At 59.7% G+C, this 57,470-nt stretch carries 49 protein-coding genes and 3 pseudogenes (1 of these 52 running past the window's edge); 22 read left to right on the plus strand and 30 right to left on the minus strand.

Translation table 11 applies throughout. From position 1 onward, the window contains the following. Window positions 1-1,661: 1,661 nt before the first annotated feature. From ABQJ48_RS22720 to ABQJ48_RS22730, 3 genes are all read left to right on the plus strand, one after another. Window positions 1,662-2,093 carry a hypothetical protein gene (locus tag ABQJ48_RS22720; protein WP_367840254.1) on the plus strand — a complete coding sequence of 144 codons (432 nt, stop codon included), beginning with the start codon at window positions 1,662-1,664 and terminating at the stop codon, window positions 2,091-2,093. A 748-nt stretch (window positions 2,094-2,841) separates the two neighbouring features. Continuing rightward, window positions 2,842-4,308, plus strand: a complete 1,467-nt coding sequence (locus ABQJ48_RS22725) for a hypothetical protein (RefSeq protein WP_367840255.1) — start codon at window positions 2,842-2,844, stop codon at window positions 4,306-4,308. A gap of 209 nt (window positions 4,309-4,517) precedes the next feature. After that, on the plus strand, window positions 4,518-4,718 hold the full coding sequence (locus ABQJ48_RS22730; protein WP_367840256.1) for a hypothetical protein: 201 nt from the start codon (window positions 4,518-4,520) through the stop codon (window positions 4,716-4,718). A 277-nt stretch (window positions 4,719-4,995) separates the two neighbouring features. On the opposite strand, the gene ABQJ48_RS22735 is transcribed toward ABQJ48_RS22730, so the two are convergent. Further along, complete coding sequence (locus ABQJ48_RS22735) at window positions 4,996-5,775, minus strand: SDR family NAD(P)-dependent oxidoreductase (RefSeq protein WP_367840257.1); 780 nt, start codon at window positions 5,773-5,775, stop codon at window positions 4,996-4,998. A gap of 207 nt (window positions 5,776-5,982) precedes the next feature. Further along, entirely contained in the window at window positions 5,983-6,861 is an 879-nt protein-coding gene (locus ABQJ48_RS22740; RefSeq protein WP_367840258.1) for a LysR substrate-binding domain-containing protein, read from the minus strand. Window positions 6,862-7,062: 201 nt separating this feature from the next. Between ABQJ48_RS22740 and ABQJ48_RS22745 the strand changes: the two genes are divergently transcribed. From ABQJ48_RS22745 to ABQJ48_RS22760, 4 genes are all read left to right on the plus strand, one after another. Further along, window positions 7,063-8,340 (plus strand): ribulose-bisphosphate carboxylase large subunit family protein, encoded by a 1,278-nt coding sequence (locus ABQJ48_RS22745; protein WP_367840259.1) that lies wholly within the window; start codon window positions 7,063-7,065, stop codon window positions 8,338-8,340. A gap of 6 nt (window positions 8,341-8,346) precedes the next feature. Continuing rightward, on the plus strand, window positions 8,347-9,756 hold the full coding sequence (locus ABQJ48_RS22750; RefSeq protein WP_367840260.1) for a four-carbon acid sugar kinase family protein: 1,410 nt from the start codon (window positions 8,347-8,349) through the stop codon (window positions 9,754-9,756). A 328-nt stretch (window positions 9,757-10,084) separates the two neighbouring features. Beyond that, window positions 10,085-11,497 carry a pyruvate kinase gene (gene pyk, locus ABQJ48_RS22755; protein ID WP_367840261.1) on the plus strand — a complete coding sequence of 471 codons (1,413 nt, stop codon included), beginning with the start codon at window positions 10,085-10,087 and terminating at the stop codon, window positions 11,495-11,497. A 46-nt stretch (window positions 11,498-11,543) separates the two neighbouring features. After that, on the plus strand, window positions 11,544-12,074 hold the full coding sequence (locus ABQJ48_RS22760; protein ID WP_367840262.1) for a hypothetical protein: 531 nt from the start codon (window positions 11,544-11,546) through the stop codon (window positions 12,072-12,074). 260 nt (window positions 12,075-12,334) lie between these two features. Here ABQJ48_RS22760 and ABQJ48_RS22765 read toward each other — a convergent pair whose 3' ends face one another. Continuing rightward, the gene (locus ABQJ48_RS22765; RefSeq protein ID WP_367840387.1) at window positions 12,335-14,164 is read right to left on the minus strand and encodes a TRAP transporter large permease; all 1,830 of its coding nucleotides are present in this window, start codon (window positions 14,162-14,164) and stop codon (window positions 12,335-12,337) included. A gap of 77 nt (window positions 14,165-14,241) precedes the next feature. Beyond that, entirely contained in the window at window positions 14,242-15,273 is a 1,032-nt protein-coding gene (locus ABQJ48_RS22770; RefSeq protein WP_367840263.1) for a TRAP transporter substrate-binding protein, read from the minus strand. A gap of 272 nt (window positions 15,274-15,545) precedes the next feature. On the opposite strand from ABQJ48_RS22770, the pseudogene ABQJ48_RS22775 reads away from it, so the two are divergent. Further along, window positions 15,546-16,449: pseudogene (locus ABQJ48_RS22775) on the plus strand (glutaminase). A gap of 111 nt (window positions 16,450-16,560) precedes the next feature. Here ABQJ48_RS22775 and ABQJ48_RS22780 read toward each other — a convergent pair. From ABQJ48_RS22780 to ABQJ48_RS22795, 4 genes are all read right to left on the minus strand, one after another. Then, complete coding sequence (locus ABQJ48_RS22780; RefSeq protein ID WP_367840264.1) at window positions 16,561-16,854, minus strand: DUF1330 domain-containing protein; 294 nt, start codon at window positions 16,852-16,854, stop codon at window positions 16,561-16,563. 69 nt (window positions 16,855-16,923) lie between these two features. Then, the gene (locus ABQJ48_RS22785) at window positions 16,924-17,328 is read right to left on the minus strand and encodes a VOC family protein (protein ID WP_367840265.1); all 405 of its coding nucleotides are present in this window, start codon (window positions 17,326-17,328) and stop codon (window positions 16,924-16,926) included. A 391-nt stretch (window positions 17,329-17,719) separates the two neighbouring features. Next, a complete protein-coding gene (locus ABQJ48_RS22790; protein ID WP_367840266.1) occupies window positions 17,720-19,978 on the minus strand; it encodes a two-partner secretion domain-containing protein in 2,259 nt (752 codons plus the stop codon). Between the two features lie 504 nt (window positions 19,979-20,482). Then, window positions 20,483-21,022: a DUF4142 domain-containing protein gene (locus ABQJ48_RS22795; protein ID WP_367840267.1), complete on the minus strand. Its 540-nt coding sequence runs from the start codon at window positions 21,020-21,022 to the stop codon at window positions 20,483-20,485. A gap of 213 nt (window positions 21,023-21,235) precedes the next feature. On the opposite strand from ABQJ48_RS22795, the gene ABQJ48_RS22800 reads away from it, so the two are divergent. Further along, window positions 21,236-22,690, plus strand: a complete 1,455-nt coding sequence (locus ABQJ48_RS22800) for an ATP-binding protein (RefSeq protein WP_367840268.1) — start codon at window positions 21,236-21,238, stop codon at window positions 22,688-22,690. A gap of 128 nt (window positions 22,691-22,818) precedes the next feature. On the opposite strand, the pseudogene ABQJ48_RS22805 reads toward ABQJ48_RS22800, so the two are convergent. The 5 genes and pseudogenes from ABQJ48_RS22805 to ABQJ48_RS22825 all read right to left on the minus strand — a co-directional run. Continuing rightward, window positions 22,819-23,423, minus strand: a pseudogene (locus ABQJ48_RS22805) (SOS response-associated peptidase family protein); the annotation flags it as partial. A gap of 513 nt (window positions 23,424-23,936) precedes the next feature. After that, window positions 23,937-24,428 (minus strand): lytic transglycosylase domain-containing protein, encoded by a 492-nt coding sequence (locus tag ABQJ48_RS22810; protein ID WP_367840269.1) that lies wholly within the window; start codon window positions 24,426-24,428, stop codon window positions 23,937-23,939. Between the two features lie 23 nt (window positions 24,429-24,451). Further along, the gene (locus ABQJ48_RS22815) at window positions 24,452-24,799 is read right to left on the minus strand and encodes a hypothetical protein (RefSeq protein ID WP_367840270.1); all 348 of its coding nucleotides are present in this window, start codon (window positions 24,797-24,799) and stop codon (window positions 24,452-24,454) included. A gap of 4 nt (window positions 24,800-24,803) precedes the next feature. Then, window positions 24,804-25,178, minus strand: coding sequence for a hypothetical protein (locus tag ABQJ48_RS22820; protein ID WP_367840271.1), 375 nt, complete (start codon window positions 25,176-25,178; stop codon window positions 24,804-24,806). 522 nt (window positions 25,179-25,700) lie between these two features. Then, window positions 25,701-26,372 carry a dimethylsulfonioproprionate lyase family protein gene (locus tag ABQJ48_RS22825; RefSeq protein ID WP_367840272.1) on the minus strand — a complete coding sequence of 224 codons (672 nt, stop codon included), beginning with the start codon at window positions 26,370-26,372 and terminating at the stop codon, window positions 25,701-25,703. A gap of 355 nt (window positions 26,373-26,727) precedes the next feature. Between ABQJ48_RS22825 and ABQJ48_RS22830 the strand changes: the two genes are divergently transcribed. Continuing rightward, on the plus strand, window positions 26,728-27,135 hold the full coding sequence (locus tag ABQJ48_RS22830; RefSeq protein WP_367840273.1) for a PPC domain-containing DNA-binding protein: 408 nt from the start codon (window positions 26,728-26,730) through the stop codon (window positions 27,133-27,135). Between the two features lie 127 nt (window positions 27,136-27,262). Here the strand turns inward: ABQJ48_RS22830 and ABQJ48_RS22835 are convergent, their stop codons facing one another. After that, window positions 27,263-28,213: a LysR family transcriptional regulator gene (locus tag ABQJ48_RS22835; RefSeq protein ID WP_367840274.1), complete on the minus strand. Its 951-nt coding sequence runs from the start codon at window positions 28,211-28,213 to the stop codon at window positions 27,263-27,265. A 100-nt stretch (window positions 28,214-28,313) separates the two neighbouring features. Here ABQJ48_RS22835 and ABQJ48_RS22840 point away from each other — a divergent pair, with 100 nt between their 5' ends. The 3 genes from ABQJ48_RS22840 to ABQJ48_RS22850 all read left to right on the plus strand — a co-directional run bounded on the left by ABQJ48_RS22840 (window position 28,314) and on the right by ABQJ48_RS22850 (window position 32,954). Beyond that, window positions 28,314-29,735, plus strand: a complete 1,422-nt coding sequence (locus ABQJ48_RS22840; protein WP_367840275.1) for an aldehyde dehydrogenase family protein — start codon at window positions 28,314-28,316, stop codon at window positions 29,733-29,735. A gap of 750 nt (window positions 29,736-30,485) precedes the next feature. After that, on the plus strand, window positions 30,486-31,583 hold the full coding sequence (locus ABQJ48_RS22845; protein ID WP_367840276.1) for an acyltransferase family protein: 1,098 nt from the start codon (window positions 30,486-30,488) through the stop codon (window positions 31,581-31,583). A 354-nt stretch (window positions 31,584-31,937) separates the two neighbouring features. Continuing rightward, window positions 31,938-32,954 (plus strand): diguanylate cyclase domain-containing protein, encoded by a 1,017-nt coding sequence (locus ABQJ48_RS22850; RefSeq protein WP_367840277.1) that lies wholly within the window; start codon window positions 31,938-31,940, stop codon window positions 32,952-32,954. A 140-nt stretch (window positions 32,955-33,094) separates the two neighbouring features. Here ABQJ48_RS22850 and dhaK read toward each other — a convergent pair whose 3' ends face one another. The 13 genes from dhaK to ABQJ48_RS22915 form a co-directional block, all read right to left on the minus strand. Further along, the gene (dhaK, locus tag ABQJ48_RS22855) at window positions 33,095-34,084 is read right to left on the minus strand and encodes a dihydroxyacetone kinase subunit DhaK (protein ID WP_367840278.1); all 990 of its coding nucleotides are present in this window, start codon (window positions 34,082-34,084) and stop codon (window positions 33,095-33,097) included. Between the two features lie 14 nt (window positions 34,085-34,098). Then, window positions 34,099-34,731, minus strand: coding sequence for a dihydroxyacetone kinase subunit DhaL (gene dhaL / locus ABQJ48_RS22860; RefSeq protein WP_367840279.1), 633 nt, complete (start codon window positions 34,729-34,731; stop codon window positions 34,099-34,101). Then, window positions 34,728-35,765 (minus strand): ABC transporter ATP-binding protein, encoded by a 1,038-nt coding sequence (locus tag ABQJ48_RS22865; RefSeq protein ID WP_367840280.1) that lies wholly within the window; start codon window positions 35,763-35,765, stop codon window positions 34,728-34,730. Before ABQJ48_RS22865 ends, dhaL begins: the two co-directional genes overlap by 4 nt. After that, entirely contained in the window at window positions 35,758-36,861 is a 1,104-nt protein-coding gene (locus tag ABQJ48_RS22870) for an ABC transporter ATP-binding protein (RefSeq protein WP_367840281.1), read from the minus strand. Before ABQJ48_RS22870 ends, ABQJ48_RS22865 begins: the two co-directional genes overlap by 8 nt. A gap of 4 nt (window positions 36,862-36,865) precedes the next feature. Continuing rightward, window positions 36,866-37,060: a hypothetical protein gene (locus ABQJ48_RS22875; RefSeq protein ID WP_367840282.1), complete on the minus strand. Its 195-nt coding sequence runs from the start codon at window positions 37,058-37,060 to the stop codon at window positions 36,866-36,868. Continuing rightward, window positions 37,057-38,010 (minus strand): carbohydrate ABC transporter permease, encoded by a 954-nt coding sequence (locus tag ABQJ48_RS22880; protein WP_367840283.1) that lies wholly within the window; start codon window positions 38,008-38,010, stop codon window positions 37,057-37,059. Before ABQJ48_RS22880 ends, ABQJ48_RS22875 begins: the two co-directional genes overlap by 4 nt. After that, window positions 38,007-38,963, minus strand: coding sequence for a carbohydrate ABC transporter permease (locus ABQJ48_RS22885; RefSeq protein WP_367840284.1), 957 nt, complete (start codon window positions 38,961-38,963; stop codon window positions 38,007-38,009). Before ABQJ48_RS22885 ends, ABQJ48_RS22880 begins: the two co-directional genes overlap by 4 nt. A gap of 66 nt (window positions 38,964-39,029) precedes the next feature. Continuing rightward, the gene (locus ABQJ48_RS22890) at window positions 39,030-40,361 is read right to left on the minus strand and encodes an ABC transporter substrate-binding protein (RefSeq protein WP_367840285.1); all 1,332 of its coding nucleotides are present in this window, start codon (window positions 40,359-40,361) and stop codon (window positions 39,030-39,032) included. A gap of 113 nt (window positions 40,362-40,474) precedes the next feature. Continuing rightward, the gene (locus tag ABQJ48_RS22895) at window positions 40,475-41,494 is read right to left on the minus strand and encodes a LacI family DNA-binding transcriptional regulator (RefSeq protein ID WP_367840286.1); all 1,020 of its coding nucleotides are present in this window, start codon (window positions 41,492-41,494) and stop codon (window positions 40,475-40,477) included. A 671-nt stretch (window positions 41,495-42,165) separates the two neighbouring features. After that, window positions 42,166-43,632 (minus strand): DUF4331 domain-containing protein, encoded by a 1,467-nt coding sequence (locus ABQJ48_RS22900; protein ID WP_367840287.1) that lies wholly within the window; start codon window positions 43,630-43,632, stop codon window positions 42,166-42,168. A gap of 16 nt (window positions 43,633-43,648) precedes the next feature. Beyond that, the gene (locus ABQJ48_RS22905) at window positions 43,649-44,788 is read right to left on the minus strand and encodes a HupE/UreJ family protein (RefSeq protein ID WP_367840288.1); all 1,140 of its coding nucleotides are present in this window, start codon (window positions 44,786-44,788) and stop codon (window positions 43,649-43,651) included. Continuing rightward, on the minus strand, window positions 44,785-45,957 hold the full coding sequence (locus ABQJ48_RS22910; RefSeq protein ID WP_367840289.1) for a tetratricopeptide repeat protein: 1,173 nt from the start codon (window positions 45,955-45,957) through the stop codon (window positions 44,785-44,787). Before ABQJ48_RS22910 ends, ABQJ48_RS22905 begins: the two co-directional genes overlap by 4 nt. Before the next feature lie 1,088 nt (window positions 45,958-47,045). Then, window positions 47,046-47,951, minus strand: a complete 906-nt coding sequence (locus tag ABQJ48_RS22915) for a LysR family transcriptional regulator (protein WP_367840290.1) — start codon at window positions 47,949-47,951, stop codon at window positions 47,046-47,048. Window positions 47,952-48,046: 95 nt separating this feature from the next. Between ABQJ48_RS22915 and ABQJ48_RS22920 the strand changes: the two genes are divergently transcribed. Genes ABQJ48_RS22920 through aroE form a run of 5 tightly spaced genes read left to right on the plus strand, consistent with a single transcriptional unit; the run spans window position 48,047 to window position 51,899 of the window. Further along, complete coding sequence (locus ABQJ48_RS22920; RefSeq protein ID WP_367840388.1) at window positions 48,047-48,997, plus strand: ketopantoate reductase family protein; 951 nt, start codon at window positions 48,047-48,049, stop codon at window positions 48,995-48,997. Further along, window positions 48,994-49,386, plus strand: a complete 393-nt coding sequence (locus tag ABQJ48_RS22925; protein WP_367840291.1) for a VOC family protein — start codon at window positions 48,994-48,996, stop codon at window positions 49,384-49,386. Before ABQJ48_RS22920 ends, ABQJ48_RS22925 begins: the two co-directional genes overlap by 4 nt. Before the next feature lies 1 nt (window position 49,387). Continuing rightward, a complete protein-coding gene (locus ABQJ48_RS22930; protein ID WP_367840292.1) occupies window positions 49,388-49,846 on the plus strand; it encodes a MaoC family dehydratase in 459 nt (152 codons plus the stop codon). Beyond that, the gene (locus ABQJ48_RS22935) at window positions 49,846-51,069 is read left to right on the plus strand and encodes a CaiB/BaiF CoA transferase family protein (RefSeq protein ID WP_367840293.1); all 1,224 of its coding nucleotides are present in this window, start codon (window positions 49,846-49,848) and stop codon (window positions 51,067-51,069) included. Before ABQJ48_RS22930 ends, ABQJ48_RS22935 begins: the two co-directional genes overlap by 1 nt. Next, entirely contained in the window at window positions 51,066-51,899 is an 834-nt protein-coding gene (gene aroE / locus ABQJ48_RS22940) for a shikimate dehydrogenase (protein WP_367840294.1), read from the plus strand. The genes ABQJ48_RS22935 and aroE overlap by 4 nt, the downstream gene beginning before the upstream one ends. Window positions 51,900-51,990: 91 nt before the next feature. On the opposite strand, the gene ABQJ48_RS22945 is transcribed toward aroE, so the two are convergent. Then, window positions 51,991-52,797, minus strand: coding sequence for a gamma-glutamylcyclotransferase family protein (locus ABQJ48_RS22945; RefSeq protein WP_367840389.1), 807 nt, complete (start codon window positions 52,795-52,797; stop codon window positions 51,991-51,993). Window positions 52,798-53,175: 378 nt separating this feature from the next. Continuing rightward, on the minus strand, window positions 53,176-54,186 hold the full coding sequence (locus ABQJ48_RS22950) for a hypothetical protein (protein WP_367840295.1): 1,011 nt from the start codon (window positions 54,184-54,186) through the stop codon (window positions 53,176-53,178). Window positions 54,187-54,360: 174 nt separating this feature from the next. Between ABQJ48_RS22950 and ABQJ48_RS22955 the strand changes: the two genes are divergently transcribed. The 4 genes from ABQJ48_RS22955 (at window position 54,361) to ABQJ48_RS22970 (ending at window position 57,070) form a co-directional block, all read left to right on the plus strand. Beyond that, on the plus strand, window positions 54,361-54,762 hold the full coding sequence (locus tag ABQJ48_RS22955; protein WP_367840296.1) for a hypothetical protein: 402 nt from the start codon (window positions 54,361-54,363) through the stop codon (window positions 54,760-54,762). A 397-nt stretch (window positions 54,763-55,159) separates the two neighbouring features. Next, on the plus strand, window positions 55,160-55,531 hold the full coding sequence (locus ABQJ48_RS22960; RefSeq protein ID WP_367840297.1) for a CidA/LrgA family protein: 372 nt from the start codon (window positions 55,160-55,162) through the stop codon (window positions 55,529-55,531). After that, window positions 55,528-56,268, plus strand: a complete 741-nt coding sequence (locus tag ABQJ48_RS22965) for an LrgB family protein (protein ID WP_367840298.1) — start codon at window positions 55,528-55,530, stop codon at window positions 56,266-56,268. Before ABQJ48_RS22960 ends, ABQJ48_RS22965 begins: the two co-directional genes overlap by 4 nt. 83 nt (window positions 56,269-56,351) lie before the next feature. Then, a protein-coding gene (locus ABQJ48_RS22970) for an IS6 family transposase (protein WP_367840299.1) occupies window positions 56,352-57,070 on the plus strand; the annotation gives its coding sequence in 2 pieces (ribosomal slippage) (window positions 56,352-56,541 and window positions 56,541-57,070; 720 coding nt in all). A 28-nt stretch (window positions 57,071-57,098) separates the two neighbouring features. Here ABQJ48_RS22970 and ABQJ48_RS22975 read toward each other — a convergent pair. Next, window positions 57,099-57,470: pseudogene (locus ABQJ48_RS22975) on the minus strand (IS110 family RNA-guided transposase) (its annotated part continues 207 nt past the right edge of the window); the annotation flags it as partial.

A 57,470-nucleotide genomic window follows, 5' to 3' on the forward strand; every position in this document is an offset into this window, starting at 1 on the left:
CAGCGCGCACACACGAGACCGGCATTACCGGTCTCGTGGTACATCGCCACCCACCGCAATCGAGTCGCAATCTCACGGTCCATCGCTTCATTTTAGTTGAAACGATGTCTGTGAATCACACAGTTTAATGCTCTGAGCACATGGCTTGCGCAACTGGGTTTTCTCTACGTCGTAATGGCCGTTCTGGTCCGCGGCCATCGCGTAGTTGAACGTGGGCAACCTCTGGATGGCCCGTAAGGCTCTGCTGAAAATCTGAAGCCCCAGAACCTTGAGGCTACGAATGTCGGCAAGTGCGGGCCGCCACCGTTCCGAAGCCGTTATCTCACTGCACTACTATTTGCGATGGAAGCTGGCACGCAAAGGAAACTACCCGTTCGACAACCGAATGCGTCTCGCCTCAGCGCCGTAGTCCTGGCGTTCAAACTCACGGCTCTACTTTCTCGGTTTCATACGAGGAGATTGCGGAGCAGGCTTTTTGATAGGAGGCGTCGCGGGGGTACACCTCTCATCGGGAGGACACCGCTGTACAACGCCATTCAATACAACTTTTGCGTTGATAGACTTTTCGGAAGCCCAAGGCATCTTCTCGAAGTCGCCCCAGAGCCTATCGAATCGAGGGCCACTCGCGAATAGCGGGTCAGGCGCATCCGTGTCCCGCATGCCGGGCAGTTCGCAGGCATCACCGGAACGTGACATCACACCGGGGTGTCGATAACCGATCGTAGCAAATCCAACAACCGACCGCCCCGGCCACACACCGGACAAAGCCTTGAGCAAGCGCGTTCCGTTCTCTCCTTGCCCAGCAATGCAACTGGTAGGCAGAATTGTGGACTTGTCGCGCGTATAAAGCCCAATGGTGTGGAGCGAATTATGGAACGAGGCCACGTTGTCGGCAGTAAGGAAAGTTGAGCTATCTTTGCCGTTTACAGCTACTTTGCCTCCGTGATCGCCATGCGCCATGATAGCCAATCGCGATATCTCACCCCGAGCGATGGGTTCACAGTCCTTAAACCGTTGCCCACAGAACTGACGGGGCATGGGGAGACCATCTGAGAGCTTTTTTGCAAGCTCGTCCAGTGTACTGAATCGAACAGCAACATCCCACCCTGCCTGTCCGTGCGTGTCGCCGCTGGGGTAACTTATGCCGGTTGATGTGTCGAGCTTTGCGTTACGGCAGAGTGTTCCGAAGTCCGCGCTGTACGCCCATACGTTAATATCACGCATGTGTCCTCCCGTTTGGCGCTGTCTCAGCGAGCGCATGACGCATGAATGCGTCGTTGACTATTCCCAGATCGTCGGCGCCGAGGCGATACCCACCTCAGAGCGGCTTTCATTTGAAGGCAACCCGACAGCTTCAAGATAGCAGAGGTCTGGGCAAATATTGTTGCGGCGGCGGCCCTACGCATGCCAGCTGGCTCCCGGCGTGGCAGACCAGCCTTTGTGAAATCGTCTCTTAGTTCACTGCCTTTGCGCCGGGCCGGCAGCGTTTGATGTCGTCGAGGATCAGCGCAGATCAAGGCCATGATCCGTGCGTCTATCTGAAGACGTGCTTAACCGATTGTCCACCCATCGCGCGGTGCTATAACCCATTTAAACTTGTCTCCGACGTCAGTTGTCCGCCTAACTTCGGCCATTCGTTAGCGCTTGGTAAATGTCCCTTCATGGCCGACTACTTCCCGATGGGGGTCGGCCGTACTCGACTCATTGCTGCCGCTGCTGAGCGACCGGTTTCGGGCCTCTCGGCGCGGAGCGCCGAAACTCAATGTGGGGCGGGTTCGTACCAGGAAGAGACATTTAGTGCTGCTCGTCGACTGCCGAAGAGCGGCCAGATGAGCGGGAAAATGGCCAGGGCTTATGATCGCACCAGCACCCGCGGACGACGGGCAAGCCAAAGTTATCGCAGACTCGACGTACTACGTCGAGAGGCGCTCGAAAAAGGCATCGCGCTCGGCGCGCGGCAGGACAGCCGACGATTTCAGCGCTTGCTCCGATATGCGCACCAGCGCTGCAAAAAACGCGCCGTCTTCAAAACCAACGTCAGGGTGCGCCGCCCTAACAACCCATATCGAGCGTCCGCTCTTCCGGTGCGCTAAAAAATGGATCGCGCGGCAAGCAGGTCCGGATCTCACGGCGCGCGCAAAGGCGCCATTGGAAGCAATCGGCCTTCCGGCCGAGGGCGACGTGGCGCGATCAAACTATGGCGACGCCGTTACGCCTGCAACTTGACGCAACTTTGCTGCTGCGACGACGAACGGCGACTTCTTCAGCTTTCCTTACGGTCGTGCGCGAATACAGCCGGATGTTGTGGCAAGTACGCGGAGCGCGTCATACGCGCTTGCTTCATAAACTTGCTCTGTCATGAAACCCACCCATGCGAACAATCCGGATGCGATAACGACGCGGTCTTATCGCCAACTTGTGAATCTCCGGTCGCCCGTCGCGACGCAATCCGCGCGACGCATGGTTCCCATACAGGTCGCGGCGACGAACTGCGAGCGGCAGCGGGCACTGTTACTGCTAGTTGCCGACCTCGAAAGGCTTTCCACGAGCGCACAATGGACTCCGACAGCCATGACTGCCGCTGCATTCTCCACCCGCGCCCGGAATATCTCATCCTCCAACTCGTTTACTCGACGTGTCTCACGGCATCCGATTTGCCGATTTCACCCCGCCACATCGCATCGCGGGTTGGCCACCGCGAGGCAGCGTCATGCTCTGTGACAGGCGACCCGCTGCCCGACCATTGACACCCCGCGACTCAACTTTCAATGGAGGTTAAGCCACACATCATTACCTAACTGCAGATCTGTCCGTCGAAGCGGGTCAACCTCAGGAGGAGTCATGAAATCGCTATTCGAGCCCCGCAGCTTCAGACCACTGGTTTCTCGTGCTGCCAGCCTGTCCGCTGCCGCCTTCATCGCCGCGTTGGCCGCAGGCCAGGCATGCGCGGAACAGCCGCCACCACCTTGCCATCCGAATCCGAACGCTGCCGCTGACGGCGCGCTGGTGCGTCAGCGCGGCGACATCGCGCACCTGCCGGATTCGCTGCAGGATCTTCTCGAAAGGATGGCCGAGCGGCCCCATTCCTATTTGCCGATTCAGGCCTTTGCCGAGGCCGACAAACCGAGCCAGCTGTTCCAGTATTACCTGCTGTCCACAACAGGGTTCGAACTCAATCCGTTCACGGCACGGTTCCCGGGCATCAACGACCAGGCGATGCTGACGGCAACTGGCGCCGACTGCGGCTTGCCAACCATCGGGGCGGTGCGCCTGGTGGTCGAACCGAAGCCTGGGCTGCCCAGTGATCCCAACAATGTTCGCGCCTTCATCGATGTATTTACCGACCTGTCAGATCTGTTTGTGATTAACAACGAAAGCGGCTGGTACGAGGGCTGGATGATCCACGATTTACAGGTGCCGGATGTCGCACGACCCCGACCCGACGGGCACGCCCAGTTCGGCACAATGACAGCTGCGGACGCGGCCGCCTTGCAGGCGATGGGCAAACACAACAACCTGCCGGGCCGGCTATTCACAATGGATGGCAGGGCACCGCATTTTCCCGACGCTTCCGACCACTTCCCCGACCGCCAAACCAATATCGTGCCGATCCAGCTAAGCATGGGGGCGCTTAACTGCATGCAGCAGTCTGATTGTCACGGCTACTGGGAATTCAACTACACGACCAACTGGATCCATCCACTCTACGAGTTGCCTTTTACCGGCGGTATCCCCGGTACCTTTGAAGCCGGCAAAGTTGGCGCGCTCTCGTCACTGATTCCCGGCTCTGGACCGGCAGGCGTGAAGAACGGTCCGATCGACTATGGTGACGATCCGAAAAATGCGGCTCCGCTGGGCGGTGCAGGTCCGCGCGACCCCGACCGATTCGACGCGGAGGCCGATAACCAGCGGGAATACCGCCAGCGCTTCATCCCGAGCGGGCTGGCCCACGAAATCTACCTGGACACCTATGTGCGAGTGGCATCGTTCGAGCCGGGCACGCCATTCCCGCAGCGCTTGTACGACGCCTATGTGGCCGAAGTCAAACGGGTCGATACCAATGGCGACGGCGTAATATCGGCACGCGAGGGAGACGTGGATACTGCCAGCGATGGGTTCCCGGACAATTCCCGTCTGTTTTTACCGGCGACTTCGTTCCGTCGCTTTGCCGTGACGCGCGAAATCAATGACGGCTTCCTGGCACCGCGGTTCGCGCCCAGCCAGCGGGCTTGGGTACTTACTGGCGCCGCCATAACCGTAAGCCCGCCTCGGCCGGCGTCTGCGGGTCGCGATGGCGACGACCGTTGAAGGCAACTCGTCGACCTGACGGGATGTCTCGTGAGTTGCGAGGGGCATTCGAACCGTACTGTGCGCTCTCCAGGTAGACGATAAGGCCGCCCAAAAGGCGGCCCTATCGTCGTTGCTGCCTTCCGTTGATGCTCATCATTCAACGGAAAATGGCGAAGACAAGACAGTCATCGTGATTAATGGCGAGAACAGGCACACACGGGTCTGGCGTGTTTGCGTACCATCTTCCGATCGACAGCTTCAAGTACGGCGTCGATGACGCTGTCATCGACGAAGCCGTAACCGTGTTTTCGAGCGGCCGTCTTCGCTTGACCGACCAACTGGCCAATCACATCCGCACTCGCTCCGGTCAGCATCAGAGCGCGATCGCGTTGGCGCCGTTTGCGTCTCATAGTCGCGCGCTCGCGTGACTGGCAATGTCGGTTTTCCGGCCCGGGCCGCCTCCTGGTCCGCGCCAGAGTCACTCTCCAGCGGCCGTCAGATCGTGGGCGCGAGCGCTGACGAAACAGGCGTGCCCGACCCTAACTTGCCGTTCAGCCTCCCGTAACCGGAACGGCCGCTTCCAAGGGTATAACCGGCGCTCGCAGGTAGAGGGAGTGCGGACCGAGCACCTACTATCCCGATGCAGGCTCGTCGAGGACGCTGCCCCGCCTGCTAAATGCGTCAGGAACAGCCCTCAAATGCCGTTCAAACCGCGCCCGCTCCCCATGCGAGAAAGCCACCGTCCACCGGAAGCACGATCCCGTTTGTATATCCTGCTTCCTCCGACGCCAGGTAGCAGACGGCCGCGGCGATTTCCGATGTCGTGCCGTAGCGCTTCATCGGAATCGCATTTGAATATTCAGCGCGGAACTCTTCGCTATGGAGTGCCTTAGTCATCGGCGTATCCACTGGACCCGGCGCGATTGCGTTAGCGGTGATGCCGTAGTCACAGAGTTCCACCGCCATCTGGCGCGTTAAAGCGATGACAGCCCCTTTCGACGTGCCGTAGGCCGTGCGTCCTGTACCGACCGCTCGCACGCCTGCCACCGAAGCTATATTGATTATGCGGCCCCAGCGGTTCCTAACCATCAGACGCGCGGCATGTTGGGAGCATAAAAACGCGCCAGTTACATTGACCTGCATCGTTTTGAGAAAAGTGTCGAGGGGATAGTCTATGAATGGCACCAGCTTGGCAATGCCGGCGCCGTTCACCAACACGTCGCAACGCCCATGCGTCTTGTCGATCGCATCGAACGCAGCGGCAATCGATTCGGCGTTTGAAACGTCCATCTCAGTAGCCGAAACTGACAGGCCCGCCCGCCGGAAACCTGACGCCGCTTCTTCTGCCGCGCTCTTATTGATATCGGCCAGAACGACGTGATAGCCACGTCTTGCAAGCTGTTCTGCCGAATCTGCACCGATACCCATAGCGCCGCCTGTGACCACGGCTACGCGGTTTGCGCCGTTCTGCTCCGTCTGCTCCACGATGTCCCCTTCAGTGTAAGACCGCTGTACGGCTTCGCGTGCGATGCCTTGGAGCGGATCAAATGACAGCGCTGCGCGCCATCTCGTGTGCAAATTATTGGAGCCTTAACCGGCAAGGTCAAAGGATAATAAAGCTGGAGACTGTGAGAAAAAATCACGCACTGGAGAAACGGGTTCTGCATGCCGGCAAGCAAGCCGATGCACGCTTCATGTCTCCATTTCACGCAACTCGTTCCTCAGCCATTCCACCAGGGCGACGGTCTTCGGTTGACTCTCCGCATGAGGAGCAACCCACAGCACGAGGCTCACAGGGCCAGGGACAAAGCCAAACGGCGCGACGAGACCAGCTGAGTCCAGTTCGTCCCGGACGAGCATTCTCGGCACTGCTGCGACTCCCAATCCGCACTTGGCGGCCTGAATCTGAAGGTAGAAATGATCAAACGATTCAGCGATTTCGGGCGGATTTTCCAGCACAGTGGAGGTCGTCTTGTACCAGTCGGCCCACGCGGACGGCCGCGTATTGGTTGCTAGAAGCCGCACACGCTCAAGGTCGCTCGGTTTTTTGATCCGGTGTGTGCGCATGTACTCCGGCGAGCACACTGCGCCGATCCATTCCTCTATCAGCGGAATCGGGGTGACACCTTTGGGTACCGGGATGGAGGAAAGCCGTATCGCCACCGTTATCTTGTCTCGGGTAAAGTCGATTTCACCGTGACCTGTGTTGAAACTCAGCTCGAGCGATGGGACCGCATTTTTCAGCTTTGAGAGGCGCGGCAGCAGCCAGTACATCATGATCGAGGCCGAGCACGAGAGGGTCAACGGCCCCGGCTTCAGCTGATCGACGGTCTTTTGGATAAGGTTAAACGCCACGCTCAGGCCTTCGGCCATCTGCGCCCCTTCTGGCGTCGGCTCAGTCGCGTGCGCATTGCGTGACAGCAGTAGCACGCCCAGCTGGTCTTCGAGTGCGCGGATATGTCTGCTGACCGCACCATGAGTCACGCTGAGCTCGTCGGCGGCGGCACCGAAGCTCCGCAGGCGAGCTGTGGCTTCAAAGGCGCGCAGCGCATTCAATGAAAGACGAGGCACGTGGGCTCCTATGGGCCCGAGGCCCACGGCTTGTGGAAGTGGCCTATTGTGAGTTTTTCGCTCCGCGTCGAGAAATCATATCGTTTGATGTCGCAAGTCGTCAAATCTATATTCTGGTCATCCCCGGCTTAAGCGCATGCTTCCCACGGTAAGTCCATGCGCCCGGTTTCAGCTCGAATATTCTAGGACGAAGAGTAAAACATGGTCGAAATCTCCCATCACAGAGCGGAATTCACTGCCCGCTATTTCGTCGAAAGCTCAGTACCGATTTCAAAAGCCGCTGAAGTCATCGCCGGCGAACAGTCCAGCGGGACGTTTCTCGCGCTCCCGGGAGAGACTGATGCTTTGAAAAATCGTGCCCGGGCTCGTGTAGTCAAGGTGGATTCGCACCCCCCCGTTCTCGAGCCGTCGCTGCGCAGTGCTCACGTCGAACGGAAGGGTTTGCCGAGTGTCTATTACCGAGGCGAGATCGAGATCGCCTTTCCGGTGGACAACATTGGCCCCAATCTGCCCACCCTTTTATCCACTGTTGCAGGCAACCTGTTTGAGTTAGGGGAAGTGACAGGGCTGCGCCTGCTTGACGTCGATCTACCAGCAACGTACGCGGCACAATTCCCCGGCCCTCAATTCGGTATTGGCGGAACCCGTGACTTCGCCAAGGTCTACGACAGACCAATGATCGGGACGATCATCAAGCCGAGCATTGGCTTGCTTCCGGAGCAGACGGCTGAAATCGTCGATAGTCTTTGCGCCGCAGACATCGACTTCATCAAGGATGACGAGCTGCTCGCCGATCCAGCATACGCGAGCTTTAATGAGCGTCTCGCAGCCGTCATGCCGGTCTTGCATCGCCACGCCGACCGCATGGGTCGCATGCCGATGTATGCGATCAACATCTCCGGCACAATCGACGAGATGCTCCACCGACACGATGCGGTTCTGCGGGCAGGCGGTACGTGCGTGATGGTTTCCATTAATTGGGTTGGCTTTGCTGGCGTCGAGCATCTTCGAACGCATGCCCAATTACCTATCCACGGCCACCGCAACGGCTGGGGTGCGTTCACACGCTGTCCGGAACTCGGGTTCTCCTTTCAGGCGTTTCAGAAGTTGTGGCGACTTGCCGGAGTAGATCATCTGCACGTCAACGGCATTCGCAGCAAATTCTGGGAGCCAGATACATCCGTCATCGATTCGGCCCGTGCCTGCCTGGCACCGTTCGCGGGTGTGCAGCCGTTGATGCCAGTTTTTTCATCGGGCCAGTGGGCGTCTCAAGCCCCTGACCTGTATGCCCAGCTGGGCTCCGTGGACCTGATGCATCTGGCCGGCGGCGGAATCATCGGACATCCGCACGGAATCGCCGCGGGTGTTGCCAGTATGCGAGAAGGGTGGGAAGCGGCAGTCGAAGGAGTAGATCTGAAAACCTTCGCGGAGTCCCGGCCTGCACTGCGTGCTGCCCTGTCTCACTTCCAATCGGCGTGATCCGAGATGAGTGCAAAATCCGAACAATCGGACGCGGCATTGCGTCTGGCTTTCTACGGCGACGACTTCACCGGATCGACTGACGCTCTGGAAGTCTTAGCTTTCGCGGGGCTGCGGTGCGCCCTTTTCTTGAAAGCGCCTTCCTCCGAGAGGTTGTCGCAACTAGGCGGATTTGACGCTATCGGTGTGGCGGGTGACAGTCGAGGCATGAGCCCGTCCGAAATGGAAGCATCCCTTCCATCGGTATTCGAGGCTCTGCGCGCCCTGAATGCTCCGATCCTTCACTACAAAGTCTGTTCAACTTTCGATAGTGGCCCGGCGATAGGAAGCATCGGAAAAGCTTTGGAGATAGCCCGCGCTGGAATCACGCGGTATCCAGTTCCGATTGTTGCCGGTACTCCAGCATTGAAGCGCTACTGCGCGTTTGGCAACCTGTTTGCCCGATCCGGTACCGACAACAAGACTTATCGAATCGATCGCCATCCGATCATGAGCGTCCACCCGGTCACACCGATGGTCGAGGGGGACCTTTTGCGTCATCTGGCGCGGCAGACAGACTTGCCTCTCTCCGGCATCTTCCTGCCAAGTCTGGAAGGTGCTCGCGAAGATATAGACCGGGCGTGGTCGGAGGCAACTTCGACGGGCGACGCGGGAATCTTGCTCGATACAGTCACGGCACGTCATCTAACCGAAGTCGGTCGCATCCTTGACGGCTACGCTACAACCGTCGGTCCCATATTTACCATCGGCTCGTCCGGCGTCGAATACGCGCTGACCCAATGGTGGCGTGAGCTCGGGAAGCTTCCCAATACGCAGCGATCTTACGATCGTATCGCGCCCACGAGTCAAATTCTTGCCATCTCGGGGAGTGCGTCCCCGCTGTCTTCCGCACAGATTGACACGGCGATCGCCGCAGGCTTCGCCGAAATTGCCATCGACGCAAAAGCGCTTGTTCGAGAAGACTCCTGGCAGCAAACAGCTCAAGATATCGTCGGCCGTACGATTGCACTGCTCAGCGACGGGCGCAGTGTCATTATGCACACTGCCCGCGGGCCAAGCGATACACGCATCGCCGAAATGCTTGAGTACTTCACCGCCGACGGACTGACCCAGGACGACGCTCGGCATCAAGGCGGTCGATTGCTAGGCCAACGGCTTGGCGCGGTCGCGAATGCTGTTCTTGAGGCCACTCATTTGCGCCGCCTGGTTCTCTCAGGCGGCGATACGTCGAGTCAAGTCACACAGGTTCTTGGGCCCGACGCGCTTGAGATTGATGGCCGCCTCGCCGCAGGCGCGCCATTGTGCCGTGTGCTTTCCGATAAGTCTCATTTGCGAAACCTTCAGCTTGCACTCAAGGGCGGCCAAATGGGCGACGAAAACTTCTTCGTCATCGCCCGGGATGGCACCACAAGATAATCGCCGCGCCCCGCGGCGCAGCCACACTTTCTTCACGCCGCAAAGTAGATGCTAACGGGGACCGCGACCTAAAGCGCGTTCCCGTTGGTCAATCAAGAACGTCGGACAACGGTCCGACGCTTCGGCGATTGCGAACAGGAGGACCTTGGCACGGAGTCACGCGCAGCAAGTCTCGATCGCATAGGTTCCCTGTACAGATCGACCGACTGCAATGTCGTCACATCGGAAGGCGGTAGTTGCTCGCTTACCCGAGCGGCGTCATCTCCGGCCCGCTTCCATTCCTCGTCCCTTCCGCACGAAGTCTTCCGCAACCTGAGAATCTTCATCGATGAATAGAAACCGTTCTACGAAAATCCTTGCGACGCTCGGACCTTCAAGCTCCGCCGAAAGCCTGATTGAGAGCCTGTATGTGTCCGGCGCCGACGTTTTCAGGTTGAACATGAGCCATGGCAGCCATGCGGAACAGGCTCAGCGACTGCAAGCAATTCGCCGTATCGAGGCTCGACATGGTCGTCCGATCGGCGTGCTGCTCGATCTGCAAGGACCAAAGCTACGTGTGGCGCGGTTCAAAGATGGGAAGGTCGATCTGCGGCCAGGACAGACTTTCACCTTTGACCTTGATAGCGCGCCCGGTGACGAGTCGAGGGTCTGTCTCCCTCACCCGGAAATCTTCGCAGTCGCGGCGATCGGCGATACTTTGCTTGCCAACGACGGCCTGCTGAGGTTCAAGATTGTCGATACGTCGCTTACCCGTATGACCACGGAAGTTGTCATCGGCGGCATCCTTTCGGACCGAAAAGGCGTCAACGTCCCGAGCGTGGTCCTCCCCATTCCAGCACTGACCGAAAAGGACAAGCAAGACCTCCAATTCGGCCTGGAACAAGGCGTAGAGTGGATCGCACTGTCTTTTGTGCAGCGGGCAGACGATGTGCGCGAAGCGCGTAATCTGATCAAAGGCCGGGCTAAGATTATCGCCAAGATCGAAAAGCCGTCCGCCGTGGATTCGATCGAGGAGATCATTGAGGCTTCTGACGCAATCATGATTGCGCGTGGCGATATGGGCGTTGAATTGCCACCCGAGGAAGTCCCGGTAATCCAGAAGCGAATCGTGGGTTTATGCCGGGAGGCCGGAAAGCCTGTCGTTGTAGCAACGCAGATGCTGGAGTCGATGGTGAACTCTGCCGTGCCCACGCGAGCTGAGACGTCCGACGTAGCGACGGCCGTTTTTGACGGTGCCGATGCCGTTATGCTGTCCGCGGAGTCCGCGTCAGGTGCCTTTCCAGTCCAAGCCGTTTCGATGATGAATCGGATTATCGAGCACACAGAGAATGCGCCGTCGTATCGCCAACTGCTGAAAGCAGTCAGGCCGCCCGCCTCTGCTGACGCACCGGGGGCGATCAGCGCAGCGATCTTTACCGTCACGTCAATGTTGCCGGTCGCAGCAATCGTCGCCTACACCACTTCCGGCGCGACTGCCACGCGGATTGCTCGCGAACGGCCAGCCTCCCGCATCCTGTCGCTCACTCCTGATGAAGCCGTTGCGCGTCAACTTACGTTGACCTGGGGTGCCTGTCCTTTACATGTCGACGATGCGGAGAACGTTGAAGATATGGTCACGAAGGCCACGGCGGCAGCGCATCGGATCGGTGTCGACCGCCGCAAACCGCTCCTGATCGCAGCAGGTGTTCCGTTTGGCACGCCCGGCATCAGTAATCTGCTGAGAATCGTCTACCCTTCCTGATCTTCATTCATACGTCAGGGCATGGGGGCGCGCTGCGCGGGCCCCCATGAGTTTCGGCAAGGCGCTGGTATCCGCCATGGTAACGAAAGCACGGAATCTCAAAAAACCACGACGCGGACCGGCGCTGTCCAAACAGATGCTTCTTCCGCTTCCCTTGCCGCTTGTCAAAGACCTGTCTTTAGTCTCGCACCTCGCCCTCGCTTCATTTCAATCCGGCCACGGCAGCCAGCATCTGCTATATCAAATCATCCGAACAACATATCTCTCATATTTGATGTGGAACGAGGGGCTGGGCGCCGGCAACTATCAGCTTTACTGTGACGCTGAGCGCGAGATAGAGGCCATTGCTGCCGGTCGCGCAGGCGGCGGGCCATGGACGCTCAGTGAGGACGCTAGCTCTATACTCGAGAAGATCGTATGTATCTACGATGCCCAGCTTAGCGGCATATCCGGGGGGCTTTTCACACGATGCCAGGCTAAGTTGGAACAGCTGCTTGGCATGTTGGTAGTCAGATCCGGGGAAGCCTTGCTGCAGCATGAGCAATCCAGAAGCGCCGATAAAACTACGAGGGACTGATCTTCCATCCGGCGTATCGTATCGGCCGGCACAGGCGAGCTTGTTGAAGGCACCGTTCTGTTCTCTTGTTCCGCAACCTGATACCGGCGGGAACGCACTGACGCCGTGTCCAATCCGCGCTGGCGATAGTTGCTTCCCACCATGTCATGGCCTTATCAACTTATCAACATCGCCACGATCGCCTGATGCCCCGAAGCACGTCCAAACAAAAAAGGCTGGACGTGGGTCCAGCCTCTTCGATTTCTGCGTGTAGGCGCCTTTTAGCTTTTCAGAAAGCCGGTCGAAATCCACGGTACCGCTGCGATGACGACGATGCCAATGAACAGTGCAGCCATATAACCCATGATCGGACGGATGCCCAGGTTCGGCGAGATCTTGCTGACCGCGCACGCGCCGTAATACCCGACCCCGAACGGCGGCGAGAACAGCCCCAAACCCATCGAAAGAATGACAACCATCGCGTATTGAACTTCATGGATACCGACAGCCCGGGCAATGGGGAAAAGTAACGGCCCGAAGAGCACGATGGCTGGTATTCCCTCGAGGACGCTGCCCAGGATGATGAACATGAAGATTGACACAACCATGAAGGTGAACGCGCCCCCTGGCAGATGCTGCATGAAATCCGCCAGTCCGTGAGAGAAGCCGGACTGTGTGAGCGCCCACGCCATCGCTGTAGCCGTACCAATGATGATGAGGATCGCACCGGAAAGAGCGGCCGTCTCCACGAGCATGGGGCCAACGCGCTTCCAGTCAAAGCATCGATACACCATGAGCCCGGCGACAACAGAATACGCGATGCCGACTGTCGAAACTTCCGTTGCCGTGGCTACGCCTTCCACCACAGCCACGCGGATGACAACCGGAAGGGCCAGAGCCGGGATCGATACCACAAAAGCCTTTCCGACCAACGACCACGCGGCCCTCGTGGAGGACGTGGGCTCGAATTTTCGGGCCCGCCACCAGACAAGCATGCACAACATGAACGCCAGTACAAGCCCCGGCAACAGACCGCCGGTAAAAAGCGCAGAGATTGATACGCCAGTAACCGATCCGATCGTGATGAGCACGATGCTTGGCGGAACCGTTTCGGTCTGGGCGCCGGTTGCCGATAGCAATGCGACGAGCTCGCCGGGATTCTCGCCACGCTTCTTCATCTCAGGGAACAGAATCGGAGCAACGGCCGCCATATCGGCCGCCTTTGAACCGGAAATCCCGGAAATCAGATACATCGCGCCAACCAGGACATATGAGAGGCCACCCCGAACGTGACCCAGCAACGATGCCAGGAAGTTGATCATCGCCCGTGCCATCCCTGTCATCTCAATGAGAAGCCCGAGAAAAATAAACATCGGCACAGCCAACAGAAGGATTTGAGACATTCCTTCGTCCATGCGGCTGACGACAATTTCCAACGGCATGGCGGTTGACATCGAAAGATAAGCAAACACGGAAAGACCGAAGGAGAAAGCGATAGGCATTCCGCTCAGGACGGTGAAACCGACCACACCAACGAAGAAAATCACCAGGTTCAGGTTTCCAAGCGATTGCAAAACCGGTCCGGCATGTCCCAGCGCAAACACAGTCACTAGCGACACCACAATCCCAGTGATAGCAGTCTTCCAGCCGATTGCTAAGAGCTTGACCACGCAGATCAGCAGCATCGCCACAATCCCGAAGATGATAGCCGCGACGCGTAGGCCGTCATTGATCTCCATTGTCGGGGTCAGAATGTCCCACTGCTGCTTGATGTAAGCGATCGACGGAACAAGTACGAGTCCGAGAAAGAGCATGCTCGCCACCATTGAAATGGTGTCCCAGAACGGATCCCAGTGCTCGCCCATGCGGTTGACCAGTGCCGTCATGCGCATGTGGCTTCCTCGGTGCAACGCCGTAGCGGCACCTGTCATGGCGAGCCAGAGAAACAGGATGGCAGCGAGCTCGTCGCTCCAGATTAACGGGTGGTGCAGGACATAACGGGCCACAACGCCGCTGAAAAGCAGGATAATTTCTGCTAGCACCAGCAGTGCCGCCGGCACAGAGACGATTACGCCGAGCGCGAAGTCCACACGGGACAGCCAGCGGGGCATCGTCTTCGTCGTGTGGTGGACGGTTGCGCTGGTCTGTTGTTCGAGCGCGTCATCCACGTCTTTCAGCATTTGCGTTCTCATGCCAGCTTCCCCGTGTATTTCTCCATGAGACTCCATTCTTCGTCGCCGAAGAATTGCTTCTGCTCCGTGTAGAAGTTCGCGGATTTCAGGGTTTGGCGGAACGCGTTCGCGTCAGCCGTGTTAAACGCAAGCCCTCTGCCCGCAAGCGTCTTTTGCAGGGAGGCGTTCAACTGGATCACGTCTTGTCGTTGCTTCAGTGCCCCCGCATTGAGGTGCTTTGAGACGATGTCACGGACGGTGGGCGGCATTTTTTCCCACGCTGTCTTGTTGCCCAGCAACCAGTAGCCGTCCCACATGTGGTTCGTCATCGAGCAGTATTTCTGGACTTCATAGAGCTTCGCGGCGTCTACCACAGCGAGCGCGTTCTCCTGTCCGTCGACGACCTTTGTCTGCAACGAAGAATAGACCTCGTTGAAGCTGATCGACGCGGGGGCTGCGGAAAGCGACTTGAACAGCGAGATCCAGAGACGACCACCCGGCACCCGGATTTTCATCCCCTGGAGGTCAGCAGGAGTCTTGATGGGCTTTGTACTGGTCGTGATCTGCCGGAACCCGTTGTTCCAGATCTTGTCCTGCACGATCAGATTTGCCTTTCCAATAAGCCCGCGAATATGGGCGCCAAGGTCGCCATCGAATGCTGCGAATACCTGGTCGTAGTCTTTATATGCAAAGCCGACGCCAGAGATGGAGGCCTTCGGGACCAGAGTCGAAAGGGTATTAGCGCCCGAGACCGTATAAAACTCCAGTGCGCCAGCCCGCAACTGCGAGAACATGTCCGGGTCGCCACCGAGCTGATTATTTGGAAACACCCGAAGGTCGACTCGACCGTCTGTCTCCTTTTTGATCGCATCCGATGCCTCCTGAATGCGAACATTCAGCGGGTGATTTGCCGGCAGGTTCGTGCCGACCTTATAGGAGAATTCTGCCGCGTTGGCGCGCCGAACCCACGGACCATCCAGGAGGCCTGTCGCAGCGACAAAGGCGGCTCCGGTTCCGGTGATGAGAAAGTTTCTACGATTGAATCCCATGTTTGTCTCCAACAATTTGAATAATCGTCCGTCAAGGACTCGCGCTTTATATGCTTAGCCGCATTCCCTGACGCAATGGTCGAAGGAGCGTGTTCGTGCGCTTGTGATTTGACGCGCCCGCTGAGACTGGTGCGTGCATTTAGAGTAGCGGACGTGCCGCCTCACAACAAACGACTTTATCTCGACCTATGGTGAGAAAAGCTCGCTGGCGCGAGTTCGAGACGCGATGGCGTCGACAGACACTTACCGGCGCGGCGCAGCGGATGCGGACTGTGAAGACCATCGCATGGCGTGTTGGTGACTGCGCATTGGAAAATCCCGCTCCAGCCTACATTCCCGAACTCGCGAATGTGCCCGCCAACAGCTTCGGCATGGCCGTCGTCACGACGGCGGGGGACGTGTATCGCGTAGGACAAGCCGATACGCGCTTTTCAATTCAGAGCATCTCCAAGCTGTTCGCGTGCACGATGGCATTCAGGCTGCTGGGCGACGCGTTGTGGCAGCGCGTTGGCCGTGAGCCGTCGGGTACGGCCTTCAGTTCGCTCGTGCAACTCGAAGCCGAGCAGGGCAAGCCGCGCAATCCGTTCATCAACGCAGGCGCACTGGTCGTCACCGATGTACTGTGCCGCCGCTTCGTCAAGGCGGAGACAGCGCTCGTCGAATTTATGCGGCGGCTGACGGGTGAATCGACGATCGACTATGACATGCGCGTGGCTCAGTCCGAATTGCAGCACGCACACTGCAATCGCGCGATGGCCCATTTCATGGCGAGCTTCGGCAACTTGGCGATGCCGCCCGAGGCTGTCGTCGATGCGTATTGCCGTCAATGCGCGATATCGATGAACTGCATCGAACTGGCGAAGGCGGCGCTCTTTCTCGCCAACGGCGGCGTCGCGCCGATCTCTGGCGAACGTATCCTCGACGCTAGTTCGGCCAAACGCCTGTCCGCTCTCATGCTGACATGCGGCACGTACGACGCGGCCGGTGACTTCGTGTATCGCGTTGGCTTGCCAGCGAAAAGCGGCGTGGGCGGCGGCATCGTCGCGGTGCTGCCGGGGGAAATGGCCGTTTGCCGTTTGCGTCTGGTCGCCCGGACTCGACGCGAACGGCAACTCGCTTGCGGGCGTCCAGGCGCTTGAACGGTTGAACACGCTTACCGGGCGGTCGATTTTCTGAGAACACCGGAGTCCAGGTCATTCGGCAAGAATCGACCCACACTGAGCGAGCGCTACGTGAAAGGCTGGCATCAACCCGGAGCGGACCGTCAGATCTTCCGAAAGCGGTCACTCACGAGTGCGTTTCGACGATGAACATCCGCGCTTGCTGGGCTTCCTGACGTTCGGCTTTGATCGGCGCATACCTCTCGGAGTTGTAGAAGGCTAGCGCTTGGGCGAGAGTCGGAAACTCAAACACGCCAGCCATCGGCAGCGGCACCTCATCCCCCTCTAGGATCTGAGCAACAGGACCAAAATGTAGAATCTTGCCGCCCGCCTCTTTTAGCGCTGCCTGAAAACGTGGAGCGAGCGCAGCCTGCTTGGCGGAGTCGATGACACGTAGATTGACGTGTACGTATGCTGACATTGAGCCCCCATTGATAGTGTTTATACGCCTTCTACTGATCGAAGTGTGCCGCCCGCCCTGAAAGACGCTTCATGCGTCATCGAGCGCCGGGACATGACTGGCAACACAGAGTTTGTTTCCGTCAGGGTCGCGAAAGTACGCGCCGTAGTAGTTCTCGTTATATTGCGGACGCAGCCCCCGCGGGCCTTCACAGGTGCCGCCATTGTCCAACGCTATCTGGTAGGACGCACGAACGGCCGCCCTGGAGGTCGCTGCAAAGGCAATCATTTGCCCATTGCCTGGATGGTGTGGCTGTCCGTTAAAGGGCTTGCAGATGACGAAGAAGGGGCGCGTATCGCCCGCACTGTGCCAACCCGCCCATGGTCTCTCTCGGTCACAGAATCGCAACTCAACCCCCAGACTGCCCATCACGGCATCGTAGAAGCGCAAGGCGCGCTCGAAATCGCTAACGCTGATAAAGACATGGTAAAACACGTTTACTCCTCAGGCGATTTGGACAAACGCTTCAGCCGTCCGGTATTGGCCGGTTGCCTCCCGATGCGGTCGGCGGAAGCCGGACCCTCGAGAGACATTCGACATTCAGGCTGGCAGCCGTCCGTCCCCAAGCGGGAAGCGGCCGTTCAAGCAATCGGTTCGGAGTCCGCACTTTCTGAGAAGTTCTTCGGTTCCCTGGAAATGCCAGCAGATCAGATGGCGATCGGCTACCGTGTTGACCTCTGGCGACGTTGTCTGAAGGTTTGCTGCGCATCGTGAGCGCGGTCGCTACCATCCAGGGGCGAATCAGTGCACGGCGTCGACTGGATCTGCCGCCGATTACACCGTTGATGCCGCACCTCCGGCATAATGCGGCGGTGATCGGCCGCCCTCAGGGTCCAAGTTGCCAACGCAATACCGGATGGGTTGCTCCGGCCGGCATTGCCCAGACGCCGTTCGGACCGAAGTCCCAGCCAGCAAAGCTGACCGGGGTGCTCATCTGGGCGGTAGTGAGCCCGTTCGACGCCGGCAGGTTGCCGCCGCTCGACGGTTGTCCCGTTGTCTGTACGTCCCAGTAGACGTCGTTGCCAAGACCACCGCAACCGGAGCAAACACCGCCTACCTCGCGCGATACCGACCTCACGGGACCTGACACAAAGGACTGTGTGATCGTTCCGCTGTTTGACCCGACGAGTCCTCCCGCTGGACCGTGCGAGCTGATCCCGGAGACTGGGCCGATCGAGTATGACTGGGTGATCGTACCTTGGTTAGCGAGAACCAGCCCAGCGACAGAACCGTCGGCCGTGACCGTGGCGCTGCTGCCCGAGCGCGCAATCAGCCCGTAGTTAGTGGCAACAAGCCCGGCGAAGGAGTCCCCAGAATCGCTACCCCCCGAGGAGGCAATAGACCCGGATGTAAACACGTTGGCGACGGTCCCATGATTATGAATGGCCAATATGCCGGCACCGTCGAAAAAGAAGACCGTTGTGCCGACCTTTGAGTTAACGTTCACGTCGCGCACGACGCCCTGCGCCCCAATATCGTTAAAAACCGCGGCGAAGCGCGGAGAGATGTTGGAGATCGTATGCCTCATGCCGTCGAATTGGCCCGTGAACGGCGTGGCGGAAGAGTAACCGAGCGTTGTGAACGCGGAATTGCCCTCATCAATGTCCTTGCCGAGTGCGTAGTTGCCGGCAAGATCTAGCGATATGTTCTGCAAATCGTTCAACGAATTGAGCAGCTTGTAGCTGGTCACTTGCGTCACGAGACCGCTGTAAGGGGCGGCGGTCCACGCGCTATTCGCGAGGATCGTCCCTGGGCTGTAGCTGCCGTTCATATCGTAGAGCGAACTCACGAGCCCAGTGCTACCCGACCAGTCGATCGTGCCGTGGTTCGCTACGCTGCCGCCGTTATCGATACTCGCCGCGTCCGCCCGCAAGCTCAGATTGCCACTGCCGGTATTTTTGAGCGTCGTCGTTGGCGCAATCGACACGTTGCGAAAGGCCACGAGCGCTAACGACGCCGGACCTGTCCACGCAAGATTGGACGCAACGGTCATGTCGCCGTTCGCACCATTCGCGCCGGTCGCCGTTGCATCGATGGATGTCCCAGCGTTCAGGCTGCGCACGAAAGCATCGGCCGTAGTGGTATCGACGGTGAAGTTGGGCGTCGACACGTTCCATAGCCCCGCGTGCACCGCTGCGTCGCTTTTCAACGTGAGTGTGTTGGCGAGTGTATCGACGGTGCCGTCTCTGCCATCGGCATTCGTCGCGGCAAGCGTGCCTTGTTGCGTGACGTGACCATCGCCGGCGACCAGCCAGATGTGGCCGTCGCGCATCGCAGTGCCGGTCGCGCGAATCCGCGGGCCACTACCGGCGAGCGCATAGATGTTGCCGTCGGCCGCTTCGAGATTGATCTGCGCAGCTTGCGTGGTGCCGCGATCGACCACGGTGCCGTTACTGCTTATCTGCACGAAAACCTGCCTGGTGCTCGACGATTCGTACAACACCACTTGCTGTCCCGCGGCGTATTCGGCCGTGCCGTTCGGTGCACTCACGGAGCCTGCGTTCACCACGGCATCGTGTGCGATGAGGAAGACATCGCCGCCACTGGAACTGATCTTGCCGAGGTTTACCACCTTTGCGTTCGATGATCCGGCGAGGGTGAGGGTCCCGCCAGTCATGAATGCGCTATCCGGCAGGTCGAGCGTTGCAGCAACAAAACGTCCGCCTGTGCTGATAACGCCAGCCGGCCCCACGAGGACGCCTTGCGGATTGATCACATAGACACTGCCCGTCGCGTTCAGGTTGCCGAGAATCGCCGAAGGTGAGCCGCCCGTTACGCGATTAAGCGTTGCGCCTGAGCCGTTATCGAAACTGACGGTATTTGCCTTGCCGATAGAGAATCGGTTCCAGTCGATCACGCCGCGCGTCGAGCCAGGCTGAGTGACGATGAGCGCGTTGCCCTGGCCAGCGATGGTTCCGGCGCCGGCAACGTAGTGACCGCCTTGCGGGAGGACGCCCGCCGCGAACGCCACGGGTGTCAGGCACAGTCCTGTCAGCGAGATGCCAATGGCGAGCCAGATGCGTCCGCAAGACTGCTGTCGACGCAGTGCGCGTCGCGCGGGCCGAGATAGCCCTGGACATGTCATACACCCTCCTTCCCGCGTGGGCGCGGAACGGTGCCAGAGACCCGCATAGCCGACCGGAAACGCGTGAATCGCAGCATCTGAAGGTTAGCAGTCCGCGTCACCGCGACATGCTGATAATCTCTGCGTTGTCCGTCTTCTTGTCGGGCTTTTGTGCCAGTTGCCTGGCGGGACTTGGTGCGTACTCACAAGATCCGACGCCAAATCGCGTCTCTGCGTCAAGGACAAGGAATGCGTTTCACACTGTTTGTTTCGAAGTGATCTGGCGACAACCGGAAATGTGGCGATCGAAGATAGGCGTTCGTGTTTCGCAGGCCAATGGCCGCAGGCGGTCACATAACCGACGTCTAAACGTCTATTAAACAGTACCGACGAAAGACGCTTCATGGCCGGCTACGGTCCTACGTATCCAACGCGGGCGACCCTTACGGAAATTTGATAATCGAACGAGAACATTTGACTACGGCGCCAGATCGGATCGTCCTCACACTGATCCCGCCGCGCAGATCATCGTCGAAACTGCGGGTGTTCCAGCGCGTACCGCAATCGGTGAGCCTGGTCGAGATCGATAATAAAAGACGGGCGAAGCCGGGCGAGCAGCGTCTTCAATTCCGCGTTCGTCGTGGACCCAATGAAGGTGTTGACCGACCTGACCAGTTCCTGCAGGAAGATGACTTCGCGATCAAGGTACGCCTCGTCGAACTCGTAAGCGTTGACTGCGTTGAGCCTCGCAAGGTCATCGTAGCTCTGCCGCATGAGCGCATCGCTTACCCCACTTCGTTGGGGAGTCGCCGCCAGTCTCTGCATCAATCCGGCGATTTCCTGGTTGACCTGGCCATGCTCGTCAACCATCCGACTCGCGAAAAATTGTACGCCTCTCGACTGCGTTCTGCGCAAAGCTGTTTGGCCGGCCGCGATTTCCGCCTGATTCGCCGCAAGGATGATGCCGACGATTTGCGCATCGGTCAGACTGGCCTCCTGACCAAATGCACAGATCGTCGATGCGAGGAACAGCAACAGCGCTCCAGCGGTACGTTTAACGTTCATTGCCCCTCCAATTCGCGTTCCGTCCTTGACGCACTCTTCACTGGAGCACGTCTAGAACACAGTAGACATGCTACGCTTCCTCGATGGCTACGTGCGCGTGACAATGCCCATCGAGGTCACGCATCCGGGCAGGTCCTGGCCGAAGACGTCGAGCCAAATCGCTTAGGGCGCCTGGATTGCAGGTGCCTTTGCGGATTTGTGGAGGCAGGAAATATGTCCCGATCTAGTCCTCTACAGTGGTCCAGACGGTCCGCTTTTGCTAACTATGCAGTTGCAGTTCTGTCGGTTGCTGTGGCGCTCGTCGCCGCGCTCCTATTAGAACCTCACATGCAAAGTAGCCCGTTCGTATCGCTGTCTCTTTGCGCGATCATGTTGAGTGCCTGGTTCGGTGGCCTCAGCCCGGGTTTGGTCGCGACCGCGCTGTCGGTTGCGGGTTTCACTTACTATTTTGTCCCGCCGGTCAATTCGTTCGACGTTGCGCGTACGGACTTGCCACGCATCATCTTGCTTGCGGTGACAGGCCTGTTCGTGGTGTGGCTGAACGTTTCCCGAAGAGGTGCTGAAGGGGCGTTGCGGCGGAGTGAGGCCTATTTGGCTGAAGCTCAACAGCTAAGTCATACAGGGAGTTTTGGTTGGAAGGTCGCCAGCGGCGACCTGGTCTGGTCAAAAGAAACGTATCAGATATTTGGAGTGGACGAGACGGTCAAGCCGACGATCGACCTCGTCCTCCAACGTGTTCATCCCGATGACCAGGAACTTGTACGGCGTGAAATAGCGCGTGCGGCGCAAGGCGGACAAAACTACGAGTACGAACACCGTCTTTTGATGCCGAATGGAGCGATCAAACACTTGCACGTCCGAGCCCATCGTGTGCAATACCAATCGGGCGCCGAGGAAATCGTCGGTGCACTGACGGACGTCACGGCAATGCGGGAAGCGCAAGAAGCATCGCACACCGCACAGGCGGAACTCGCACGCGTCGCTCGTGTAACAGCCCTTGCACAGATGAGTGCGTCAGTCGCGCATGAAGTGAATCAGCCCCTCGCTGCCATCGCCACTAACGCCGCAGCTGGCTTGCGCTGGCTGACCCGCGAAGTTCCGGAAGTAGATGAAGCGCGCGCCTGCGTGAGTCACATTCTCGAAGAAGCCCATCGGGCGGGCAAAGTGATCCGGAGCATTCGCGATGTTGCCAGAAAGGCAGATCCGGAACTGACCGCACTTGACATCAACGAGGTCATCGACGAGGCGGTCGCTCTTCTAAAGCCGGACGCGCTCAGACATTGCGTGACAGTGCGGCTGCAGCTTGCGTCAGGATTGCCCCTGGTGCGCGGCGACCGGGTCCGACTACAGCAAGTGATCATCAACCTTGCAATCAATGGTGTGCAAGCCATGGCGACAGTCACCGGTCGCGCGCGAGTGCTAACCATCCGAACCGAACAGCGAGAATCCGACCAGGTGCTCGTGGCCGTACAGGACGTCGGCATCGGCACGGGGCCCGAAGATCTGGACCGGCTTTTCAGCGCGTTTTACACGACGAAGCCGGATGGTATGGGTATGGGACTGGCCATCTGTCGTTCGATCATCGAAGCTCACGGAGGGCGGGTGTGGGCGTCGCGCAATATCGGCTCGGGAATGACATTTCAATTCACAGTTTGCGCGTCTCGGTAGCGTTGCCGTCTCTAAAGGCGGCTTTCCTCGCGAGAGCGGCCGATTGCAAACCGATTGTGACAAACGGTTCCTGGCCGAGCTCGGCCCGGCGCGGACCCATCCGCCTTCCCCGAGCCGACCGAAGGCGGCTATGCCGCCAGTCGGTGCTCGTAATAAGGGTGGGCGCGATCATCGAGGATAGCGTGGAGCGCCCCCGGATTCGCCGGATCGGGTGACAGCCACGCGTCGATGTTCTCTGGCTTGATCGGGACGATACAGCGATCGTGGCCGGCCGCCGCGACCTCCGGCGGAGGCTCGTCCGTGATTGCCGCAAACGAAAGGAGGTCCGGCTCGCCTGGCGCCTTCCAGTGGGACCACAGGCAGGCGACCAGCATTTTTCCGCGGTATTCGGTCGAAATTCCAGCACCGGGTTTTCGTCCTTCTCGCCGTCCTGCAGCTCGCGCCCTTCCATCCTGGCGCGGCTGACGTTCTCAAAGAACGCGTTGACGACCATTAGCCCGTGCGAATAGCCGAAGAGATCGCGCCAGAAGCCTTCGAGATTGTCGCGGCGCGCATTGTAGGTGCCCGGAAACTTCGTGTCGTAGAACTTGGGCTTGCCCGCCGGCCGGCACTGGTAGCGCATCGGCTTGATTACCCGCTGGCCGTTCTCCATGACCATCACAGGTGCGTACGTACCCGGGAAGATGCGCGAGTCGCGGTCCTGTAGTTCGGTTCACCTGAGATCGTCGAGGCGGCAACTCCCGCAAGCTCAGGCGCGCCCCGAAGGCTTTCACGAATTTTCGATAGTCCGCAACGATCTGCGCTGAATAGCACATGGCCGGCTCCGGGTTTTGAGACGGTTCTACGATACCGCCGTAACTCCGGACTTCACTGTACGTTTATACAGCGATTATCATGGGTCTATTCAATTCTTCGGAAACCGACCGCCCCTGCCGTTCTGTGAGCATTGGGCCGGCGACATTGCCGGCGGATCTCATGCGTTGTGCGTACGCCGTGATCGCCGGCAGGTCCAAGCGGACTCCGGGACGCGCTGCGTCTACTGGGTCCACGCAACTGGATCTGATGACGACCCACCAGCAAAGGCGGCGAAAATGACGCCTCCAGGGCCCGGCCTCGGTCCGTGATGTGCCAAAGGGCGCCGAGTTTTACTCGACCGTGGCGCGGCGCGGGCTCAAGCTGCTGAACAAGCTGCGCGGGTAGCGAGGCCGTTGGGCTGGCAACGACCTTCCGGGCCTGCGCTTAAACCTCACCGCTCCGGCTGCAACTGCCCCCAGCTCACGAGAATCGCCTGGATGCTGCGCGCGTAGGCGTCGCGCTCGTGCGGCGATTCCGAGTGATACGCGCCGATTGCGCGCCATGTGTTGCCGAACCGCACCATCTTCTGCTTGAGCAGCCAAGCGGCCACAAAGATATTCACGCACGGGTCCGTGAGCGCGCGGTGCGGAATGCCACGGCTCTTGAGTTCCGGAAAGTGGATGGAATTGATCTGCAATTGCCCCACGTCGATCGAACCGTTGGCGTTGCGGTTGATGGCGGTCGCGTCGCCTTTCGATTCACGCCACGCAACGGCGCGCAGCACGAGCGGATTGACGCCCTGGTAAGCGCCGGCCTTGTCGAAGCAGTCATCGGCGGGCGGGGCGGCTTGCGCCGCCGAACTGCCGAGCGCCAGCAGCGCCACCCAGACGCAGATGGCCCAAGACCGCAAAGAGCGGAAGGCGTTGGTTTCGTGCTGGTGCATGGGTCGAGGCTCCAGATCCTGCTTTACTGCGCCAGCGCGGAATCGAGCTGGCGCTCGATGTCCCTGAGATAGGTGCGCGACGCATCGGAGACGACGAGGCGCGGGGTCGGCATCGCGCAGCGGCAATCGTGCTGGTGCGTCTTCTTTTTGTTGTGCGACGTCGAGCGCGGCGCGGGAAGGTCGTCGTCGTCGCCGGTGGAGGGCGGCAGCATGGTGAGCGTGGGCAGCGGCGGATAGACCTTGTCCGCAGAGGCTGTGGTGGCAATTGTGGCAGTGGCGGCCGCAGTTGCAGGCGCGCTGGCGGCGGGCTGGGCCGCCCATGCGGCCGAACTTAAGCATAGCGATGCCGCGGCGAAAACAATGAGGCGCATCGTGTCAGCTCCCCGCATGTAGCGGCTCGATTGAGACGCTGTACGTCTCGTTAGCGCCGGCCGTAAGGTTTTCGAGCGTGGGTTTGAGCCCCTGCTGCGGCACGCCCCGCCAGATCGCCTGGTTGATGTACTTGAAGTCCTGGCCCAGCGCCGTCGCGCGGATCACGGTGGGCTGCTTCTGCGCGGCGGCGAGCGCGCCCGCCTTGGCGAGCACCGCAGTCAGTTGCGGATCGCGCGCGCCGAGTGCATCGGCGGGAATGTCGAACTTCATGATCACGTTCGACACCGCAGGTTTCTCGGCTTGAGCCGTATTGGGCTGCTGCAGTTGGGCGCAGCCTGTCACAAACATTACGGCCAGTAAGAGCACAATGCGCGTCACGGCGAGGTCTCCAAAGTTTCGTGGCGATATACGCGTTTTCGGCTTTGGAAGCTGAGACTTGATACCCGAGTAGCAAACGTTTGCGAAAAAGAAAGAGTTCGCTCGGCCGGCGCCGCTTCCCGGAAAGGCACTGCGCCCACCGTCACCTTGGAGCAAAGAACTTCTTGCCATGCCGGGTAAAGCCACAGTCATGAAGGCTCGTGAGACTTCAAGTGGCGAGCTTGACCGTCATTCCGCTTCGATTGCGGCGCCGACTCGTCCGATGACTTTTTAACTACACTAACTAAGGAAGACGCTAAGTGCGCAGTTGACCCGACATCCGATTGACGCAGAACTGGTCATTCGTCGAAGGTGGTGAGCAGTACGTGGCGGGTGATCGCAATGGCCGATCACTTGTCCGTGAGTGAACGTACCGAGCGACCGCTCGACTCTGATACCCGTCCTTGCAACCCAAGCGGCTCGACCGGCAGCAACGGACCGACCTGAGTCAAACGCATCGGGCGGTAGCCGGCCCACAACCGGTCATTCAACATCGCCGCCCAAATCGTTGACGATCCCTTTTCGCCGACCGCCAACTGATGGGGAAGCCGGGCTCAACAGGCACCAAATGGCAAGGAGCGGCCAAGTACCAGAGCGCATTGCATGCCGTACATTTGAAGGGTTATAGACAACGCCGCCCACACCAGGCTCCCACCAATCTCCATCGTTTTGGCGCCATTGGCCCGGTGAAAGCACGAAATACAGCTCCTCGGGCGGATGCTGATGGGCAGGATAGGCAATATGTGGCGCCAGCAGGCTGACGCCGACCACAATGTTCGGCAGGCTGACAAGGCCGGTCGGTCCGATGATCAATGCATTGGCATGCCCTTCAAGAAACGAAGATTCGGCGTAGCAATCGCCGCCGCGTCTGTACCACTGCAATGACGGTTCTAACCTTTGCAGCGCGGCAGCAAGCCGAACAATCGCAGCAGGTCCGCTACTCGCGCTGCCCATCGCCTGTCCAAAGTAGCGGTTTGCAGCGAAGGTTCTCGGTGAAATGCGCGGGACTTCGTACGGGTTTGACTCCAGTGCGGAAATCACTTTCTTCGCGGTCGAAAATCCTTGGTTGCCTGCATCTATCAGAGCGCAAGCAGCATCGTGCAGGGATGCCTTGAATTCCCTGGTGCCTTCACGTCCAGATAAGGAGCAACCCATGTCTGTTCTCCCCACTTCACTGATGCTGAGTTCAAGGAAGCATAGGGCGCGGAGAAGAATGTCCGTTAACCAGATGCGACGCCTATTTGCCTTTCTACGCCTGCGCCGACAACCAGACGCGTGTGGCAGGCGCCCCGGCGTCGGTAGGCCCCGTGGGCTGACCTCCCAGTAGATCGAAACCTGCGCAAATAACCGCGCAGGCCAGTTATTTCTACATTAGACGTCTGCTTTGCCAAGACGCCAAGGTCCGCTCCGGGTCCGACCTGAGCCGTTCAAAGTCACTTTGACGATCTCAATTGCGGCCGGGCTCAATCCGCCTTAACCTGTCATCAAGCCCTCAACTTGGAACCGCGCGATGCAAGCACATCCTTTGCGCCTCTGTTCCGGCGACGATCTGCGTGTTGCCCTCGAAGACGTGCTGCCTCAGCTCAAATTGAGAGCGGCCTTCGTGATCCAGGGCATCGGGAGCCTGCGCGTTGCCCAACTGCGATTTGCCGGAGACAGGGATCTGACTGAACTGCGCGACGATCTGGAAATCCTAACGCTCGCTGGGTCCATATCATCTGATGGAGCGCATCTGCACATGTCGGTTGCCGATCCGCGCGGTCGAGTGTTCGGTGGTCATGTTGGACACGGTTGTACGGTCCGTACAACCGCGGAGATATTGCTGGCGCTTCTTCCTGAACATCACTTCTCCCGGGAGCACGACTTAAGTTCAGGGTTCATGGAACTGGTGATACGAAATGAACCACCCGCAAAGTAGGCTCGACCTATACGTCCGGACGGCGTTGACGAATCAGGCTTTTCGACCCACTCCCGACGCTGGGCCGAGCTTCACCTCATAGGCAGCTTTCAAGGTACCTCCGCCATCCGTGCCTTGTCACGCGGCATTAGTGCCGTGCGCCGCGCACTTTCCCTTTTGCGGACGGTCGCTCACGGCGCGCCCGTCGCGCGTCGGCGTGTTCGCGGATCATGTCGGTCAATGCGCGCAGTCCGGCTGGCACATGTCGGCGGCCCGGATAGTACAGACAGAGGCCGTCGAGCGGAGGCGTCCAGTCTTCCAGCACGCGAACCAGCGTGCCCGCCTCCAGATCCGCGGCGACGTTCCACTCGGTCAGATACGTGAGACCGAGACCGGCGCGCGCCGCTGCCAGCATCAAGCCTGGCTCGTCGAGCGTTAGTGCACCTTTTCCGTCGATACGCACCGATTCGCCGTGTCGCTCGAACTCCCACTGATAGATTGCGCCGCTTGGCATCCGCGTGCGGATGCAGTCGTGCGCGTTCAGATCAGCGGGCGTGCGCGGCGGTTTGTGTTGCGCAAAGTACGTCGGACTGCCGACGACGGCGAAGCGCTGCCTGTCACCGAACGGCACCGCGATCATGTCCTGGGGCACGGTTTCGGCGAGACGGATGCCCGCATCGAATCCTTCGACGACGATATCGATCAGTCGTCCTTCGGTGACGATGTCGACCTTCATCTCCGGATAGCGCTGCAGGAACGCGATAAAGAGCGGCATCGCTTGCTTCGCCGCGCCCGCCGACGCATTGATGCGCAACGTGCCCGACAGCGTGTCGCGAAAATTGCCGACCTGTTCAATCGCGACGCGGATCGTGGACAGCGCGGGCGCTATCGTGTCGACGAATTGCACGCCGGCTTCCGACAACGACACGCTGCGCGTCGTCCGATTGAAAAGCCGCACGCCGATGCGCGCTTCGAGCGCCGCCACTGCGTGACTGAGCGCGGACGTCGAGACGCCCAGATCGGTCGCGGCCGCGCGAAAGCTGCGGTGACGCGCGACGGCCAGTACCGCTTCCAGTTCACCCAGCCCTGAGGTTTTCATTATCCCAAATCACTCAACATGGCATGTCAGATTGTACGGCTAGTCAACGTAATTGAGCCGGTCTATCGTTTATCATTTACAACGCAATCCGGGAACGGCAATGCAGATCATCGACAAGGTTTATATCGACGGCATGTTCGTCACGCCGCAGGGCGACGAACTATTCGATCTCTTCAATCCCGCGACCGAACAGGTGATCGGCCGTGTGCGCCTCGCCGATGCGCAAGACGCGCGCGACGCGATCGCTGCTGCGAAGCGCGCATTTCCCGCATTTTCGCGCACGGACAAGCGGGAGCGCATGCGCATGCTGAAGCGGATGCATGAAGCTGTCGTCGCGAAAGAGGACGAGCTTTACGAAGCGATCACGGAAGAATATGGTGCGCCAGTGTCGCGTGGCCGGTGGATGGCTCAATATGCGGGCAATACGCTGCTCGAAGCGGCGAAGGTGCTACAGGACTACGCGTTCACGCGCCGATCGGGCACCGCTGAAGTCGTGATGCAGGCGCTCGGCGTCGCCGGTCTGATCACGCCGTGGAATAGCGACGCGGGCTTCATCTGCGGGAAGCTGGCCGCCGCGCTGGCCGCGGGCTGCACGGCCGTCATCAAGCCGAGTGAAATGAGTGCGATCCAGACCCGCGTCGTCACCGAAGCGTTGCACGAAGCGGGCTTGCCGGCGGGCGTATTCAACATCGTTACGGGACGCGGTGAAACGGTCGGCGCCCAGATCAGCTCACACCCTGATGTCGCAAAACTGTCGTTCACGGGCTCTACGGCAGTCGGCAAGACGATTCTGCGTGCCGGTGCCGATACGTTGAAACGCGTGACGCTCGAACTCGGCGGCAAATCGCCGGTCGTCGTGCTCGACGATACGAACTTCGACCACGTGGTGCCGCTTGCGATTCAGGCCGGTTTCATGAACAGCGGCCAGGCATGCATTGCGGGCACGCGCATTCTCGTGCCCCGGCAACGGCTCGCGGAATTCGAAGCGCGTGTGCGGGAAGAAGTCGCGCGGACACAGGCCGGTGATCCGCGCGATCCGAAAACGACCGTCGGCCCGATGGTCAGCCAGAAGCAGTGGGAGCGCGTACAGCGCTATATCCGCATCGGCATCGACGAAGGCGCGCGCTTGATCGCGGGCGGCGAAGGCCGGCCGGATGGCGTCGACGCAGGATGGTTTGTGCGGCCCACTGTCTTCAGCGACGTGACGAACGACATGACGATCGCGCGCGAAGAGATTTTCGGTCCGGTGCTGTCGATCATTACGTACCGCGACACTGACGATGCGATCGCAATCGCCAACGACACGCACTACGGCTTGCAGGCGTACGTGTTCTCGGGGGATGAGAAGCGTGCGCGCGAGGTTGCGTCGCGGATCGAAGCGGGACGCGTACTCGTCAACACGCTCGCACACGAACCGGCCGCGCCGTTCGGCGGTTTCAAGCAATCTGGTATCGGCCGCGAGCATGGCTCGTTTGGGCTGGAGGCGTTTCTCGAGCCGAAGGCCGTTATTGCTGCATTGTGATTGCGTAACCCAAGCGATCGCAGTGCTACGGCTATCGACGCAATGGGTACGCCTGCCTTTGGTACTGCCGCAGTCGGTCATGCGGCACTGAACCCCTCAGGTTTCGGCCTGAGGGCAGTCAAGCCCCACCCTCCGCAAGAGAGCGGGGTTTGTTTTAGCTTGCCAGCTCTTGCATAACACGGTTAAGTTTCCCACGAGAACACATAGGGTCTACTAGAGGGAGCAAAGTTCGCATTACGCGCAAAAGAAGACCCGGTTCCCGGGCAAAAGCCTAGTGCCGCGATTACTCATTCCGACCGGCCGCTGGAAAATTGACGTCGATTCGCGGCCAACGAACAGTTCACCATCTGCCTATGCGGGCGGGCGTTCCCGAACGTCTGGAGAGTCGAACAGGAAGTCGAGACTGTCGTACTCACGCAGGACCCGGCGTAAGAACTGTCTCCTCGCTGAACATGGCGTTGCTGGAAATGGAACTGCAACCGGCGGCCGCCCTCGCACGTGCCGCGGAGGGCGCCGGACTCCCACCGTAATCGCTGCACCGGCTGGCGATGCTGGCAAAGAGCTGGCAAACCGTTTTGCCTGTGGGCACCCGACCCACTACGCCCTTCAGCGTCGACCAAAGCCGCCACTCAAAACTGAGTCAATACGCTGAAAACAGACCCACTTTCTCAATGCGGTATGAAAAAGAAATAGAGTGCATCGCCGGAGGCGGTTAGAATCGCGCCGATACAATCCTTACCAGAAATGTCTTTGACTAATAATTCGACCGCGTCACCGGGGCGCCTGGCAAACTTTGACGACCTGCGGCTCGCCTTTGCCGCAATGGTACTGTTTTCCCATAGCTTTGCACTGCTCGGCGTCGCAGACCCCATACGGTCGGTTGTTACCGGAGGCGGTGACCCAGGTGCACTCGCAGTCGATGGCTTCTTCCTCATTAGTGGCTACCTGATTACCAAAAGCTGGCTATCTGATCCCTCTGTTCCACGCTTTCTGACAAAGCGGGCATTGCGTCTGTACCCAGCGTTTATCGTCGCGTCCATCATCTCTGTCTTTATCGTCGGGCCGCTCGGTGCGACTGTAGTGGGAGATTACTTTCGCGAACTGAATCTCACGCAGGTGTTGCCAGGCTTGCTGGTGTTGCGCGATCCGCACACACCGGCAGTATTTGCAGGGATGCCGGTGGGTTCAGTCAATGGGTCGATGTGGACCATTTCTTTCGAGGCACGGTGCTATCTCCTGGCAATGTTGCTGGGTCTGGCGGGCCTGCTCAGGAAGCGGACCGCACTGCTGATCTTGACTGTCATTGCAGGATTCGCGATTAGCTACTCTGTGCCGGAAGCTGGGCCCACCGACAACCAGCACCTGCTCTTCGGCATGAAGGCGCTACGCGTCTCGGATTTTATGGCCTGGTTCGCGGCATTGTTCCTGACGGGAAGCTGTTTCTTCGTATTCCGAAACCGCATTCGATTCACCTTGTGGGGTCTCATCCTCGCGATGTGTGTGCTGACCGCGTCGCTGTTCAATGCCGCCTTATTGCGACCGGGTATCCTCCTAGGAGGTGCGTACGTAGTGTTCGCACTGGCGTCCATGACGGGAGCATCGCGAGCACACCGCCGCACCATGCCCGACGTTTCCTACGGGATGTATCTGTACGGCTGGCCTGTCCAGAAACTGCTGAGCTGGTACATACCGCACATGTCACCCTGGCTGATGTTCTTCCTTAGTTTGGCGATCAGCGTTGCCGTGGGCTGGCTAAGCTGGACATACATTGAACGTCCAGCGCTCAAGAAAAAGCCCCGCCAACCGGTGACACATCCGCGTGAGATGGAGATGGCTGACGCCGGGTAATCGTAGCCTGTATCGCCTCATCTGATATCGCTGGCGCACAAGGCCCGGCGTCGATGGTCGACAATCCAGGCAGCGACGTGAAGTGTGTGAAATTGGCGAGTCTCTGCCGGTCGCGAACGCGGGGCCGCGCGCATCTCCAGCGTAGCGCACACCCACTCGGCACATGACACTGACACTTTCGTTTGGCTCGCGTTCCACGCGTGATCCAGCAAGCCCCGCTCGTATCTGATGCACCATCACGACGTGCTCGCCAACGCCAGATTAAACTCCCCGAACTCGCAAAATGCCAAAATGCGGCCATGGAAAGTTTTGTCCCGTAGAATGCTTCCGACAAATTTACCCGCGGAGAGATTCTTGCAGACAGCATTTAGCCACGCCGTCCCTAGCAGTGAAACGCTTCTCGCGATCGTGAGAGCGCAGACAGAAATCGCGAAACTGGGACTGGACCTCGGTGGCGTCATGAGCTTCGTCACCGAGCGGGTCCAGCAACTGACGCAGGCCGATGGTGCAGTCCTCGAGCTTGCTGAGGGCGATGAAATGGTCTATCGGGCAAGTTCGGGCATTGCCGCCAGTTTGCTGGGTTTGCGGCTCAAACGAGACGGTAGCCTGTCGGGCCTGTGCGTGGAGACTGGCGGCATCCTGCGATGCGACGACTCGCAGACCGATCCGCGCGTCGACCGAGAGGCCTGTCGGCGCGTTGGCCTGCGCTCGATGATCGTGACCCCGCTCAGACATCTTGATACAACGGTCGGCGTACTGAAGGTTGTGGGGACAACGGCCAACGCATTCACTGACGACAAAATTCGCGCGCTTGAATTGATGTCTGAACTGATCGCTGCGGCCATGTTTCACGCCGCCAGACACGAAACCGACGAACTTTATCTTCTGGCTACTCGCGACTCACTGACTGGTTTACCAAACCGCGCGCTGTTTTACGACCGTCTGCGACAGGCGATTCAGCTGGCCCAGCGGTCTTCGGGAACACTGGGTATTCTCAATCTTGACCTTAACGACCTGAAACCTATCAATGACCGCTATGGCCACCGCGCGGGCGACGCCGCGATCAGGGAAGCCGCCCTACGCATGAAGAGAACGGCACGGACCTCGGATACGGTGGCGCGCGTTGGTGGCGACGAGTTCGCCGTCATCCTGCCGAGTATCGACTCAAAGGCCGATGCTGAGAAGCTCGGCATGCGCATTGTGGAGCAGGTTCGTGAGCCGTTTGAGTTTGAGGGGCGCTCGCTTGACCTCGATGTCAGTGTTGGCGCAGCCGTTCTCCCTGATGATGGCGTCGAGATGACAGCGCTCATCGACCGGGCCGATCAGGCCATGTACGAAGCCAAGCGGGTGCGAAAAGGGGGGCGCACGTGAGGGGAGAACGCCGGTGGTCGTCGGGATCAGTCCGGCCCCGAACGGTCCTTCACCATCGGTTCGCAATAAGACCCTCTCCCGACTATGCACTGTCGACCGGCGAACGCTGGCTTTCGCACCGGCACATCGTCCCCTTGGTGCTATGCACCCCACCTTAGCGCGGGCGTGTGCACCGCGCTGTCCCAATGCTTCGTCATCTCTTCGTCGAGCATGCAAAGTGTGATCGAAGCGCCTGCCATCTCGAGTGAAGTGGTCAGCGCGCCCACCTGCACGCGTGCAATTTTCAGATCGCGCTTTTGAAGCCAGGCGCGCGTTGAGTTGAAGAGAAGATAAAGCTCGCCAAGCGGCGTGCCGCCAAGGCCATTCACAAGCACCAGCAAGCTAGCCCCCACAGGTGGCTTGAGATCGTCGACGATAGCCGTTAGCAACTCCTGCGCAATCGTATCGGCCGATGCAAATTTCGCGCGCCGCCTGCCCGGCTCGCCATGAATGCCGACGCCGACCTCGATCTCATCGTCGCCGATCTTGAACGTCAGCGTGCCAGCTGCCGGCACCGTGCAACTGGAGAATGCGACACCCATCGAAGCCGTGTGCTTGTTGATCCGGTCGCCAAACATCTTGCATTCATCGAGGTTCGCCCCGCTTTCAGCCAGGCTGCCCACCAGCTTCTCGACGATCACCGCGCCCGCAACCCCGCGCCGTCCGGTCGTATAGCTGGAGTTCTCTACCGCGACGTCATCGTTGATGAGGACCATGGCATTCGGCACCTCGGACATCTCCGACGCCATTTCGAAGTTCATCAGATCGCCCGAGTAGTTCTTCACGATGAAGAGCACGCCCGCACCGGTATCGACGGCCTTGGCGGCGGCCATCATCTGGTCGGGCGTCGGTGACGTGAAGATCTGGCCCGGGCAGGCGGCGTCGAGCATGCCATTGCCGACAAACCCTGAATGGAGCGGTTCGTGCCCCGAGCCGCCGCCCGATATCAGCGCGACCTTGCCAGGCTTCAGGTTCTTACGCCGCACGAACACCGGTTCACTATTGAGTACGACCAGGTCGGCATGGGCTGCCGCGAATCCCGCGAGACTCTCGGCGAGAAAGTCATCCACATGATTGATAAATTTTTTCACGATCTCCCGCTCCTTTATCCGTTGTATTGCGCGAGCCGCGCGCATACTGAAGCAATCATGATCTGGCTGGAGCGCGCGCCGGGATCGATATGTCCGCGCGAACGCTCGCCGAGAAACGACGCCCGTCCCTTGGTCGCCACCATGTCGCGGGTCGCAAGCATGTTTTCCTCGGCGATTTGCGGCAGCGTGTCGAGCACCACGCGCGCCGCGGGGCTTTCTGCGGCAAGTTCCTCGAAGCGCTTCGCGACCGGAATCAACACGTCCATCATTGTCTTGCTACCGACGCCGGTCTTGCCGCGTTGCCCGACCGCCTCGACGCCCGCCGCGAAGATGTGGGCGAAGCCGGCCACATCCATTGCGTTGATCACGGACGCTTTCGCCATGCCATTCAGCAACGAGAAGAATAAAGGCCCGGACGATCCGCCCACCGTCGACAGCACCTTGGAAGCCGCGATGTCGAGCGCGGGGCCGAAAGCTTCGGCCTCGATCTCCGCGCGCACCGCGAGCAGGGCTTCCATGCCGCGCAGCAGATTGAAAATGTGATCGCCATCGCCGATCTGCTGGTCGAGTGACGCGATCTCGTCGGTATGCTCCTTCAACGCCGCATAGGCAGCGTCGATGCACGCCATGACCGTTTTGCCGTTCATGTCGGGATCCTCCTGCCGTCGGCACGGAAATATAAAAGGCTGCGCGCCGGCAGCGACACGCCGACCGATTGCCCCGGCGAGAAATTGCGCTCCGCAACGGTCGTTACCACGACAGCGGTTCCCGCACGATCGAGAATCAGCAGATGGCGTAGCGGCGAATATTCGAGCACCGTCAGATCAAGTGCGTCCTGTACGCCGCGCGCATCGCCCACATCAGGGTCATGCAGCTCGATATCCTCAGGACGGATAGCGACAGTCGCCGTTCCCGCCGGCATGTGAGCAAAATTGAGCAGCGTGGGCGGCAGCAGGTTGATCGGCGGAGAGCCGAGCCGCTGCGCAGCGCTCAGCGACACCGGATTTCCATACACCTCGCGCGGCGTGCCGAGCTGCACGAGACGCCCCTGGTCAAGAATGCCGATGCGATCCGCGAGCGTGGTCGCTTCGACCTGATCGTGCGTGACATAGAAGATCGTTGCGCCGATCGTACGATGCAGGCGCTTGAGTTCGATACGCAACTCTTCACGCAGCTTCGCATCGAGCGACGACAGCGGCTCGTCCATCAGAAACACCTTGGGTTGCCGCACGAGCGCGCGCCCTATCGCCACGCGCTGCATTTCGCCGCCGGACAGATGCGTCGCCATGTTGTCGAGCTTTGATTCCATGTGCAGCATCTCCGCGACCGCGTGAACGCGAGCACGCACGTCCGCCTCGCTGCTTCGCCTTCTTGGCGAGCGCAACGGAAACGCCAGGTTGCCGAACACGGTCAGATGTGGATACAGCGAATACTGCTGGAAGATGAACGCAACGTCGCGATCAGACGGATGCACGCCGGTCGCAATGCCACCGTCGATCAGCACGTCGCCCGTATCCGGCCGCTCCAGGCCGGCGATCAGACGCAGCGTCGTGGTCTTGCCCGCACCGCTCGGCCCGAGCAGCACCACGAACTCGCCGTCCTTCACATCAATCGAAAGATCGTCGACCGCGACGATATCGCCAAATCGCTTCGACACATTGCGCAACTGGATTTCAGCCATAAGGCTCTCCGTGTGCAGGAATCGTGTTAGCGGCGCCCGGCAGCAGCCGGCCGCTCTGCGCGTCGTACAACAGCGTGCGTTCCTTGCGAAACGACAAACCCACCGGCGATCCGGCAGGCAAACCATCGTCTTTTCCCACCCGCACCCTCACCACGCCCAGCGCGGTCTCGACCACCAGCACCTGATGCGAACCGAGATATTCATCGGCAATGACCTTGCCGCGCAGCGGGCCGTGCTGATCGATCGCCACATGCTCGGGACGAATGCCCAGTAGCACGCGTTCGGCGGCGGCTTCGCAGGGCGGTACCGGGACTTGCGCGCCGTGCAGGCGGACTTCTTCGTGGCCCGCGTCCACGCCACCATCGACTGGTAGGAAATTCATCGGCGGACTGCCGATGAAGTTGCCGACGAACACCGTCGCCGGAAAGTGATAGATCTCGTGCGGCGGACCGGCCTGCAGCAACTCACCCTTGTTCATCACGACGATGTCGTCGGCCATCGCCATCGCTTCGCTCTGATCGTGCGTAACATAGACGGTCGTGGCGGCCAGCGCGTTATGCAGCTTGCGCAACTCGAGACACATCAGCTCGCGGAAATCCGCATCGAGCGTGCCGAGTGGCTCGTCCATCAGAAACGCCTTCGGCTGCCGCACGATCGCGCGGCCCAGCGCCACGCGCTGCCGATCGCCGCCAGACAGCCCACCGGTCTTGCGATCGAGAATCTTCTCGATACGCAGCATGTGCGCAGCCGCAGCCACTCGTGCCGCGATCTCTTTGCGCGACACATGCTCGTTCTTCAGCGGAAAAGCGATGTTATTGCGCACTGTCATATGGGGATATAGCGCGAACATCTGAAAGACGAACGCGATATCGCGCTGACGTGCGCGCAATGCCGTCACGTCCTCACCGTCGATCAAAATCTGGCCGGAGGTCGGCAACTCGAGGCCGGCAATCATTCGCAGCGTGGTGGTCTTGCCGCAACCCGATGGACCGAGCAACACGACGAAGCGCCCGGCGCCGATCGTCAGACTGGTGTCGCGCACCGCGACGAAGTCGTCGAAGCGCTTGTGAAGGTTGGCAAGAACGATCGTGGACATGGTGTCAGTCCGGGAAATGGCTGGTCACGACGAACGCGAGCGCGCCTATCAGGATGACCGGAAACGACCATGTGAACAACGTCAGCGAAAACGGCTGCACTAGCATCGCCACGCCGAGACCAATCAGTGCAGTCGACACTGCTTCGCTGTAGCCACGGCGCAGATAATGTTTTTGCGGCAAAACGAAGTTTCGTTTCATTTGCGCACCGCTCCGAAGGTGATGCCGCGCAACAAGTGTTTGCGTAGCACCACAGTGAAGATAAGGATAGGCAGCACGAAAAGCGTCGTCGCCGCCGCGACGGCCGGCCAGTCCTGCCCGCCTTCGCCGATGATGAACGGAATGAACGGCGGCATGGTCTGCGCATCGCCGCTTGTAAGCAGTGACGCGAACGCGTACTCGTTCCACGCGAAGATCAGGCAGAAAATCGCGGTCGCGGCGATGCCGGTGATCGCCTGCGGCAGCACCACTTTGACGAAAGCCTGCAGGCGCGTGTACCCGTCGACGAGCGCCGCCTCCTCGTATTCGCGCGGAATCTCGTCCATGAACCCCTTTAGCAGCCATACCGCCAGCGACACATTCACCGCCGTATACAGCACGATCATGCCGACATAGCTGTCGCTCAAGCCCAGTGCCCGATACATCAGGTAGATCGGAATGGCGACCGCGATCGGCGGCATCATGCGCGTCGACAGGATGAAGAACAGCAGGTCGTCGGCGAGCGGCACCTTGAAACGCGAGAACGCATAAGCCGCCAGCGTGCCGAGAAACACTGCGAGAAAGGTCGAACCGAAACCGATCACGAGCGAATTCACGAAGCGCGGCAGGACCTTCGAGGGTCCCGCGATGACCATGTTGCGCTTGCGCACATCACGCTCATACCAGGTCCGCGCGGGCGGCAGACTGGCGATGAACTCGGGCGTCTGCCGTGAACGAATCGTGAACAGGTTCACATAGCCTTCCATCGACGGCTGAAACAGCACGACAGGCGGATAGGCAATCGCGTCTTCCTGCGTCTTGAAACTCGTCAGGAAGATCCACACCATCGGCAAGGTTGCAAGCAGCGCGTAAGTGATGACAACCGCCGCGGCGAAGCGCTTGCCGCGTGGCGATGACGCCACCACCGAATATTGGGTCGTAGTCGGTCTCATCGCTGTTTCACCCGATTGAGCGCCTTGACGTAGATGTTCGCCGCACCGAACACCGTGACGAACAGAATGATCGCCAAAGCCGATGAATAGCCCGTCTGCCATTTCTCGAACGCGGCACGCTTTAAGGTGATCGACACGGTTTCGGTGACCGAACCCGGGCCGCCCGAAGTCAGCAGGTTCACCATGTCGAACATCTTAAAGTTCTCGATACCGCGAAACAGCACGGCGAGCATCAGGAACGGCAAGGTCATCGGCAATGTGATCGACCAGAACTGCCGCCATGGTGTGGCGCGATCCACTTCGGCCGCTTCGTAGATGTAGTCGGGAATCGACCGCAGGCCCGCGAGGCAGATGAGCATCACATAGGGGGTCCACATCCACGTATCGACCATCACGATGGTCCACGGCGCGAGCGACACGTCGCCGATCATTTGAAATGAGCCGGGCGCAATGCCGGTGAAGAAGCCGACGATATCGTTGAAGAGGCCCGTTTGCGGTTGCAGCAGAAAGGTCCAGAAGTTGCCCACGACTGCCGGTGACAGCATCATCGGCAGCAGGATCAGCGTGGTCCAGAAGCTATGACCGCGAAACTGCCGGTTGATCAGCAACGCGAGGCCGAAACCCAGTAGAACCTCTAGCCCGACCGACCAGAACACGAAACGCGCCGTCACCTGCATCGCGTACCAGATGTCTTCGTCGGTGAGAATGTCGACGTAATTGTCGATACCGACAAAGCGCGCCGGCACACTCGGCATATTCGACTTGAAGTTCGTGAACGACAGACGTAACGCCCAGATCAACGGAAAGATGTTGATCGCGAGCAGCAACAGGATTGTTGGAAGGATGAACAGCCACGCAATGGTTCTGTCCGATAACCCGGCCAGACGTGTGCGCGCACGCGCCGACGTCCGCGACTCCAGCCCCGCCGATGAAAAAGGCTTGTTTGCCAACATGCCCGGCTCCTTTAAGCGGACCGGCGGCATCCGTGCAGGGGTCGCCGGTCCAGTCCTGGATGCACGCTAATTCTTCCCTTCGGCCTTGAAAACCTTGTTCCAGTCTTTGACCAGCAGATCGAGCGCCTCCTTGGCCGTGCCCTTGTCGGCCACCACATAGTCATGCACGCGCTTTTGCATGTCGAGCAGCAGTTCTGCATAGGCGGGTTCAGCCCAGAAGTCTTTCACGATCGACATCGACTTCAGGAATGCCGGCGCAAAAGGTGCACTCTTCGGAAAGTCGGGCGCATCCACCACCGACTTCGCCGCCGAATAGCCGCCTAACTGCCACCATTTCTTCTGCACATCGGGTTGCGCGAACCACTTGATGTATTCAAGTGCGTCTTCCTTGTGGTCCGAGTACGACACGACCGAGATGCCCTGTCCGCCGAGCTGCGTGAACTGCTTGGTCTCACGCGGATTCACGAAGAAGCCGATCTTGTCGCCGCCGACGTTCGGGTCTTTGTAGAGTCCTGGGAAGAATGCAAACCAGTTCATCTGCATCGCCACCTGGCCGGACTTGAAGGCGTCCAGTCCTTCCTGCATGTACGCGTTGGTCATGCCGGGCGCCGTGCAGCACTTGTAAAGCGCCTTGTAATACTCCAGCCCCTTGACCGCCTCCGGCGAATTGACGAAGCCATCCAGGTGATAGGGCTTCCTGGGATCTTCGTATTGGAATCCGAAGTTGTAAAGCGCATTGGTCACCCCCATCGTGATGCCTTCAGACCCGCGCTCGGTAAAGATATAGGCACCGTATACCGTCTTGCCATCGATCTTGCGGCCCTGAAAGAACTCCGCGGTTTGCTTGAGTTCGTCCAGCGTGGTTGGCGGTTCGAGTTCACGTTTATATTTCTGCTTGAACTCGGCGCGTAACTCAGGGCGCGCGAACCAATCCTTGCGATAGGTCCAGCCGACCGCGTCGGCCATTGCCGGCAACGCCCAGTAGTTCGGCGTATTCTTTGGCCACTCCGCATAACCGACGACGGTCGCCGGCACGAAGTCGTTCATCGATATCTTGTTCTTCGCGAAGAAATCGTTGAGCTTGACGTAGTGCCCGTTGACCGCTGCGCCGCCTATCCACTGGCTGTCCCCAATGATCAGGTCACATAGTTTGCCATGCGAATTAAGTTCGTTGATAAAGCGATCGGCGTAACTCGTCCAAGGCACGAACTCGAACTTCATCTTGATGCCGGTTTTGGTCGTGAAATCCTTGGACAGTTCGACGAGTGCATTGGCCGGGTCCCATGCCGCCCAACATAAGGTCAACTGCTTTTCCTGTGCTTGCGCGCCCGTTGCCATGCCGAGTCCCAACGATACCGTGGCCGCCGCCATTACCCTTGCTGACGTAAGACGTAACATTGTCTTCTCCTTGTCTTTTTCGGGTCTCCAACCTGTTGTGGAACAGCGCCCATGCGCCGGGTGCTGCGTTTTGGCTCCAGCGGATTCAAACGCAAATCCGTGTGTCGCGAGCTTCAGGCATGCGCATTCTCACGAAGATAGATCCGGGTTTCCGGCGTTGGGATGGCGAGCGCGCCACGTACGTCGTTAAGAAAATTGATGGCGGCGAGGCCTGCCCAATGAACGATGCCGCGCACATCCTGATCGAGGATGACGTCGATCGCGCGCTCGGACAGTTGCGCGCGAGTCTCCGCGGTGCATTCATGCCCGATCAGTACCAGGCGTGCCTTGTCGCCCGATTCCTGCAATGCCGTTGCGATGCCTGAGATGCCGCCACCTGTCACATAAACCCCGACCAGATCCTGGTAACGTGCGAGGAGGCCCTGCACGGCCAGACCTGCGCCGTCGTCATCTTCGGCGAAGTCCGGTTCGGCAATCCAGCGCAGATTGCGAAAGTCCTCTTCCAGCACCTGCGAAAAGCCGGTGCGTCGTTCCAGTTGATCGTGCAGGCGCGACGAGGCCGACAAAATCGCCACCGTGCCGAGTCGCGCGCCGAGAAAGCGACCCATCAATAGTCCTGCGGTGCGTCCAGCAATCCGATTATCGACGCCGACATACGCAGCCCGGCGACTTGCGGGCAGATCGGAGAACACCGTGACAACGGGTACGCCCGCATCGCTCATATCTTCAACAAGGCGTTCGACCGCTGGGTAGTCGAGCGGCACAAGCACGAGTGCGTCGTAGTCGATCACCTGCTCAGAGAAAGCAATGGTGTCTCGATGAGTGGTGAAATCGCAGCGGTAGAACGACGGAATGATGCGGTGCTCGCGAAAGAAGCTCGCGGACAGCGCGATATTGCGCTCGACGTGGTCGAGGAAACGCGAGTTGACCTGAGGCAAAACGAAGGCCACCCGATACGTGTTGATCTTGGCTGGGCGACCGCGACTTGCCCGTTCATCGCGCAGGGCCGCCAGCGCGAGATGGACACGATCTGCAGTTTCCGGACGCACAGCCTGATCTTCGCGCAACACACGATCGACCGTGGCTACACTCACGCCCGCACGACGCGCAATCATCATACGTGTAGCCGGCATGTGTCTCTCCGGTGCCGAACCAGAAGATTTGTGTCAAATCAAGATAGTTTTTGCCGGGGAAAATGCAAGTTTTTTTGCGGCAATAAACGCATCATTCTTGACGGCATCGGGGAATCGCGGCTCGGCTTTCATGAGTGAACGTATGAATCGCCTAAATCAGTGGACGGTGCGCTGCACAAGAAACTTGCCGGTCAACTGCCTCGCATCGCATAGGGGGAACGCTGCGCGGGAGGCGATCGATGCCTCATTCGTGGTTGTGGCAATGACGTACGCCGTGCCCACAAGCACCCGCACCAGTGATACTTGCTCGTCGGACAGCACCCGACCCAGGCTGTGTGGAAACGCAGAAATGATCTCGATGCACGCAGCTCGAGCATCGACCAGAGCCTTTGGCAATTCGTGTAAGGCTCAGTCCGTCAATGGCGAACCGCTGAAGGGCTCTAAGGCTCTTCAAATGGCTATTGTTTGCTTGTCTATAAGGCAACACTTCCAATCATCGCAAATTGAAGCTTGGCAAATCGGGGCGTCCATATACAGACAGTCGTCGGTTCCACTACAACGTTTAGCTAATCGCTCGTTGCGATCGGCAGCCGGTTGCTGAAGACGATCTGGTGCATCTGGTCACCGCCGCGAACACCTCATGCCGAGTCGCGGCGGACCTCAATTGCCATTCAGCAGGGATTGGCACCCGCTTCACCGCAGTCGATGTGGCGGCGATTTCTCCCGTCGTGCGGTGTCGGCAGGTAGGGGAAGACCGTGTAGATGCCGTTCGTGGTCAAGTTGCTGCCTTCGGCACCGATGTTGAAGTTCACGCCATCACCCAGCAACAGGTTGCCCGTCGACGCGCCTGTCAGCCGGCCCGCAATGACCCGCAGCGCGATATCGGTCACATCGTCATTCGGGCGCCGCCCATTGGGCCAGCCCGCGTTGTCCCCGGCAAGCACGCCGAGGCGACGCTGCTGCGCAGGTGGTGTCGGAGAAACACCCAGATTAAGCCGCAGAAGTTCCGAGCAATCGCGTGCGCCGCACGTCCCAGTCTGCGGTTGGGAGGGATACTTGAGAAGCACGTTGACCAAATCGGTCCGGTTGGTCGTCGGAATCGTCAAGCCGAACCGGAGGTTGAGTGCGGTCGCCAGCCTGGAGTTGAGATAGAAACCCAGGAATTGCGCTTCGTTGGCCGGATTGGTCATGTTCCATTTGTCTTTCGTATCGGTCCCAATGATCAGTTCGTTGACAAGTGGATTGCCCATGCGGGACACCTGCACCCAACGTCCGGCGTTGTCCTCATCGTCGCCCGTCCCGCGGCCTTCCCGGCGCAATGTGGACACATACGCGCCGATTACGGCATTGGGCTTGGACGTCACCGTGCTGATTGGCACTTCGATCGCAATGGTGCTGATGTTGAAGCCGGAGAATGTGTCGTTGCCAAAAGGATTCACGTGATCGTTTGCATCCTCCGCCGCCGTCAACACAGGTGGCGTGCGGCGAAGATTCACCGTGTCGAACACTGCGCCCAGGTCGATGTAGAACGTCTCACCGCGCTGGCCGGCGAAGACCTTGCCGCCGTTCGCCAGCAAGTAGATACCCTGTGCGGCTAGCGCCTCGTAATTGGGCATCGTTAGCGGTCCCAGGTTGGACGGGACCGCGAACATCGTCTGGGTACCCAGGTGGGTGCGCTCGCCGTGACGCACTTGCGTCACCGTGTAGCTCTGGCGCAGGATCAGGCCGTCCGAGCCCGGTCCGTCGAGCGCAGTGATCGGCGGCAGCGCGGCGTATGACAGCGGCAGCTGTTGGTTCGCCAGGGGCCCGCGCAATTCGGTCTTGAAGCGGATATCGTAGACCAGGTCGTCGGCCTTGCCGTTGCCATTGGTGTCGACGTTGATGCGATAAATCACGTCATCGCCGAAATTGAAATAATTCGGTCCAGCGCCAGGGTCCTGCATGGGAATCACGTTCAAAATGAAAACGACGTTGTTAGGGTTCGTCCAACTCCGGAACATGTAAAAGTCGGTGTTGTCGGCGGTCGGGTCGTTCGCAATCAGGGGTGCCTCGCGGTGACTGGCAGCGTGCGTTCCACTGCCGCAAAGCGCAGCGGCGCAAAGCGCGACGGCCCCCATGATGCGGGCAATAGATGTCATGATGTTCTCCTTCAGGTTATAAACGGGCGGCCAACGAGCCAAATATGGCGACGTCAAGTGCGCGCTCGACTAGCCAGATCATGGCGATGGTCGCGGTCACCGCTGAGCCGCCGGCAAGCACCACGCGCCGGTATGCCCAGGTTGACCGCAACGAGAACGCCAGTGGCAGATAAACGAATACGATGGCGAGTTGCCCTGCTTCGACGCCGAGATTGAATCCGGCGAGCGACAGCGCAAGCGAACCGGCCGGCAAGCCGAGGTCGTGCAGCGCACCTGCAAAGCCCAATCCATGCAGCAGCCCGAAGCCGAACGCCGCAATCCAGCGTCCGCTCGCCACGCATGGAAACAGGTTATTCAGCGCCGCCAGCACTACCGACAAGGCGATGCCCGATTCAACGAGCCGCGAAGGCAGCACGACGATCGATAGCGCCGCGAGCGTGAGTGTGATGGAGTGCGCCACCGTAAACGCGGTCACAACCTTGGTGACATCGATGAATGCCCGGCGAAACGATGTGCCGGGCTGCCATGCATGCCCCTCACGAATCAGCACCGCAGGCAGCAGCAGCGAGAGCAGGAACAGGATGTGATCGTATCCGGTCCAGATGTGCCAGACGCCTTCGTTCAGATACATCGCGAACTGCGTCAACGGCCCGCCGGTATCGATGCCGACAATGCGGTGCGGCGCGTCAGCGCTAAATACGACGCTTCGGCTCTTGCCGTCCTCGACGAAGTTGAGAAGTCCCCGATGCTGGGGATCAAGGCCTTCGAACAGCCGGTAATCGATAGAAAGTGTTGGGCTCGCCCGCGGACATTGTCCGGTGAACGTCAGCACCGCGTAGGTGCCATCGGTGTGCGAGTCGATCAGTTGCCCGGTCGGTTCGAGCGCACAAAGCTTGCCGGCGGAGGATACCTGGAGGTGTGCAAGCGCATACGCCGCAATATCGCGCTTTCGCGCACGTACTTCACCCCACGTGATGTCTCCGTCGCCGTTCTCATCGAGCCCAAGCGCGTTGTCGAGGTCGCGTAGCGCGATATCCCACTGACCGCGAAGCGCTTGCCCGCTGCGCTCCAGCGTGAGGTAGGCGTCGCTTGCCTTATGCGCAAAGACGGGCGCCATCAGCAACGCGAGCGCAAAGGCGAGGACGACGCGTCTCATTGCCGCGCCCGCAGCAGCGTGGCGATCGCCGCATCTTCGAGATGCGTTGCAGCGACCCAGTCGGATGCGATTTTTAGGGCATCAACATCGCCGGCCGCACGCGCGGCTTCGATCAGAATCCGCAGATCTGACGGCTCGCGCTGGACCAACCAGTTCTCGCGCGCGAGAATGAGTGCCGCTTTGGCGTCATGTTCCACAGTGAGACGAAAGCGCGCCTCTTCTCTGCGATGCAGGCTATCCCCGCGACGACGCGCGGCGTCGAAGCGCGCCGAGAGATCCTCACGGTGCGCAGTGAATGACTCGCGCAATTCCGGTAGCTGTTGCTCGGCCAGCGCTAAACGAAGCAGTAGCGCGTCGTTTTTCGTCGCGTCACGCAAAAGCGGCAGCAACTCCCGCGGACGACCCCGGTCCAGCAGAAAATCGGCAAACGCCCCCTGCAGATAAGCGTCACGCGGATCGAGCGCAAGTGCGTTGCGGAAATGTCGCTCGGCTGCATCGAAGTCGCCGCGGCGAGCGGCAATTTCCGCGGCGAGCGTCGACGCCCACTCGCGCAGGTCCAGATTGCCGACACCTTGCGCAAGCACCTGCACGAGCGCCCCGTATGCGCCGGCTGCGTTGCCGGTCAGGCTCGCCGGTGTCGCATCGCACCCGATGACGACGATGGGCGCAACGTATCCCTTCAGTTGCTCGCAGTCATGCCGCGCGTCCGCGTAGCGCCCGCGCACGCCGAGCACTGTGGCGCGCGTCAGCCGCGCCTGCGCGAGCGCTGGCTCCGCGGCCAGTAACCGATCCAGATCGGCAAGCGAGCCTTCGAAATCATGCTGGCTTTGCTTGAGCGTCGCACGAAGCAATAACGCGGCCGGCGGCACATCCTCTGCGCTCCACCACGGCGCTAGCGCCGCCTGCGCCTGGCCGAAGAAGCGCGGATCGCCGAGCCTCCGCCCCGCTTCGAGAGCGCGACGCACGACGGACACTGCGAGGTTGAGATTGCGCGGGTCCATCATCAGCGTCGCGCGCATGCGCTTCAGTTGTGCGAGCGCCGGATCGTTTTTTTCCGGGAGATGTTCGAGCACCACTCCGTCGCTTTCGGGTACATACGGCTTCGCCCAACTCTCGCCCGAGATCATGACAAGCGCGGCTACTACCGGGACGAATCGCCAACCTGACATCGACCTTCCCCCTCTGCATTGGGTTTTACGCGCAAGGTCCCGATCCGGATGCAGCCGGCGGTCACTGTTGCTTCCAGCGTCTTGCTTTTGGCTGCGCAATTTGGGCGTCCACCACGTCAGCGTGGGCCAGCACGATGGGCTCATGCCTCACATCCGGAGTCATCGAGGCTGGGCGTGGGTGGCCAAGTCGCTCAATACCCTTCTCTTCGGAGGCACCATCTAATTCTGGGTGTATGTAATGCCCACTTTCCTTGGTAGACGTCCGCTGCTGCCGACTACCTCGTCGCCCTGCCCGAGTCGCTCCAAAGAGCGAATACCCGATCGGGATTAAATAAACCGCTGTTATTATTTTGGTTACCGATCTGGTAATCCCTATTTTCAGCGGCCCGCTAACTCGACCGTGCTTCTAGCAAGTGCGGCAGCGTTTGCTAGAAGCACCGCCGGCGTCGAGCCTCGCCGAAAGTACCGATCCATGTCGCCCATGTTTATTAGCCAGAGGTAAAGACGGCTTCGCTCGACGTTAATGTCGTTCTGTGATGCGCTTCACCACAAAGCGCACACGCGAATGGCCTTGTGGGGGTTCGAGTTGCTTTTTTTTTAACCTTTCCGGTTCGACGATGGTGAGGTTATAGGCAACTTTTCAATGACATTCCACGCCTGCATCTGTCATGAGCCGTCAATACGTCGATATCTTCGGCCACATTGCGGGGGCCCGCCGCCCTGGCCAGAGAGACATTCGCGCACAAGCGCGGGAAGGCTGGCCGCTGGCCGCACATGGCCCGAGCGCGGCCCTGATTCGCTCGGCCGTAGCCGACCCACTGCGGCCATTCGACGCTACGTTAACTGAACGGCCATTCCCGGGGATAGAGCTGACGATCAGATGGTCCGTCGGAGGCTCGGGGAACGGCAAGAATGTCAGCGGCACGCCCGGCGCAGTCGGCAAAGCTGCGCGTCTGCGTCGACTTTCTCGAACAGAAACTCGCGTATGGGGAGATCGCATTGTGGAAGACGTAGGGGCCAGGCCCATTCTCCGCACGACAAAGGCAGAAGCTCTCGCGACGCCACGACAACCGACGTCGCGTGAAACGTCAGCGCAGACTGCGGAATAGCTGAGCGACCAGATCGCGCAGCCAGCGATTTCCCGCTTCGTGGTGATAGCGGGCGTGCCAGTGCTGCCGCACCGCAAATCCCTCCACCGGTATCGGACATGGATGCACCGACAAGTCATTCACCTTCGCCAGCGTCTCGCCGATATGCCGCGGCAGCGTGGCAATCAGATCGGTGCTCTTGATGATGGCCCCGAGCCCGAGAAAACCCGGTAACTCGAGTACGACGTCCCGCTCAACGTGTTCGCGCACAAGCGCCTGCTCTAGCAGTTGCGCCCCGGTCCCTGCCGCGATGGCGACGTGGCCTTCCCCGCGGTACTGCTTAAGGCCCAGCTTTCCGCGCACTCGCGGATGAGGCTTATTCATCAAACACACCCAGTCCTGCGTGTACAACTGCTGCTGGTAAATGCCGCCGCCGAGCCAGGGCACATGACCGATCGCAAGGTCTGCCTCACCTGATTCCAGCGCGCGTTCGGTATTGCCGTCGATTCTGGCCGCTTCGAGGCGGATCCCCGGCGCGTGCGCGCGCACGTGCGCCAGCATGCGCGGAAGAAGCGTGATGTGGCTCGCGTCGGTCATGCAGATGCGGAACCGCCGCTTTGCGGTGGTGGGATCGAATGCAATCTCCCACGCAGCGAAGCGCCGCAGTGATTCGAGAATCTCCCGGCACGGACCGATCAACGCATCGGCTTGCGGCGTCGGCGCCATGCCGCCAGGCGTACGTATGAACAGCGGGTCTTGCAGATGCTCTCGCAAACGCCCGAGCCAGATGCTGATCGTTGGCTGACTTTGTCCGAGCTGCTCCGCGACGCGCGTGACGCTGCGGACATCGTAGAGAAGATCGAAGAGCTGCAGCAGCTTCAGATCGGGGAGTTCTGCCGGGTTCATAGCAATATTGTCTGGCGCAATGACGTCATTGTATCCATTGCATTGCGGACATGAGCACCAAATCGTATCTTGGTCTCCAGATCAAGGAGACGGCAGTGAAGATTGCGATTTTAGGTGCGGGTGCTCTGGGCTGTGCCATCGGCGCGGCGCTGACCGAAGGCGGCAACGAAGTCTGGTTGCTGAACCGCTCGGTGGCGCATGTGGAGGCCATGCGGCGCGATGGTCTGTGCGTGGACGACGCGAACGGCTCGCGTCGTGTGAAGGTAAAAGCGACGACGCGTGCCGCCGAAGCCGGCGCCGTCGATCTGGTGGTCGTGCTGGTCAAGTCATTCCATACCCATGCAGCGATGCGCGGCGCGCTGGACCTGATCGGACCCGATACGCTGGTCCTGTCGTTGCAGAATGGCCTTGGGCACGAAGATGTGCTCGCCGACATCGTCGGGCGCGAACGCGTACTGGCCGGCAAGACGTACGTCGGCGGCGTGATGCGCAATCCAGGGCATATCGAGTCAGGCGTTGCTGGCAAGGCGACCTATATCGGCGAACTCGATGGCCGGATAACCTCCCGCGTGACGGCGATCGCTGAAACCTTCAATGCCGCCAGACTGGCCACCACGGTCAGCGACAACATTGTCGGCACGATGTGGGACAAGCTGCTGGTCAATGTCGCAACCGGCGCGCTGTCGGGCACCACGGGCCTGACCTACGGCCAGCTATACGACGAACCGCTTCTGAAAGCGGCCGCGCTCGCGGCGGTCACCGAAGCGATCGCGGTCGCCCACGCCGCCGGTGTAACGCTCTCCACAACGGATCCTGAACGCCCGTGGAACCTGGCAGGCGAAGGACTTTCGTCGGGGTTCAAGACCTCGATGCTGCAAAGCCTCGAAAAAGGCTCCATCACCGAAATCGACTTTATCAACGGCGCGGTTGTGCGCTGGGGACAACGGCACGGCGTGCCGACGCCCGTCAACGCGACGCTGGTCGCGTGCATCAAGGGCATCGAGCGCGCCATGATCGACCGACAACACAGGGAGACAACCGCATGAACGGCAGCAAAGCTTATCTGGAGCATGTCGCCATCTGGGTGAAGGACATCCACTGGCACATCCGGTTTTTCGAAGACGTTCTCGGCATGACGATGCGCGAGGTCGACGGCACCGTCGATGAACCACGACAGTACTGGACGCTCGGCGGTTTGCAGTTCATCCATAACCCCAAGCATGACGCGCCTGAAGGTCGCCTCGGACACCTCGGAGTGATGTGTGAAGACATGGAGGCCGCGCTGACTGCCGCGCAAAAGTATGACGTCAGCGAAATGCCACAGGGACGCAACTGGTTGCGCCTCCCGGACGGCCTCGCCGTCGAACTGATCCAGGCCAAGCCCGCATCGTGCGTGGCGCGAGCACTGGGCATTAATCCACGCTCGGAGGTTTGAGATGCCGATCGTCGATAAATATTGGGACGATGCCCGCGAGGGTGACGAGTGCGTGAGCCCGAACTACACGGTAACGAAGGAACGCATTCTGGCCTATGCAGACCTGACAGGCGATCACACACCGGTTCATGTGGACGAGGAATACGCAAACGCGAGCCACTTCGGTTCGATCGTTGCACACGGTCTGTTCGGCCTGTCTATCGCCGATGGGCTCAAGACCCAGAGCGACTACCGCTTCCTGCCGGGTATGTCGCTCGGCTGGACGTGGGACTTCAACCTGCCGATCAAGGTCAACGACGTGCTGCACGTGAAATTCCGTGTGGGCACGATGCGCGCGAGCAGGAGCCGTCCCGACTGGGGGATCGTCGTACTGCCGTCCGAACTGATTAATCAGGGCGGAAATGTCGTCCAGCATGGCGAGCATCGTCTGATGGTGCCGCGCCGCCCGGGAGCATTCTGATGCAAGCACGCCCTCTCGAAGGTATTCGCGTCGTCGATTACAGCCATTTTCTGGCCGGTCCGTATGTTGGGCGCTGTCTTGCGGCGCTCGGTGCCGAAGTCATCAAGGTCGAGCGGCCCGGCAGCGGCGATGCGGGCCGTCAGCACGCCACTGTGCTCGACGACGAGCAGAGCGGCTACTTCCTGCAACTGAACATGGGCAAGCGCGGCGTCAGCGTCGACATGCGGGACCCGCGCGGCAAGGAGTTCATGCAGCGGCTGTGCGATTCGGCGGACGTGTTCGTCGAGAACTACCGGCCGCGTGCGCTGAACAAACTCGGGCTCGGTTATGACGAACTGTCCGCGCGAAATCCGAAACTGGTGTACTGCTCGATCTCGGCCTACGGCCATACGGGACCGGACGCGCATCGCGCCGGTTTCGGTCTGATCGCCGAAGCGAAGAGCGGGATCATGCAGATGATCGGCAATCCCGGCGAGCCGCCGCCACTCATGCGTATCTCGCTTGGCGACATGTACACCGGCATTCACGCGGTGGCGGCGATCAATGCCGCGCTGCTCGGTCGCGTGAAGAGCGGCCGCGGCCAGCACATCGACATGGCACTCTATGACACGCTGGTGTCGATGCACGAATACGCGGTGCAGTGCTACACGATGCAAGGCATCCTGCCGGAGCAGTCCGGTCACGACATGCCCGCGTCGACGCTTTATGGCGTGTTCCGTGCCGCCGACGGCGACCTCGTAATCGCGGCCCAGGTGGACGACGCGTGGAAGCGCTTCGCCGCCCTGGTCGAGTCGCATGGAGGACCGGCCGGTTTCGGCACCGACACGCGCTATCACACCCTCGCGGGACGCAATGCGAACCGATTGGACATTCTGTCCCTCGTGAAGCCCTGGGCGGCAAGCCGACCGGTCGTGCAGGTGCTTGAGCTGCTGGATGGTATCGATGTGCCTTGCGCGAAGGTGCAGCGCATTGACGAAGTGCTTGTCGATCCGCAGATCGTGGCGCGCGGCATGATGGTCGAGCAGGAGCACCCGCGCTACGGCAAGTTGCGCCTGCCGAACCTGCCGTTCCGTTTCTCCGACTGCGACACGACGATCAGCGAGGTCGCGCCCGATCTCGGTCAGCACAACGTCGAAGTGGCGCAATCGCTTGGCTTCGGCGCTGCCGAGATCGACGCGATGCAGACAGAAGGTGTGCTGTATTCAAAAGTGAGGTCACGATGACTGACCAGTACGCGGTGATCGGCAACCCGATCGGCCATACGAAATCCCCACTGATCCACGGTCTCTTCGCGCAGGAGACACAGCAGGACATGTCCTATACGGCAATCGAAGGACCGTTGGAGCCGCAGGACGCGTTCGCCTCGACCGTGCGCGCGTTCATCGCAGCTGGCGGCAAAGGCATGAACGTGACTGCGCCATTCAAGCTGGAGGCGTTCGCGATGGCCGACGAACGCAGCGAACGCGCGGCACTGGCCGGTGCCGCCAATGCGCTGAGCTTCAGCGACGGCCGGATCGTCGCTGAGAATTTTGACGGTGTTGGTCTGGTGCGCGACATCGAAGTCAACCTGAACCTGCCGATGGCCGGCAGGCGCGTGCTGATCCTCGGCGCCGGTGGGGCGGTGCGTGGTGCATTGCTGCCATTCCTTGCCGCGCGACCTGCTGAACTGGTCGTCGCTAACCGGGACATTGCCAAGGTTCGGGCGCTGGTCGAACAAGTCGCTACGAGCGGTCCGCTTGCCGCCTGCGGGTACGGCGACCTTGAGGCGATGGGACAGTTCGACCTGGTGGTCAACGCGACGTCGGCCAGCCTTACCGGTGATCTGCCGCCTGTCCCACCGAGCGCTTTCAGTCCTGCAGGCACGGCTTACGAACTCGCCTATGGCAAGCGCTTGACGCCCTTCCTGAGACTCGCGCGCAATGCGGGCGTACTGGGTGTCGCGGACGGTGTCGGCATGCTAGTGGAGCAGGCGGCGGAAGCATTCGACTGGTGGCGAGGCTTGCGGCCCCAGACCCGTGCGGTGATCGACCGGCTCACGGTGCCGCTGGATTGAAAGTGCAACCGAGTGGCGAATGAAAAAGATCCTGATGCTTCACGGTCGGTATTCCAGAATCGCTGCATCGCATGAACCCGAACGGCGGCATCTAGTCAGCCTTCACCCCTCGCATGCAAGCCGCTCCTTGCTTTACGACGGCTGCGCTCGCGGCCGTATAGTCTTCCGAGAACGCTCGCTGCGCGAAGCACGGCGCCGATTTCGCGAGCAATGCATCGACCATTTCGAACTGCTTGTCGAATACCCACGGTCGACGTGCGAGTGTACGGTCATTGAGCCAATAGGGACTCCAGTCCCTGGTCGTCTCAAGGATCTCGCGCGCAAATTCGGGCCCATATTCCATCCCCCCTTCAATCACAACGTCGATATATGACTCGACAAGTGGAAATCGCGCGTCCGGTGAAGGAAGTCCCTCGCCCGGCGCCTTTCCTTCTGCCTTTGGCACGTACACCCAGACCGTTCCTTGCGCCGGCAGCGGCTGCCATGACACAGCCTCGATCAATGCGCGGGGCACCTCGACGCGCACATAACCCTTTTCTCGCTCGTCGAACGCGGACATGTCATCGCCCACGGGAAAGATCACTCCGTTGATCGTCATTGGTCCCTCGCCCTCGAACGGGCGACGCAGACCGAGCGCCGTAAACCCCGAGCGTGAGCGGTCACGCCAACTGCGCACGTAGCCGAACGCCGCCGAGACGCGCACAGGAATGGCCGGAGTCGATTTGCCGGCGGTAGCGTTGCGGGATGGCGTATTGATTAGTGAGCCGTAGCCAAAGACAAACTGCGTCGGCTGGTGGGGAAGACGCGTTCCCCAGAAATCGGATGTTTGCGCGTCGACGGCTGAACCAGCAAAAGCCAGAGCCGCAATGAGAATTCGAATGCGTGCCATCGCCGACATCATCACGTCTCCGTCCAATCCATTGCTGCAGATCACGATGTCTGCCCAGATCCGAATCCCAGTCGTCCGTTGGTGACGCCGCTAATGGTCGCCGTCGAAATGTCCGTAGTTGACCGCGTTGGCATGGGCGCCCGGCCGCCAACGAAGCTGCTGGCGCATGACGTCCCTTTTCGAATTCACGTTCTCGCGGCTGCCACGGAGAGAGCCATCGAAGCTCGCTATAGTATCAGTCATGCGAAAACTGCGGGTACCCAGCGTGTGCCGGTGCAAGAGCAAGATAGGCCCCGTTCGGCCTATTTGCAGCCGTTCGTCAGTGCTTTGCCTCGGCACTCGAATGTCCGTCCCGCTCAACCACAACGGCATCCAATCAAAGCGTGTCTAGCTGAAACCCAGTAGCTTGAGGAGCGAGCCAATAAGACCGGTGCCCTTCCACGCAAAGCCAAGAAAGACTGCTCCCACCAGGTTGAGAAGCTTTTTGTTTTTAACAAGCTCGTGGCCCGGCAATGTGTAGAGTAACCTGCTAAGGACCGGCCAGATGACCCGGTGGATAATCATCAACACGGGTATTGCCAAAACCGCGACTATTGCTGCGCCCAACGCCATTCCCGCAGCGAGACACGGTGCGATAAGAAACGTAACAAAATTAATGCCAAGGGTATCGAGCGCAACGAGCGAATATATGGACCCGAAGGTAATGATATTTAAAAATAGAGGGGCGGCGAGAACTGCCGCGTAGTCTTTTGGACGACTACATTGGCGTGACAAGTTACGCAAGAGTCGTCGTAATTTTATGGCTACGTATAAATTTAAAAAGCGTCCGAGGTAGAAGCCGCAAAGGAAGCCCATGATCATGCCCAGTTCCGCCGCGGCTCTTCCTCGAAGCGGTGACCGGGGTTCAGTTGCCAAGTAGCGAATATACTCGTCGATCGTCGTTACTAACCAAAACCACCATACGCCGATGGCGATCCAGACTGCTACCGATTGAGCCACCCTCAATTTTGGACTCAACGCTGGTATTACGGCCGTGCCAATGAAGAAAACTCCGATTCCAATAGCGAGTCTTCTGTCTTCGCCAGCAGAATAAGCAAGAGTGGTAAATAGCGATCCTAAGAAAAAGGCTGAAGAAGCCGTGCGTGCGTCGCGGGAATAATATTTCCGACTGAGGACGAGGTCTAGGCCCGCGAGTGTCTTTCTTGCGCAAAGAATAACCAGCGATTTCTGGCGGGACAGCATTCTTTTTTGAAGGTCGTCGAATTGAATCCACCAATATTCGACTCTGTCATGCAAGCGATCTTCGGAGCATCCTTTGTAGACAAATACGACAATGTAAAACAGGGTCACGCCGATCAGACCCGAAACACCGCGAATGAACCAAACAAGCAATGTCAAGAGCCCTCCCAAACGAGAGTTGCGCCGGTCAATGCATTGTAATGCCGCATAGAGGTTTTGCTTGCAAACCTCGCGAAGAGCGCGGCGAAGCCGAAAAATGAAGACGGACGCCGGCAAAGGCCGAGATACGCGCCATCGGCATCTGGCAAGTTGCGAAGTGAATCAGCGGTTCGAGTGACCGCACAGTATTTCGGGCGAGCGGCAGAAACTGGCCGAACTGAGTCCGACGCTGACGCTGGGGTTACCATCAATGACGTCAACGCAGCAAGCGCAACCCGCGCAGGCACGATTACCAATGTTTCCCTTGCCAACTACGGTGCGGCCGCGATCGAAGACAATGGCCTGACCACGCTGGCGCTGGCGGGTAAAGGCGGTGCCCTGACGCTCACCGACGCGCTGACGGCTCCGACCGTCACCGCGCTGGCGCTGAACGTCAACGGCCTGAACGCAACGAGCTTCGTTGATGCCAACAATGAAATCACGACCTTGAACGTGGTGACAGGCGGCGCCACCGGCTCGACGATCGGCACGGTGACCGACGCCGGCCTGACGACGCTACATGTCTCGGGTACGTAACAGCTTACGATCGGCACCGCGCCGGCCGCCCTCACGTCCGTCGCAGTTAGCGGCGGTGCAGGTGTCAACGTAGCATTGGGTACGTCCGCGAGCTTCGCATCCACGGGTGCGGCGATTTCTAATCGTGGAAAGCAAACAGGACCGCCAACGCAGGCATTGGAGGTGGGTTGCTCACCCGGTGTCGGTACAATCGAAACGCCCGTCTCCGATCGCGGCTGGCACAACGAGAGAGGGACCTACGAAAGCCGGGAACCAATCTCCGAATGAAGAGCCAAGCTCGGCGAAGCGCTATCGCGTTGCAAGCTCGCGCCCTACATATTCGAAACTGAGGCGGAAGCACGCAGCCAACTGCACGGTACGAATTAAACTGACCCCGGCCGGTCTCACGGAGAAAGCCATGCTTCGAGCACTCGCGACGCTGCTCACGTTCCAATGCCTTGGCGAGGGCGTGTCATACGTATTTCGTCTACCCGTCCCTGGACCGGTGATCGGCATGTTGCTGCTGTTCGGCTTTATCCTGTCGCGCCCGCAGGTAGCCGACGCCATCGAGCCGACCGCTCTCGAATTGCTGCGCCACCTGTCGCTGCTGTTCATTCCTGCCGGTGTCGGCATTATGGTTTCAGCCGGCAAGATTCGTGGTGACGCGCTGGCTGTCAGCGTCTCCGTCGCCGTGAGCACCACCGTCGCTATCGTGGTAGCCGCGCTTGTCACCCGCGCGCTGCTACGTCGTCAGCGCGGAGACTCCATCACATCGGACGCGACTCCATGAATGCGATACCAAAGCTTGGCGCGATATGGGTGTATCTTGCCGCGAGTCCTCTGCTCGGCCTGACGATCACGCTGATCGCCTATCTCATCGCTCAGGCCATTTATGCCAAAGCGCGCTTCAACCCGCTCGCCAATCCCGTGTTGACCGCTGTGGCGATGCTCGTTCTGCTGCTCGAAGTCACAGGAACGCCTTACGCGACGTATTTCGAAGGTGCGCAGTTCGTACACTTTCTGCTCGGCCCCGCAACTGTTGCTCTGGCACTGCCCCTTTACCGGCAATGGCCAAAATTGCGGCGCTCGGCGGTGCCCCTGATTGGCGGCCTCGTGGCTGGGTCTCTCGCGGCTATCGTCTCGGCAGTTGGCGTGGCTGCGCTCTTCGGCGCCAGTCATCAAACCATTGCGTCGCTCGCACCCAAATCGGCTACGACACCAATCGCCATGGCGGTCGCGGCAGAAATCGGCGGTATTCCGTCCTTGACCGCAGTCCTTGTCATTTCCACGGGGATCTTCGGCGCCGTCTTCGCGCGTTCAATCCTGAACATGTTGCGCATCGAAGAGACAGCCGTACGCGGATTCGCTCTCGGTGTTGCCTCGCACGGCATCGGCACGGCCCGGGCGTTTCAGGTTAGCGAGGAAATGGGGGCGTTCGCGGGGCTCGGTATGGGACTCAACGGTGTATTTACTGCCTTCATCGTGCCCGTTTTGATGCCTCTCGCTTCGCGCTGGCTTCCTGGCTAACTGGCATCGGCAAGCTTTGGCGGTTGTGGTGCAACTCCGGCGCGTCGGTCTGTTACTCTTGAACTTTTGACGACCACGAGCCAATGAGCAAGCTGAAAGATCTCGAATGGTTGTTCAACGGGCGTCATTTCGACCGCGAAATCATCGTCCTTTGCGTGCGTTGGTATCTGCGCTACAAGCTCAGTCCGCGTGATCTTGTGGAGATGATGGCTGAGCGCGGCCTGTCCCTCGCCCACACTACGATCCTGCGTTGGGTGAAGCGCTACACGCCAAGTTCGTCAAACGCTGGAATCGGTTGGCTACGACAGCCGGTCAGTCGTGGCGGGTCGACGAGACCTACTTGAAGATTCGCGGCAAATGGGCCTATCTCTCCCGCGCCGTTGACCGGGCGGGAAAGACGATCGATTCTCGCCTCAGCGCCAGGCGCGACGTGGCGGCAGCAAAGGCGTTCTTCGCGAAGGCAATCAGGACTCAGGGACGCGCTCCTGAGACGATCACGCTGGACGGCTACGCGGTATCTCATCGGGCGGTCCGCGAGATGAAGGCCGACGGGTCGCTAGCCAGGCGAACGGAATTGCGATCCTCGAAGTACCTGAATAACCTGATTGAGCAGGATCACCGCCACATCAAAGCGCGGGTGAATGTGATGCTCGGGTTCAAGCGGTTCCCCAGCGCCGCCGTTACCCTCTCCGGCATCGAACTGATGCATCGCATTCGCAAAGGCCAGTTCGATCTCACCAGCATGCACCTCAAAGACACCACTTTGCCCTCGATTTGGATGGCGGTTCTTTCAGCTCGTTAAGGTTTCCGAAGCATGGGCGATTTCTTGCCTGCCTACCGAGTTTGCACCGGTGCTCAACAAGCATCTGGATTAACGCCCGGAATGGTTCGCAATGCTCTCTATCGCGGCTGGAAAGAGCCGCTATGGCGCGCTGCCCCAGCAGCCGGATACCTTGTGGCAGCACGATGCCGAATTCACCCAGAAGCCCACGAATCTGATTGGCCAGTGCTGTGCGCGATTTGACCAGCCCGGAGCGTGCGCGATGCAGCGACAGAATTGTCTGTTGCGCCTGCGTCTTGACCGGTACGAAGCGCATGTGAGGTCGTTGTATCGCCTCGCAGATTGCTTCGGCGTCGGCCGCATCAGTCTTGTTACTCTTTACGTAAGGTCGGACGAACTGCGGGGCGATTAGTCGAACGGT

Source organism: Paraburkholderia suaedae (genome assembly GCF_040812055.1).
Lineage (GTDB): Bacteria > Pseudomonadota > Gammaproteobacteria > Burkholderiales > Burkholderiaceae > Paraburkholderia.

Excerpts from the sequence above, each read along its gene's own strand:
- ABQJ48_RS22720 (WP_367840254.1), top strand. The coding sequence starts at position 1,662 with ATGGCCGACTACTTCCCGATGGGGGTCGGCCGTACTCGACTCATTGCT.
- ABQJ48_RS22725 (WP_367840255.1), top strand. The coding sequence starts at position 2,842 with ATGAAATCGCTATTCGAGCCCCGCAGCTTCAGACCACTGGTTTCTCGT.
- ABQJ48_RS22745 (WP_367840259.1), top strand. The coding sequence starts at position 7,063 with ATGGTCGAAATCTCCCATCACAGAGCGGAATTCACTGCCCGCTATTTC.
- ABQJ48_RS22750 (WP_367840260.1), top strand. The coding sequence starts at position 8,347 with ATGAGTGCAAAATCCGAACAATCGGACGCGGCATTGCGTCTGGCTTTC.
- pyk (WP_367840261.1), top strand. The coding sequence starts at position 10,085 with ATGAATAGAAACCGTTCTACGAAAATCCTTGCGACGCTCGGACCTTCA.
- ABQJ48_RS22760 (WP_367840262.1), top strand. The coding sequence starts at position 11,544 with ATGAGTTTCGGCAAGGCGCTGGTATCCGCCATGGTAACGAAAGCACGG.
- ABQJ48_RS22765 (WP_367840387.1), bottom strand. The coding sequence starts at position 14,164 with ATGCCCCGCTGGCTGTCCCGTGTGGACTTCGCGCTCGGCGTAATCGTC.
- ABQJ48_RS22770 (WP_367840263.1), bottom strand. The coding sequence starts at position 15,273 with ATGGGATTCAATCGTAGAAACTTTCTCATCACCGGAACCGGAGCCGCC.
- ABQJ48_RS22780 (WP_367840264.1), bottom strand. The coding sequence starts at position 16,854 with ATGTCAGCATACGTACACGTCAATCTACGTGTCATCGACTCCGCCAAG.
- ABQJ48_RS22790 (WP_367840266.1), bottom strand. The coding sequence starts at position 19,978 with ATGACATGTCCAGGGCTATCTCGGCCCGCGCGACGCGCACTGCGTCGA.
- ABQJ48_RS22795 (WP_367840267.1), bottom strand. The coding sequence starts at position 21,022 with ATGAACGTTAAACGTACCGCTGGAGCGCTGTTGCTGTTCCTCGCATCG.
- ABQJ48_RS22800 (WP_367840268.1), top strand. The coding sequence starts at position 21,236 with ATGTCCCGATCTAGTCCTCTACAGTGGTCCAGACGGTCCGCTTTTGCT.
- ABQJ48_RS22810 (WP_367840269.1), bottom strand. The coding sequence starts at position 24,428 with ATGCACCAGCACGAAACCAACGCCTTCCGCTCTTTGCGGTCTTGGGCC.
- ABQJ48_RS22815 (WP_367840270.1), bottom strand. The coding sequence starts at position 24,799 with ATGCGCCTCATTGTTTTCGCCGCGGCATCGCTATGCTTAAGTTCGGCC.
- ABQJ48_RS22825 (WP_367840272.1), bottom strand. The coding sequence starts at position 26,372 with ATGGGTTGCTCCTTATCTGGACGTGAAGGCACCAGGGAATTCAAGGCA.
- ABQJ48_RS22830 (WP_367840273.1), top strand. The coding sequence starts at position 26,728 with ATGCAAGCACATCCTTTGCGCCTCTGTTCCGGCGACGATCTGCGTGTT.
- ABQJ48_RS22835 (WP_367840274.1), bottom strand. The coding sequence starts at position 28,213 with ATGAAAACCTCAGGGCTGGGTGAACTGGAAGCGGTACTGGCCGTCGCG.
- ABQJ48_RS22840 (WP_367840275.1), top strand. The coding sequence starts at position 28,314 with ATGCAGATCATCGACAAGGTTTATATCGACGGCATGTTCGTCACGCCG.
- dhaL (WP_367840279.1), bottom strand. The coding sequence starts at position 34,731 with ATGAACGGCAAAACGGTCATGGCGTGCATCGACGCTGCCTATGCGGCG.
- ABQJ48_RS22865 (WP_367840280.1), bottom strand. The coding sequence starts at position 35,765 with ATGGCTGAAATCCAGTTGCGCAATGTGTCGAAGCGATTTGGCGATATC.
- ABQJ48_RS22870 (WP_367840281.1), bottom strand. The coding sequence starts at position 36,861 with ATGTCCACGATCGTTCTTGCCAACCTTCACAAGCGCTTCGACGACTTC.
- ABQJ48_RS22875 (WP_367840282.1), bottom strand. The coding sequence starts at position 37,060 with ATGAAACGAAACTTCGTTTTGCCGCAAAAACATTATCTGCGCCGTGGC.
- ABQJ48_RS22880 (WP_367840283.1), bottom strand. The coding sequence starts at position 38,010 with ATGAGACCGACTACGACCCAATATTCGGTGGTGGCGTCATCGCCACGC.
- ABQJ48_RS22885 (WP_367840284.1), bottom strand. The coding sequence starts at position 38,963 with ATGTTGGCAAACAAGCCTTTTTCATCGGCGGGGCTGGAGTCGCGGACG.
- ABQJ48_RS22890 (WP_367840285.1), bottom strand. The coding sequence starts at position 40,361 with ATGTTACGTCTTACGTCAGCAAGGGTAATGGCGGCGGCCACGGTATCG.
- ABQJ48_RS22895 (WP_367840286.1), bottom strand. The coding sequence starts at position 41,494 with ATGCCGGCTACACGTATGATGATTGCGCGTCGTGCGGGCGTGAGTGTA.
- ABQJ48_RS22900 (WP_367840287.1), bottom strand. The coding sequence starts at position 43,632 with ATGACATCTATTGCCCGCATCATGGGGGCCGTCGCGCTTTGCGCCGCT.
- ABQJ48_RS22905 (WP_367840288.1), bottom strand. The coding sequence starts at position 44,788 with ATGAGACGCGTCGTCCTCGCCTTTGCGCTCGCGTTGCTGATGGCGCCC.
- ABQJ48_RS22910 (WP_367840289.1), bottom strand. The coding sequence starts at position 45,957 with ATGTCAGGTTGGCGATTCGTCCCGGTAGTAGCCGCGCTTGTCATGATC.
- ABQJ48_RS22915 (WP_367840290.1), bottom strand. The coding sequence starts at position 47,951 with ATGAACCCGGCAGAACTCCCCGATCTGAAGCTGCTGCAGCTCTTCGAT.
- ABQJ48_RS22925 (WP_367840291.1), top strand. The coding sequence starts at position 48,994 with ATGAACGGCAGCAAAGCTTATCTGGAGCATGTCGCCATCTGGGTGAAG.
- ABQJ48_RS22930 (WP_367840292.1), top strand. The coding sequence starts at position 49,388 with ATGCCGATCGTCGATAAATATTGGGACGATGCCCGCGAGGGTGACGAG.
- ABQJ48_RS22935 (WP_367840293.1), top strand. The coding sequence starts at position 49,846 with ATGCAAGCACGCCCTCTCGAAGGTATTCGCGTCGTCGATTACAGCCAT.
- aroE (WP_367840294.1), top strand. The coding sequence starts at position 51,066 with ATGACTGACCAGTACGCGGTGATCGGCAACCCGATCGGCCATACGAAA.
- ABQJ48_RS22945 (WP_367840389.1), bottom strand. The coding sequence starts at position 52,797 with ATGTCGGCGATGGCACGCATTCGAATTCTCATTGCGGCTCTGGCTTTT.
- ABQJ48_RS22960 (WP_367840297.1), top strand. The coding sequence starts at position 55,160 with ATGCTTCGAGCACTCGCGACGCTGCTCACGTTCCAATGCCTTGGCGAG.
- ABQJ48_RS22965 (WP_367840298.1), top strand. The coding sequence starts at position 55,528 with ATGAATGCGATACCAAAGCTTGGCGCGATATGGGTGTATCTTGCCGCG.